The following is a 55679-nucleotide window of genomic DNA, read 5'->3' on the forward strand; positions in this document are numbered from 1 at the left end:
CGGCGCGGCGTCCCGAGGCGGCGGCCATCCGCTCGTGCCCGGAGTCGACGGCCGGGATCGAGGAGGCGCCCGGCAGCGTCATACCGAGGACTTCCGCCGCCGCGGTCATGGTCGACGCGGTCCCCATGGTCATGCAGTGACCGGGTGACCTTGCCAATCCGCCCTGCAGCTCCCGCAGTTCACAGTCGGTGAGGTTGCCGGCGCGGTGCTCGTCCCAGTACTTCCACATGTCGGTGCCGGACCCGAGGGTCTCCCCGCGCCAGTGGCCGGGCAGCATCGGCCCCGCGGGCACGAAGAGGGACGGCACGTCTGCGGAGGCCGCGCCCATGAGCAGCGCGGGCGTCGACTTGTCGCAGCCGCCGAGCAGCACCGCCGCGTCGACCGGGTAGGACCGCAGTAACTCCTCCGTCTCCATCGCGAGCAGGTTGCGGTAGAGCATCGGGGTCGGCTTCTGGTAGGTCTCGGAGAGCGTGGCGACCGGGAACTCCAGCGGGAAACCACCGGCCTGCCACACCCCCCGCTTGACCGCCTCGGCGCGCTCGCGCAGGTGGACGTGGCAGGGGTTGATGTCGGACCAGGTGTTCAGGACGGCGATCACCGGGCGGCCCCGGTACTCCTCCGCCTCGTAACCGAGCTGGCGCATCCGGGCGTTGTGCGACCAGGTGCGCAACTGCCCCTCGGCGCCGTACCACTGGTGGCTCCGGAGCTCCTCGGGACGCAGTCTGCCGGTCATATCGACCACCCCGCGGCGATCGCGGCGACGCCGGCGCGCTCGCTCTCGGGCAGCGCCCGGCTCGGCGGGCGGACCTCGCGGCGGCACAGCCCGAGGGAGGCGAGTGCCTCCTTGACGACGGTGACGTTGTCGGCGGAGCCGTTCGCGGCGCGCAGTTCCTCGAAGCGGCGGATCTGCTCCCACACCTTCATGGCGGCCCGGTAGTCGCCGGAGCGCAGCGCCTCGATCATGTTCAGGGAGACGGCCGGGGCGACGTTCACCAGCCCGGAGGTGAAGCCGGTGGCTCCGGCGGAGAAGTAGGAGGGGGCGTAGGGCTCGGCGAGCCCGGCCACCCACACGAACCGCTCCAGACCCGCGTCCCGCGCGAACGCGGCGAACCTGGCCGCGTCGGGGACGGCGTACTTGACGCCGATGACGTTCGGGCAGGTGTCGGCGAGTTCGGCGAGCCGGGCGCCGGTGAGCTGCGCGTTGCGGATGTACGGGACGACGCCCAGCTCGGGCACGGCCTCGGCGACGGCGCGGTGGTAGTCGACCCAGCCGGTCTGCGAGACGTAGGGGTGCACGGGCTGGTGGACCATCACCATCTGCGCGCCGAGTTCCCGGGCGTGCCGGGCGGAGGCGACGGCCGTCGGGACGTCGTGTCCCACTCCGACCAGCACGACGGCCCGCTCACCGGCCTCGTCGATCGTCAGCTCCGTGACGAGCCGCCGCTCTTCGGGGGTCAGGGCGTAGAACTCGCCGGTGTTGCCGTTCGGGGTGAGGGTCGTGATGCCGCCGTCGAGCAGCCGGCGCAGCAGGGCCCGGTGGGTGTCCTGCGCGACGGAGCCGTCCTCGGCGAACGGGGTCACCGGGATCGCCACCACGTCGGCCAGGGCCGCCCGCTGGGTCTCGAACGCCACGCCGCTCATCGCTGACCTTCCTGTTCCAGACCTGCCTCGGGGAAAGCGCGCTGCACGAAGCTCGCGATGTGGGCGTGCAGGGCCCGCGCCGCGCCGTCGGCGTCGCCGTCGAGGGCGAGCCGCAGGATCTCCCGGTGCTCGCCTGCCTCCCGCTCCCAGGAGGGCGAGGCGGCCCAGGCGACCGCGGAGACCAGGGCGGCCTGGTCGCGGACCTCGTCGAGCATCCGCCCGAGCAGCGGGTTGCCGCACGGCAGGTACAGGGCCCGGTGGAACTCCCGGTTCGCGAGGGAGCGTTCGGCGGTGTCGGTGGCGGCGTCGGCCCGGGTCAGCGCCTCGCGGGCGACGTCCAGGGAGGCTCCGCGCCGCACGGCCCGGCGCAGCGCCTCGGGCTCCAGCAGCAGCCGTACGTCGTAGACCTCGCGCGCCATTTCCGCGTCCACCAGGCGCACGGTGACGCCCTTGTACTGGCTCATCACGACCAGCCCGGTGCCGGCGAGGGTCTTGAGCGCTTCGCGCACCGGGGTCTTCGACACGCCGAACTGCGCGGCGAGCTCGGTCTCGACCAGCGCCTGCCCGGGCGTCAGCTGCCCGGTGAGGATGCGGTGTTTGATCCCCTCCAGCACGTACTGCGTGCGGGAGGGGATCGGCGTGGGCACAGAGGTCATGCGCGCCTCTCGGATCTCGCGTCTCGGTGGATCGCGTATCGGATCTCGCGTATCGCGTCTCATATATGACGTATGAAGTACGACGCGATGACGGTAGGAGGGCGCATGGGCTTCGTCAATGCTTTCGGCAAAGAAACAGCAATCGCTTTCTACGACTGGGGTGCCCACTCCGGGTCCCGCCCGCTGAGCCCCACGGCCCGGGCCAGCAGGGATGCCTCCGGCCCGACGCGGACGACGGGCCCGAAGATGGCGCCGCGGGCGGGGTCGTCGACGGATGCCGCGAGGAAGTCGTGGCAGACCCGCAGCGCGGCCGGGTCGGGCTCGTAGCGCTGACCGGTGGCGCGGGCCAGGTCCCAGCCGTGGACGACCAGTTCGTCGGTGGCGACCAGGCCCGCGATCTCGCCGGGCAGGTCGACGCCCCCGGCCCGGGTCATGCCGGTCCGGGCTGCCGGGTCGCGCCAGGCCTCGGCCAGTTCGGCGAGGACCTCGGGCAGCTCCTCGCGCCAGCCGGGCGCGAGGTCCGGGAGCGCGGACTGAGGGCTGGTGTCGGTGGTGACGCCCAGGTCCTTGCGGCCGGCGTCACGGAAGGCGACGGCCAGCCCGGCGAGGTGGCCGAGCAGGTGGCGCACCTCGTACTCGGGGCAGGGGGTCGGGCCGGACAACTGCCCGTCGGTGACGCCGGCGACCAGCCGCGCCAGCTCCTCCGCCTGGGGTCCAAGGTCGAGGGTCGTACCGGTCGTGTCGGTCATGCGGGCTCCTCAGCAGTGTGGTCCTGGGAGGTAGACCGACGCCGGCCGCGGAACTCATCGCCGGCCCGCCCCAGGGGGCCACTTCTAGGGAACCTGCCCGATCCGCTCCACCGGTCCTTAGCCCCACGATGACCAGGCATGACGACCAAGACGACCTGGCCGCTCGTGCGCGTCCTGCGCGACCGCGACGCGGGCCTCTGCCTGTCCGGCGTGGTGGTCTCCGGCTTCGGCACCTCCGCCCTGTGGCTGGCCTCGGGCGTGTGGGTCAAGGACCTCACCGGCTCCGACGGCCTGGCGGCGCTGTGCATGCTCGCCCTGTGGCTGCCGACCCTGGCCGGGCCGCTGCTGGGCACTCTCGCCGACCGGGGCCGCCGCAAGCCGCTGCTGATCGGCGTGAACCTGCTGCTCGGGGCCCTCTTGCTCACCCTGGTGGGCGTCGATGCCCCGGGCGACCTCTGGCTGTTGTACGGGGTGCTGTTCGTGTACGGGGCGGCGGGCGTCGTCCACGACGCGGCCGAGTCGGCGCTGGTCGCGACCGCCGTCGACCGGTCCCTGCTCGGCGACTTCAACGGCCTGCGCATGACCGCCACCGAAAGCATGAAACTCCTGGCCCCGCTGGCGGGCGCGGGCCTGTACGCGGCGTACGGCGGCGCGGGTGTCGCCCTCCTGGACGCGGCGACGTTCGTGCTGGCCGCAGGCCTGTACGCGGCGCTGCGCGGGCGGGAGGACAAGCCCGCACCGCCCCGGGACGGCCACCGGCGGGGGACGGCCGAGGGTGTCCGCCACCTGTGGGCGCACCCGGTGCTGCGCCCCCTGGTCCTGGCGGGCGGCGCCACCATGCTGTGCGCCGGCCTGAACGGCGCGCTGGTCCACGCCGTCGTCGACGGCCTCGGGCACTCCCCCGCGTACGCCGGTGTCCTGTACGCCGTGCAGGGCGCCGGGTCGGTCGCGGCCGGGCTGCTGTCCGGCGCCGCCCTGCGCCGGCTGGGGGCGCGGCGCTTCGGGGCGTACGGCATCGCCCTGCTGGCGCTCGCGGTGGCGCTGCGGGCGGTGCCGTCCGACCCGGTGGCGCTGGTGTGCAGCGCGGCGATCGGCGCGGGACTGCCCGCCGTGCTGATCGCCGCGCTGACGTCCGTGCAGCGCGAGACGCCCGGTGTGCTGCTCGGCCGGGTCACGGCCACCGCCCACACGCTGGTGTACGCGCCGAACGTGGCCGGGCTGGCCGCCGGGGCGGCCCTGGTCGAGCCGGTGGGCCACCGGCCGGTGCTGGTGGCCCTGGGCGCGGCCCTGCTGGTGACGGCGGCGGCGTTGTGCGCTCCCCCGGCCGGGGCCGGGGCCGGGGCCGGAGCCGCCCCGCACCAGTGCTGGCCAACCCGCCGCCTCAACGCCCGGCGAGGGCTGAACGGACCGTGTCCAGGTCGTCGTCGGACGCCAGCCCGGCGTGGTACAGCCGCAGTTCGGTGGCGCCCAGCCGCCGTGCCTCGGCGGCATCGGCGGCCAGGGTGCCGGGGCTGCCGCCCATGCCCGAGACGACGGTGAAGTTGGCGGCGATGACGGCGCCCTCGCGCTCCTGCCGCGCGAACGGCGTGAGGGTGCCGGTGCCGCCCGCGCACGGCACGACCACACCGTCCGCCACGGACAGGATGTGCGCCGGGTCGACCCCGGGGTTGGCGCCGACGTGGTACGACACGGGGTCCGCGTGCAGCAGCACCTGGAAGCCGTCGGGAGCCGCCGCCCGGACCGCCGCGACGGCCTGTTCCTGGAGTGTGCGGGCGGTTTCGTCGCGGTACGCGCGCGTGGTGGTGGCGAGCGTCTCGCCGAGGAGCTTCTCGATGCCCGCCCAGCCGCCGTCGGAGGGCGCCCCCTGCCAGACCGGCTCCAGCGCGGTCCGTACCGCGGCCGCCAGCTCGTCGGCGTCCAGGCCGTGCCGGCCGTAGCCCTCGCGGCAGGACGGGCAGAAGCACAGCGCCATCAGGTACTGCCCGGCCTCCCCGAGGCCGACGCCGCCGGTCTTGTCGTGGGCGTGCAGATGCTCCAGGCCGTACCAGCCGAGGGACTCCAGTTCGGTGCCGCTCGCCCCGGGCCGCACGGCCGCCTCGGCCGCCAGGTCGACGAGGTACGCGCGCGTGGCGGGCTGCGCGATGCACGGCGCCCAGGGGTAGCGGTCGCCGTAGGCGTTGACGACCGAGGTGCCGGGGTGTTCGGCACCGAGGCGCGAGTTGTGCGCGAGGACGACCCAGGTGTGCACCTCGAGGCCCGCCCCGGCGAGGGCGGTGGCGGCCTCGCCGAAGGCGTCCCCGGGGGCCCATGAGCCGGCGGCGTAGGGGCGCAGCTCGCGCCCGGTCCAGCGGTCGTCCGCCGGGTACAGCACGGCGGCGTGCTCGGCGGTGACGATGCGGTGGCGCGGGTGGCGGGGCGTGAGGGCGCGCGTGGAGTGGTAGGCGGCGGCGAGCGTCACCTGCTCCGCGCCGAGCGCGGCGATCCGGGCGGGTGCCTCCGGGTCCCCGTTGACGTCCCAGGGATAGACGAATGCCGACGCCTTCACTTGGTCTCCTCCAGCAGCGCGTAGCCGCGCTCGATCACTTCGGCGAGCTGCTTCACATGATCCTCGCTCGGCTCGTGCAGCGGTGGCCGCACCTCCCCGACGTCCAGGCCGCGCAGCCGCACACCGGCCTTGACCAGCGCGACCGCGTAACCGCGGCCCTGGGCGCGCAGTTCGACGAACGGGCGGTAGAAGCCGTCCAGCAGCTTCGCCACCAGGGCGTCGTCACCGGCCCTGAGGGCCTGGTGGAAGGCGAGGGCGATCTCCGGCGCGAAGCAGAACACGGCGGACGAGTACAGCGTGACGCCGAGGGCGCGGTAGGCGAGCTGGGTCTGCTCGGCGGTCGGCAGGCCGTTGAAGTAGAGGAAGTCGCCCGGGGCCGCGGAGCGGACGGCGCTGACGACGCGCTGCATGAGGTCGAGGTCGCCGAGCCCGTCCTTCAGGCCGATGATCCCGTCCGTGCGGGCGAGCCGGACGACCGTGTCAGGGGTGAAGACGGCGTTGTCGCGCTGGTAGACGATGACCGGCAGGGCGGTCGCGGCGGCCACCTCGCGGTAGTGCCGCAGCAGCCCCTCCTGCCCGGCGACGACGAGGTACGGCGGCATGGCGAGCAGCCCGTCCGCACCGGCGGCCTCGGCGAGACGGGCGTAGCGCACGGCGAGCGCGGTGCCGTACCCGGCGCCGGCGACGACCGGCACCCGCCCCTCGGCGGCCTCGACGGCGGCCCGCACGCAGGCCTGGAACTCCTCGGGCGTCAGGGCGTGGAACTCGCCGGTGCCGCAGCAGGCGAACACGGCGGCGGCTCCGGCCTCCACCCCGCGCCGGACGTGGGTCCGGAAGGTGTCGAGGTCCACGGAGCCGTCGGGGCCGTAGGCGGTGACCGGGAAGAACAGCGGCCCGCTGGGAAGGTCGAGTCGAGCGGCGAGAGGGGCTGGCGTCACAAGCTCTCCCGGTTCCATATTCATGATTGACGTCTATATTTCTGAACGACTCCACGCTAAGGCGCCCTCTTGGCGCCGGTCAAGCACGCACACCCCCGACGCACCTGCGGATTCACCCCTTCCGCGGCATACTTGACGGGCTCCGCCCGGGATCCCTAGCGTGTCCACGCATATGAATGCCGTGCGCTCATGTGCACAGTTGGCGATCAAGGAGACCCGAGGATGCCCGCTCCCCGCACCGTCCTGCTCACCGGCGCCGCCGGGGGCCTCGGCACCCTGATGCGGGACCTGCTCCCCGCCTACGGCTACGACCTGCGCCTGCTGGACCTGCGCCCGATCGAGGGCGAACCCGACGCGATCGTCGCCGACCTCGCCGACCGGGACGCCGTGCGCGAGGCGGTCCGGGGCGTCGACGCGATCCTCCACCTCGCCGGCATCTCCCTGGAAGCCCCCTTCGAGAAGATCCTCAAGGCGAACATCGAGGGCACCTACCACCTCTACGAGGCCGCCCGCGAGGAGGGCGTCGGCCGGATCGTCTTCGCCTCCTCCAACCACGCCGTCGGCTACACCCCGCGCCCCCGCGGCGACGACCCCCTGATCCCGGTCGGCACCCCCCGCCGCCCGGACACCTTCTACGGCCTGTCCAAGTGCTTCGGCGAGGACCTCGCACAGCTCTACTGGGACAAGCACGGCCTGGAGACCGTCTCGGTACGGATCGGCTCCTGTTTCCCCGAGCCGACCAGCGTGCGCATGCTCTCGGTGTGGATGAGCCCCGCCGACGGCGCCCGCCTCTTCCACGCGGCCCTGACCGCCGAGCACGTCGGCCACACCGTCGTCCACGGCTCCTCCGCCAACACCCGGCTGTGGTGGGACCTCGGCACCGCCCGGGCGCTCGGCTACCAGCCGCAGGACGACTCCGAACCGTACGCCGAGAAGCTCATCGCCGAACAGGGCGAACTGCAGGACGGCAACGAGGCACACGCCTACCTGGGCGGCCAGTTCGTGACGGACCCGCCGATCTGGCCGTACTGACCGGAAACAGTCGCCCATGAGACGGGCGGGCAGAGAACGGGCCCGCCCGCAGGCATGTCCGGGCACGAACCGTGCCGTGGCCGTCGGCGCGACAGCGCCACGACCAGGGGCGCGGGGAACCGCGCGACCAGCCACGACAAGCCCGCTGCCGCCCTCTGACCGCACCCCCCGAATCATGGGGCCCGCCCCGCCCGAACGGGCACACGCGGGCAGTATCGGGCCCGGAACAGGCCTGGTCACCGCACACCACCCCCGGTAGAACTTCCCCGTGGCCCGGCCGAGGGCCCGAACGGGCAGCACGACTGGAAGGCGGGTGACGGCCGTGAACAGAACCGCGGAGGAACGCCGGCGCGAGATCGTGCTGGCCGCACGCCGGGACGGCGCCGTCGACGTCACCGCCCTCGCCACCGGACTGGGCGTGGCCAAGGAGACCGTACGGCGGGATCTGCGCGTCCTGGAGGACCACGGCCTGCTCCGCCGCACTCATGGCGGCGCCTACCCCGTGGAGAGCGCCGGCTTCGAGACCACGCTCGCCTTCCGCGCCACCAGCCACGTCCCGGAGAAGCGCCGGGTCGCGGCTGCCGCGGCCGGCCTGCTGGGCGACGCCGAGACCGTCTTCGTCGACGAGGGCTACACCCCGCAGCTCATCGCCGAGGCGCTCCCCCGGAACCGGCCGCTGACCGTCGTCACCGCGTCCCTGCCGGTCGCCGGCGCCCTCGCCGAGGCCGAAGGCGTCTGCGTCCTGCTGCTCGGCGGCCGGGTCCGGCGCGGCACCCTCGCCACCGTCGACCACTGGACGACGAAGATGCTCGCCGGCTTCGTCCTCGACCTGGCGTTCATCGGCGCCAACGGCATCTCCCGCGAACACGGCCTCACCACCCCCGACCCGGCCGTCAGCGAGGTCAAGGCCCAGGCGATCCGGGCCGCCCGGCGGGTGGTCTTCGCGGGCGTGCACACCAAGTTCGGAGCGGCCGGCTTCTGCCGGTTCGCCGACATCGGCGCGCTGGAGACGATCGTGACGAGCACGCTGCTCCCGGCCGCCGAGGCCCACCGCTACTCGCTGCTCGGACCGCAGGTCCTCCGCGTCTGACCCGCCCCTCCTCCCCCACCGGGTACAGCCGCGCCCTGCCGTGCCCCTTATACCCCGATACATCCCAGGAGTGATCCATGCGAGCCCAGAGCCGACGACGGCCACCGCGAGCCCCGCTCGCCCTGGCCGCCGCAGGGACGCTGCTCGCCCCGATGCTGTCCGGCTGCTGGGTCGGCGCGGGCGGGGCCGGATCCGGCGGTGACGCCATCAACGTCCTGATGGTCAACAACCCGCAGATGGTCGAACTGCAGAAGCTGACCCGCGCCCACTTCACCGCGGAGACGGGCATCAAGGTCAACTTCACGGTCCTGCCCGAGAACGACGTCCGCGACAAGATCAGCCAGGACTTCGCCAACCAGGCCGGCCAGTACGACGTCGCCACGCTGTCCAACTACGAGATACCGATCTACGCCCGCAACGGCTGGCTGCGCGAGATGAGCGGCTATGTGGCGAAGGACCCGGCCTACGACGAGCAGGACGTGCTCAAGCCGATGCGCCAGTCCCTCACCGCGGACGACGGCAAGCTCTACGGCCAGCCCTTCTACGGCGAGTCGTCGTTCCTGATGTACCGCAAGGACGTGTTCGACAAGAAGGGCCTGACGATGCCCGCGCACCCCACCTGGCAGCAGGTGGCGGACCTCGCGGCCCGGGCCGACGCCGCCGAGCCCGGCATGAAGGGCATCTGTCTGCGCGGCCTGCCCGGCTGGGGCGAGGTGATGGCCCCCCTCACCACGGTCGTCAACACCTTCGGCGGCACCTGGTTCGACAAGGACTGGAAGGCGCGGCTCGACTCGCCGGCCTTCGAGAAGGCGACGAAGTTCTATGTCGACCTGGTTCGTGAGCACGGCGAGTCCGGCGCCGCCCAGTCCGGCTTCGCCGAGTGCCTCAACAACATGACCCAGGGCAAGGTCGCCATGTGGTACGACGCCACCTCCGCGGCCGGCTCCCTGGAGGCGGCGAAGTCCCCGGTCAAGGGCAGGATCGGCTACGCCCCCGCCCCCGTCGAGAAGACGAAGTCATCCGGCTGGCTCTACACCTGGGCCTGGGGCATCCAGAAGGCCTCCCGCAACCCGGACGACGCCTGGACGTTCGTCTCCTGGGCCTCCGGCAAGGGCTACGAGCAGCTGGTCGGCGACCGGGTCGGCTGGTCGAACGTGCCCGCGGGCAAGCGGGCGTCGACGTACGCCAACGCCGCCTACCGCAAGGAGGCCGGCGCCTTCCAGGAGATGACCAGGGAGGCCATCGAGCAGGCGCGGCCGAACGATCCCGGTGTCCAGCCGCGGCCCGCACCCGGCATCCAGTTCGTCGGCATCCCCGAGTTCACCGACCTCGGCACCAAGGTCTCCCAGGAGATCAGCGCGGCCATCGCCGGGCGCCAGTCCGTCGAGTCGGCCCTGAAGACGTCACAGGCGCTCGCCGAGAAGATCTCCGAGGAGTACGAGGGACGATGACCGCCACGACCACGGCCCCCGTGGCCTCCCCCGACACAGCCGCCCCGGCCGGCCGCCCCTCCGCCCGGCTGCGCGCCTGGGCCACCCGGGCCCCGCTGCTGCCCGCCCTGATCTTCATGATCGTCGTCACCCAACTGCCCTTCGTGGCGACGCTGGTGATCTCCTTCTTCGACTGGAACGCCCTCTATCCCGACGCCCGGCACTTCACCGGCCTCGACAACTACCAGGAGGTCCTCACCGACGCGGACCTGCGCCACTCGGTGTGGACGACCGTGCTGCTGACGGTGGCCGTGGTGCTGGCCGGCCTGGTGCTGGGACTGCTCCTCGCGCTGCTGCTGGACCGGAGGTTCCGCGGCCGGGGCATCGTACGGACGCTGTTGATCGCACCGTTCCTGGTGGTTCCGGTCGCGGCGGCGCTGCTCTGGAAACATGTGCTCTACAACCCTGAATACGGCCTGCTCAACGGGTTGTCGCACTATGTGGGCGGCCCTCAGCCCGACTGGATCTCCAGCGCCCCGCTGCTCGCGGTCGAGGCGTCTCTCGTCTGGCAGTGGACGCCGTTCATGATGCTGATCCTGCTCGCCGGCCTGCAGAGCCGCGACCACGAGCAGATCGAGGCGGCCCGGGTCGACGGCGCGAGCGACTGGCAGATCTTCGTCCACCTGACGCTTCCGCACCTGCGCCGCTACCTCGAACTGGGCGCCCTGCTGGGCTCGATCCACATCGTCCAGAACTTCGACGCGGTCTTCACGATCACGTCCGGCGGCCTGGGCACCGCCAACCTCCCCTACACCGTCTACCAGAGCTTCTACCAGGCCCACGAGAACGGCCTCGCTTCGGCCGCGGGCGTCCTGGTGGTCATCGGCTCGATCGTCATCGCGACCTTCGCCCTGCGCGTGGTGTCGTCCCTGTTCCGCGAGGAGGTGTCCCGCGCATGACCGCCCTGCGCCGCAACAGCATGGGTCTGCTGGCCTGGCTGGCCGGGATCGTGTTCTTCCTGCCCATCGCGTGGATGGCACTGACGTCGTTCCACTCGGAGTCCGACGCCGCGACCAACCCGCCGTCCTTCGCCGCCTCGCTCACCCTGGACGGCTACCGCGAGTTCTTCGGCGCGGGCGGCGGCGCGAGCCCCTGGCCGGCTCTCATCAACTCCACGGTCGCGTCCGCGGCCTCGACGCTGCTGGTCCTGCTGCTGGCCTTCCCGGCGGCGTACGCGCTGTCCATCAACCGCGTGCGCAAGTGGACGGACGTGCTGTTCTTCTTCCTCTCCACGAAGATGCTGCCGGCCGTGGCGGGCCTGCTGCCGATCTACCTGTTCGCCAAGAACGCCGGGATGCTCGACAACATCTGGCTGCTGGTGGTCCTGTACACCTCCATGAACCTGCCGATCGCGGTGTGGATGATGCAGTCCTTCCTCGCCGAGATCCCGGTGGCGGTGATCGAGGCGGCGAAGGTGGACGGGGCCCGGCTGCCCACCGTCCTCGCGCGCGTGGTCGCCCCGATCTCCCTCCCGGGCATCGCCGCGACGGCGCTGATCTGCTTCATCTTCAGCTGGAACGAGCTGCTGTTCGCCCGGGTGCTCACGGGTGTGGTCGCCGAGACCGCCCCCGTCTTCCTGACCGGCTTCATCACCAGCCAGGGTCTGTTCCTGGCGAAGGTGTGCGCCGCGTCGCTCGTCATCTCCCTGCCGGTGCTCGCCGCGGGGTTCGCCGCCCAGGACAAGCTGGTCCAGGGTCTGTCGTTGGGAGCCGTGAAATGAAGGCCGCCGTCATCGAGTCCGTGGGCAAGGCCGTCGTCGCCGAGGTCCCGGACCCGACGCCAGGGCCGCGCGAGGTCGTCGTCGAGGTCGCCGCCTGCGGGCTGTGCGGAACGGACCTGCACATCCTGCAGGGCGAGTTCGCCCCGAAGCTCCCGATCGTGCCCGGGCACGAATTCGCCGGCGAGGTCGTCGGGGTCGGCGCACGGGTCACGGAGGTGGCGGTGGGCGACCGGGTCGCCGTCGACCCGTCCCTCTACTGCTACGAATGCCGCTACTGCCGCACCGGCCACAACAACCTCTGCGAGCGCTGGGCGGCGATCGGCGTGACGACGGCCGGCGGGGCGGCACAGTACGCGGTGGCCCCGGTGGCGAACTGCGTGAAGCTCCCGGAGCACGTGCGCACCGAGGACGCGGCGCTCGTGGAGCCGCTGTCGTGCGCGGTGCGCGGCTACGACGTGCTCCGCTCCCGCCTCGGCGCGCACGTCCTGGTCTACGGCTCCGGCACCATGGGCCTGATGATGCTGGAGCTGGCCAAGCGCACGGGCGCGGCGAGCGTGGACGTCGTCGACGTGAACCCGGCCCGCCTGGAGACGGCCCGCCGCCTCGGCGTCTCGGCGTCGGCGGCGACCCCCGACGAACTGGACCGCCCGCAGGGCTGGGACCTGGTCGTCGACGCCACGGGCAACGCGGCGGCGATCCAGGACGGGCTGGACCGGGTGGCCAAGGCGGGCACGTTCCTGCAGTTCGGCGTCGCCGACTACGCGACCCGCGTGACGATCGACCCGTACCGCATCTACAACCAGGAGATCACCATCACGGGTTCGATGGCGGTGCTGCACAGCTTCGAGCGGGCGGCGGAACTCTTCGCGGGTGGTGTTCTCGACCCGGAGGTCTTCATCAGCGACCGCATCCCGCTGGAGCAGTACCCGCAGGCGCTGGAGCAGTTCGCGGCGGGGGTCGGCCGGAAGATCGTGGTCGTGCCGTAGGCCCCGCGGGTGAGGCGGGGGCGGACGAAATTCGGTGGGGCGTCCGCCGCCGCCCCCCTACGCTCACGGCATGCCACGACCCCACGGCTTCACCTTCGAGCAGCACGCGGGCGGAACCGTCCGCATCAGCCACCACGGCCGCCCCGCCACCACCCTGAACGGCCCCCGGGCCGCACAGTTCCTCGCCGAGGTCGAGGCCTGCGACCCCCAGCTGGTCATGGCCCGCTGGACCGGCGACTACAAACGCGGCAACGAACGCGCCGCCCGGAACCACCCGCGCAATCGCCGGTGACCCGATTGGCCCGAAGGTAAGGGAACGGCAAAACCGCCTCGCTCGTTCACCCGGCATGACAGCTATGACCCCCGGCTCGAACATCCCCCTGTCCGCCGCCCGCGTGACGGTGGACGTCGCCGCCCCGGTGCGGCTCGACGTATCGGGCCTGCTGCTCACCGCCGACGGCAAGGTGCGCTCCGACGACGACTTCATCTTCTACAACCAGCCGTCGGGCCCGGGCGTGACGTACCGCTCGGGCGGCGGCAGTGCGCCGGACGCGATCGTGGTCGACACGACGGCCCTCCCGCCCGGCATCGAGAAGATCGTCGTCACCGCCAGCCCGGACGCCGCGGGCCAGACCTTCCAGGGCATCGAGCCGACGGCCACGATCCGCAACGCGGACGACGGCTCCGCCCTGGCCACGTTCACCCCGCCGCAGCTCGGCAGCGAAACCGCCCTGGTGATCGTGGAGGTCTACCTGCGCAACGGTCAGTGGAAGGCCCGCGCCGTCGGCCAGGGATATGCCAACGGCCTCGCCGGCATCGCCACGGACTTCGGGGTCACGGTGGAGGAGCCGGCCGCCGCCGCCCCGCCCCAGCCGGTGACCCCGCCGCCGGCCCCGGTGCAGCCGCCCGCGGCGGCCCCGCCGGTCGCCGCTCCCGCCGCTCCCCCGGCCCCGGCCACACCGCCCCCGCCCCCGCCCGGCGCCGGGAAGATCAACCTCGACAAGGGCCGCGTCAGCCTCCAGAAGAACCAGACGGTCTCCCTGATCAAGGGCGGCCGCCCCCTGCTCTCCCAGGTCAGGATGGGCCTCGGCTGGGAGCCGGCGTACCGCGGCAAGGACATCGACCTGGACGCCTCGGTCATCGCCTACGGGCCGCAGCGCAACCACATCGACAGCTGCTACTTCGGCAAGCTCCAGATCGTGGGCGGCGCCATCCGGCACTCCGGCGACAACCTCACGGGTGAGGGCGGCGGTGACGACGAGACCATCATGGTCGACCTCGGCCGCCTGCCGCAGGAGGTCACCGGCCTGGTCTTCACGGTGAACTCCTTCTCCGGCCAGAAGTTCACGGAGGTCGCCAAGGCCTACTGCCGCCTCCTGGACGGCACGACCGGCGAGGAACTGGTCCGCTTCGACCTCACCGGCGCCGAACCGCAGACGGGCGTGCTGATGGCCAAGCTGATCCGCCAGTTCTCCGGCGAGTGGGAGATGACGGCCATGGGCGACTTCGTGAAGTCCCGCACGGTCAGGGGCATGGTGAAGCCGGCGGCCCAGGCGCTGTGACGCGCCGGTTCCCCGCGCCCCCTGAGGGGGCGCGGGGAACCGCGCGACAAGCCACACACCCGCCGCACCCGCAAACCGACCGCACTCCTACGGCGCGTGAGCCCGGGGCCGGCCGTCCCGGGGGCGCAGCCCCTCCGTCAGCAACGTCAGATACCGCCGGATGTGCCCGCACTCCGCGTCCGCCAGCTCCGCAGCCGCCGCGACACCATGGGCCAGCCGCAGGATATCGATCGGCTCGATGTCACGCCGTAGCGCGCCTGCCTCCTGGGCCGCCCGGACCAGTCGCCCCGCCGCGCCCTTGACCGAGTCGCCGCAGGCTGCTCCCACGGGGGAGCCGGTGTCCGCGACCGCCGGACCCAGCAGGGACCGCAAGCCGCGCATCCTGATCAGCCCGGCACCCAGTTCGTACAGCCACTCGGCCAGAGCCTCGCCGGGCGGGGCTTCGGCCGCGAGCTCGTCCGCCCGGGCCGCGATCGCCTCGATACGATCCAGATAGGCGGCCTCCAGCAGCGCCTGCCGCGTCGGGAAGTGCCGGTACAGCGTGCCGGAGCCGACCCCGGCCCGCCTGGCGATGTCGTCGAGGGACGCACCCTCCCCGTGCTCGGCGAACGCCTCCACGGCGACCGTCAGCAACCGCTCGTAGTTGCGCCGGGCATCCGCCCGCATGGGCCTGACCTGCGCCACGCGACCACTCCTCACCACCGGGGACTTACCGCGCACCTTACCGAGAACGGCCCGGTCCCCCTGCCGGCCGGAAGGAAGGGGCACGCCCACGCCCGTCCGGCGCCCCCGATCCACCGAGCAGAGGCGGGGCGACCGGGAGGTCAGGCGGATGCGCGCACCACGAGTTCGGGTGTCACCCACGCGTCCGCGCCCCGCAGCGGCTCCTCGCCCGCGCGCAGCCGGACCACCTGTTCCACGGCAAGCCGCCCCAGTCGCCGCTTGTCGATGTGCAGGGTGGTCAGGGCGGGTTCCACCAGCTCCCCCAGGGCAAGACCGTCGAAGCCCAGCACGGCCAGCCCGTCCGGAACGCTCCGGCCCAGTCGGCGGGCGGCGCGCATCGCTCCGACCGCGATCAGATCGTTGAAGCCGAACACGGCGGTGATCCCGGGCCGCGCGGTCAGCAACCGCTCCATGCCCGACTCGCCGCCCGCCACGCTGTGCTCGGGACAGACCACGACCCATCCCTCGTCGACGGGCAGGCCGAGCCGCCGCGCCTGCTCGAGGAAGGCCTGTCTGCGGGGGCCCGGGCCGTGCACCCCGTCGAGCATGCCGATCCTGCGGTGCCCCGCGTCGAACAGATGGGCCATGCCCTGCTCGACACCGGTGGCGGCGTCGATGCCCACGGCCGCGAAGCGAGTCTGCTGCGGGCCGCGCTCCAGCAGCACCAGCGGCACGCCCCCGATGTGCCGCGCGAGGACGTCGTCGGGGTCCGTGAAGTAGCCCACGACCGCGTCCGCCTGGTGGGAGAGCACGTCCAGCGCCTCCCGTTCCCGGGCTTCGTCGATCCGGGAGTCCCACACGACGACCTGCCAGCCGCGTTGCTCGGCCGCCTCCAGCACCCCGGCGGCCACCTCGGGGAAGAAGGGGTTGCGCAAGTCCGGGATGACCAGGCCCGCCGTCACCGCGCCCTTCTGCACGAGTCCCCGCGCGAACCGGCTGGGCCGGTAGTCCAGGAGCCGCGCCGCTTCCAGGACCCGCTCCTTGGTGCCGGGGTCGATCTCACCCTTGTCGTTGACCGCGCGGGAGACCGTCTGCCGTGACACCCCGGCCAGGCGGGCGACGTCGTGGATCGTGGCCCGGCGCCGGGCACGGTCGGGCCGCTCCGCATGCTGATTGTCCGTCGGCACGCTCAGCACTGTATCGGGCACGGGAGCCGGCCCGTCAGGGACGGCGGGACGGGTGCCCGGCCCCCGCCACGGCCGACGCTCCCGCCGCTCCGCACCCGCGTACGGCGAGCAGGGGCCGTGTCGGGGGGTGTCCGCCCGCAGCGGTTGTCGCGTCAACGAACAGTCAGTCGGCGTCAGACCCCATCGCGACGTTCCGAGGACGGACACCCCCCGGCGCGGCCCCGACCCACACCCGGCGCAAGGCGAACCGGCCACGCACCCGCACCCGGCGACGCGCACCGCCCGGCGCCCCCACTCCGTCAGTCACCCAGTTCGGTGAACAGCGTCAGCTGGAGGGCACCCGGCGCCTCGAGCCGGGAGTTCAGGGAGTTCCAGGGAGTGCGCGTCGGCTCGGCGACGACCTCCGCTCCGGCCGCGGCCAGTCTCGCCGTCGTGGCGGCGGAGTCGTCCACCTCGAAGGCCACCCGGATGTGCCCGGCGACCCGCCGGCCCACCTCGACCTCGTCGATGAACGCCGCGTGGTTCGGGTCGGTCAGCTCCAGGGTGGCCCGCCCGGCCTCCAGGATCGTGACCCGCCCGTCCTCCGAGGCGAAGGCGCCCCGCTCGGGCAGACCCAGCACGTCCCGGTAGAAGTGCAGCGCGGCGTCATAGTCCTCGGCGGTGACCACGAGGCGGAGTTCGCGAACGGCTGGCTCGTCGGACATGACGGCTCCTCAGGTGTCGGGTACCCGCGACAACCCGACGGCGGGCCGGAAGATTCCCCCGGGCATGCCGCTCCGACGGCCAGAAGAGCGCGCTGTACGCGTTCAGAACCGGCTGCCCGCCCAGGTGGGCGCACAGTGGCGCTCCCGGCCCCTCGCACCGATGATCTCCACCTCGGCCGTGAGGTACCGCTGGTCAGGATTGCCGCGGAACAACTGCTGATCCCGCCTGACGAGCGCCGGTGACGCCCTGACCTCGGGTCCGACCACCGGGTCGGAGCCGGCCCCCGGACGCACGCGTCGGCACCGGCTCCCGGATGTCAGCGTCGCTGCCGTTTCCAGGGCCCGGTGATGGCGAGCATGATGCCGGGCGTCTGGATGCTGGCGTACAGGGTGCGGCCGTCGGGCGAGAAGGTGACCCCGGTGAACTCGCTGTACTCCGGCTCCTCCGGAGTGCCGATGTTCAGCTCGTTGCGGGCGATCGGGTACGTACGTCCGCTGTCGGTGGCGCCGAACAGGTGCTGTACGCCTTCCCCGTCCTCGGCGATGACGAGGCCGCCGTACGGGGAGACGGTGATGTTGTCGGGGCCGTCGAACGCGCCGTCCTTCGACGGGTCGGGGTTCACACCGAGCAGGACCTTGAGCGTCAGCGTCCGGCGCTTGGGGTCGTAGAACCAGACCTGGCCGTCGTGCCGGACCGGGCTCTCCTCACGGGCGTAGGAGGAGACGATGTAGGCGCCGCCGTCACCCCACCACATGCCCTCCAGCTTGCGGGCGCGGGTGACCTGGCCGTCCGTGAACTGCTTGCGCACGGGGGTGGTGCGGGCGTCGCGGTCGGGGACGTCGACCCAGTCGACGCCGTAGACCGTGCCGGTCTTCGTCGCGCGCGACAGGTCGTCGACGAACGTGCCGCCGGAGTCGAAGCACCTGGGCGCCTGGAGGACACCGGCGTCGTCGGCGAGGCCACGGAACTTCCCGTGGCCGTACTCGAAGCCCTTCGGCGGGGTCCAGCGGAAAAAGAGGCCGTTGGGGCCGGCGGCGTCCTCGGTGAGGTAGGCGTGGCCGCGCTTGGGGTCGATGACGACGGCCTCGTGGTCGTAGCGGCCGAAGAACTTCAGCGGCTTGGGGGCGAGGTTGGCGCGCCGGTCACAGGGGTCGACCTCGAAGACGTAGCCGTGGTCCTTGGTCATGCCGTTGACGCCGGCCTTGTCGGAGTTCTCCTCGCAGGTGAGCCAGGTGCCCCAGGGGGTGCGGCCGCCGGCGCAGTTGGTGGAGGTGCCGGCGATGCCCACCCATTCGGCGACGCGTCCGTCGGGGCGCACCTCGACGACCGTGCAGCCGCCGGCCGCGGCCGGGTCGTAGACGAGGCCCTCGGCGAGCGGCACGGGGTGCTCCCACTTGGCGCGCGGGCCCTTCAGCTCGTGGTTGTTGACGAGCAGGGTGGTGCCGCGGGGGCCGTCGAAGGTGGCGGTGCCGTCGTGGTTGGAGGGCGTGAACTCACCGGATTCCAGCCGGGTCTTGCCGCTGTACGTGATGATCTTGTACGTGAATCCGGCGGGCAGGGCGAGGATGCCTTCGGGATCCGGGACAAGCGGCCCGTAGCCGACGCCGTGCCGGGCGTCCGCCGACCCGTCCCCCGCGCTCGCCCCGTCCCCCGCGCTGACGCTGTCGTCGGACGCCAGGGCGTTCGGTGCGGTGGCGAGGGCGCCGACACTGCCCGCCAGCGCGACACCGGCACCGGTGATCGCGGAGTTCCTGGCGAAGTCCCTACGGGTGAGCGACATGGTGTCTCCTGTGACGGTGAGGATGCCGTGGGAGGTGGCGGACCTCGTTCGGCGAAACCGTCCCGCTCACATGTGAACGCGAGTTGAACACCGCCCTAAGGGGCGCGGGGAACTGCGCGACCAGCCACAGCGCACCCGCACTCGCGGGCCGAGCTCAGCCCCCCTGCTGCGAACGCGCCTTGAACGCGGCCTTCCGCGCTTCCTTCGCCACCTTCTTGTCGGGATGCAACCGCCCCATCGCCTCCAGCACATCGGCGGTCGCCGGGTGATCGACCCGCCACACGGCCTCGAAGAACCCACCGTGCTGCCGCGCGAGCCCCTCCACCAGCGCCCGCAACTCCTCGGAGTTCCCCTCCGCGGCCAGCTGCGCGGCCACCGTGTCGATGGTCAGCCAGTACACCATCGCCTCGGACGGCGCGGGCACGTCCACCGCCCCCTGCTCGGTCAGCCACACCCGGGCGAGTCCGCCCAGCTCGGCATCGTCGAGCACTTCCCGCAGCGCGGGCTCGGCCGAGGCCCCCACCAGCGACAAGGCCTGCTGACACCTCAGCCGCCGCAACGGCGCCCCGGCATCCGAGCCCCGGGCCGCCGCCAGCAACTCTCGTGCCGCGGCCAGCGATTCCCGCCGCTGGAGCCACTGCTCGGTCTCGGCCTGCGCAGCCCCCGGCGGGAACCCGGCCGTGCCGTCGAGCAGCGCGTCGGCCCCCTTGTCGGCGAGGTCCCCGACGGCCGGTGCCTCGAACCCGGCCTCCAGCAGCCGCGCACGCATGCCGTACAGCCCGAGCGGGGTGAGCCGGACCATGCCGTACCGGGAGACGTCGGTGTCGTCGACGGGCGCCGCGGGCTCCTCGTCGGCGTCGGCCATGAGCGCCTCGTCCACGGGCCGGTAGGCGACGAATCCCACCGGCTCCAGCATCCGGAACTGGTCGTCCAGCCGCATCATCGCGTCGGACACCTGCTCCAGGACGTCGTTGGTGGGCTCACCCATGTCGCTGGGCACGATCACCGAGGCGGCCAGCGCCGGCAGCGGGACCGGGGCGCCCTCGGGCGCGTCCTCGCCGGCGGTCAGCAGATAGAGGTTGCCGAGCACGCCGTCGAGGAACTCGGCCTCGCCCTCGGGGTCCCAGTCGAGGGCGGAGAGGTCGACCTCGCCGTCCTCGTCGACGAGCCCGTCGAGGTCGGGCACGCTCGCGTCGGCGAGCACGGTCTCCAGAGCGGCGAGCCACACGGCGAGCACGTCCTGCGGCGAGCCACCGGTGAGCAGGGCCAGGTCCCCACCGGCCGTCACGGTGCCCTGCTCCTCGTCGACGACCTCGACGAGCCCGGCGTCGACGGCGACCCGCCACGCCTCGCCGGCGTCGGCGGCGGCGTCCTCCCCACTCAGTCCGAGCGCCTCCGCGGCCGCGGGCAGCTGCTCGTCGACGAGCCCTCCCCCGGCGTCGACGCGGGTGTCCGGCCCGGCCCAGCGGGCGAGCCGGGCGGCCCGGGACAGCAACGGCGTGGACAGCGCGTCGCGCGCCAGCTCCGCTTCGGGGTGCAGCCGCACCGGCGGCAGGGGGGAGCGGTCTGACATCGGCTGTTTCTCCTAGCGCGCCTCAGGTGACTCAACCGCTCAGCCTAGACGGATTTCCACCCATGCCGCCCACTTCATCTCCCCGTCAGCCGCCGTACATGGCCGAAACCTTGACAAGTGCCGTGGCCAGGCTGGAGATTGACGCGCGTAGAAGTCGGCGGACACTTGTTCACCGGGCCGGCCCCACCAGGCCCACCCGTCCACCGCGGTCTACGCGCGTCACCGCATCCGCCCCACAGGTAGCGGCAGTCCAGCCTTTCCACACGTCTCCGCCCTCGTCCCGGCGCCCTGTCACGTCCCCGGAGGGAATCCCGTTGCCGAGCAAGTCGTCCGCGCGTCTCGCCGCGCTCACCGTCGCCGCCGCGTGTTCCGCGGCCTCCACGATCGTCCTCACCAGCCCCGCGCACGCGGAGTCGGTCCGCATTCACGACATCCAGGGCAGCACCCGGATGTCCCCGTACGCCGGCAAGCAGGTCGCGGACGTGGCCGGAATCGTCACCGGCATCCGGACCTACGGTTCGTCCCGCGGCTTCTGGATCCAGGACCCGACCCCGGACTCCGACCCGGCCACCAGCGAGGGCGTCTTCGTCTTCACCGGCTCCGCGCCGAAGGGGGTCGCCGTCGGTGACTCCGTCACGGTCGGCGGCACGGTCACGGAGTTCGTCCCCGGCGGAGCGACCTCCGGCAACCAGTCGGTGACGGAGATCACCAAGCCGACGACCACGGTCGTCTCCAGCGGCAACGCGCTGCCCGCCGCCACGTCGATCACCTCGCGTTCGGTCCCCGCCGCCTACGCGCCGACCGGCGACACCGCCGCCGGCGGCTCGGTCAACGCGCTCCCCCTCCAGCCCGCGAAGTACGCCCTGGACTACTACGAGGCGCTGGAGGGCATGTCCGTCCGGGTCTTTGACACCCGAGTCGTCGGCGCCACCGACCCGTACACCGAGCTGTGGGTGACGGTGAAGCCGCACGAGAACCGCAACCGCCACGGCGGGACGGTCTACGGCTCCTACGACGACCAGAACACGGGCCGCCTGCAGATCCAGTCCCTCGGCGCGACGGCGGACTTCCCCAAGGCGAACGTGGGCGACACCCTCACCGGCAGCACCGCGGGCCCCCTGGACTACAACCAGTTCGGCGGTTACACCCTGGTCGCGAGCGAGCTCGGCACGCTGAAGAGCGCGGGCCTGGAACGTGAGACGACCCGCAAGCAGCGCTCCTCCGAACTCGCCGTCGCCACCTACAACGTCGAGAACCTCGACCCGTCCGACGACACGTTCGCCGCGCACGCCGCCGCGATCGTGAACAACCTGCAGTCGCCGGACATCGTGTCCCTGGAGGAGATCCAGGACAACAACGGCGCGACGAACGACGGCACGGTCGCCGCCGACCAGACCCTCACCAAGCTGACAGACGCGATCGTGGCGGCCGGCGGCCCGCAGTACGACTGGCGCTCGATCGACCCGGCGAACAACACCGACGGCGGCGAGCCGGGCGGCAACATCCGCCAGGCGTTCCTCTTCAACCCGGAGCGCGTCTCCTTCGCGGACCGCGCCGGTGGTGACGCCACGACGGCCACCGGCGTGACGAAGATCCGCGGGAAGGCCCACCTCACCCTCAGCCCCGGTCGCATCGCCCCCGCCGACGAGGCCTGGAAGAACAGCCGCAAGCCGCTGGCCGGCGAGTTCGTCTTCCGCGGCCGCTCGGTCTTCGTGATCGCCAACCACTTCAATTCCAAGGGCGGCGACCAGGGCCTGACCTCCCAGTACCAGCCGCCGTCCCGAAGCTCCGAGACGCAGCGCCACCGGCAGGCCACCGTGGTGAACGCCTTCGTCAAGGACATCCTCGACACCCAGAAGAACGCGGACGTCGTCACGCTGGGCGACATCAACGACTTCGAGTTCTCGCAGACCGCGAAGCTCCTCGAGGGCCGCGGCGAACTCTGGTCCGCGATCAAGTCGCTCCCCCGCAACGAGCGTTACTCGTACGTCTACCAGGGCAACAGCCAGGTCCTCGACCAGATCCTGATCAGCCCGTCGATCCGCCGCGACTGCGACTTCGAGTACGACAGCGTGCACGTCAACGCGGAGTTCAACGACCAGATCAGCGACCACGACCCGCAGGTCCTGCGTTTCCGCCCGTGACACCCCGTGGGCCCGGCCGGACGTCCCTCCGGCCGGGCCCATGCGTCGATCACTCCGGAACCAGCCCCAGCGTGTGCTCGTACGAGCTGCCGGTGACCTTCCGCAGCCCCGGATACGTCCGCACCCGCTCCCAGGAGTCCGTCGACGGCGCGGCGATCGCCGCCTCATAGGCCCCGGCACTCTCCCACTCCGCGTAGTTCAGCACGTGCCCGCCGTCCGTACTGAGGTGGAAGTGCGCGGACACCAGCCCGGCATGCCCCGCCGGATCGTCGCCCAGCGCCTTGACCACGAGGTCGACCCACTCCTCCCGGCGCTCCTGCGCCCCCTCCTCGAAGTCGATCCGCACGGTCACGATCAGACCCGGCACGCGCGTGTCCCCGGCGGCGCGCTCCAGGCTCCGGTAGCGCCCGTACCGCACGAGCTCGACCCGTTCGATCCCCGGCACGGCCGTATCGATCTCGTCGACCCGCTCCTGCCGGTGCGTGCCGACGAAGGACTCGTACGCCCGCGCGCCGGTCCACTGCGAGTAATGCATCAGCGTGGACCCGTCCCGGCCCGCGTAGACGTGGTAGCCCAGCAGATCCCTGGTCGGCCAGGGCCGCCGCTCCCAGACCCGCCCGATCACCTCCGCGGTCTGCCGCTGCCGCTCGGGGGTACCGACCCGCCAGGTACTGAATAAGGCAGCACCGATGCGAGGGTCTGTGGGGTCGGGGTGCTGCTCGGTTCGACGGCTCATGAACACTCCAGTCGTAGCGCCGGTCGCGAACAAGCCCCACTCTTCAACCTCGACCGAGCTTGAGGTCAAGTGGGTCAGTGCGACTGCGCCCACCCGTGCCGCCCCAGTCAGCACGCATACCGCAGCGAGGACGGAAGCCCCGACGCTCCCGCACCCGCCGTCGGACGCAAGGGGCCGTGTCGGGGGGTGTCCGCCCGCAGCGGTTGTCGCGTCGACGAAGAGTCAGTCGGCGTCCGAGCCCATCGCGACGTTCCGAGGACGGACACCCCCCGGCGCGGCCCCGACCCCCACCCCGCGACAGGCGAAGACGCGCACCCGGCACCAGGCGCAGACGAACAACTGCCGCCGCACCCAGCACACACCGCTCAGCGATGCCCGTGCGCATGCCTCCACCGCAACACCCCGACAGCCACCACGGCCCCCGCCGCCCCGGCCACCAGCACCGGCTTCGGATGCCGCATCCCCGCCTGCACAACGGTCCGCACCGGACGGGGCCCCGCGTGCGTCGCCCGATCGTGAACGGTGTGCCCCGCCTGCGCCGCACTGCTGCGCAACTGCACCGTCATCGCCCCGGCCTTGTCCCGCAGATCGGCGGCCCGCGCCCGCGCACGCCCCTTCACATCCGCCTTCCCGGCCAGCTCCTCCACCGTGTTGCCGAGTTCGGTCCGGGTCCGCTCGATCTGCCGCCGAAGCTCATCGGGGCCCTTCGCCCCACCCGTCGCGTCCGTCATCGATGCGCCCTCTCCTTGATCTCCTCCATGTCCGCCCTGACGCTGCCGAGCGCCTGCTCGGGCGTGGGCGGCGTGGCCTTCCGCAGCTGCGCCCGCCCCGTCGCCGCCAGCACGGCCGCGATCACGAACAACACACCGGTCACGATCAGCGCCGCGGCCCACACGGGCAGCACCAGCGAAAGCGCGGCGACACCCGCACCGGACAGCACGAGCAGCCCGGCGTACGCGACGGCGCCCGCCGCCCCGAGCAGCCCGCCACCGCGCCCCGCGCGCCGCCCCTTCTCGGCGAGCTCCTCCTTGGCCAGCGCCACTTCCTGCCGCATGAGCGTGGAGAGCTGCTCCGTGGCCTGACCCACGAGTTCACCCACGGAGCGGCGCTCGTCGTGCACGGCCCGATGATCCATGGTCCCGGTCACGGTGCCTCCTCTCGACGTCAGGAACACCCGGGTACCCGGACGGGCCCGCCGCTACCAAAGGGACCCACTCTGAAGCATTGCTTATAGATACCAGGTAATAAAATTAAGTGGAGCTACATGAAAGCCGAGCCGAGACTACCCCCATGACCCCACCGCCACCGCCACCCACACCCGCACCCGCACCCGCACCCGCACCCGTCACCCCACCTGCACCCCTCACCCCACCCCTGGGCCGCACCCTCTGCGCCATGATCACCCCCTTCACCCCGTCCGGCGCCCTGGACCTCGACGGCGCCCAGCAGCTCGCCACCCACCTCGTGGCGAACGGCTGCGACGGCCTGGTCCTCTCCGGCACCACGGGCGAATCCCCGACCACCACGGACGCCGAGAAGTCCGACCTCGTCCGAGCAGTCCGCGAGGCGGTCGGCGACCGCGCGAGGGTCATCACCGGCATCGGCACCCCCGACACCCGGCACACCGCCGAACTGGCCCGGGAGGCCGAGAAGGCGGGAGCGGACGGCCTGCTGGTGGTGTCGCCGTACTACAGCAGACCCCCGCAGGACGCGGTCGAGGCCCACTTCCGTCAGATCGCGGACACGGCCGAACTCCCCCTGTTGCTCTACGACATCCCCGCCCGCACCGGCACCCGCATCGAACCGGAGACGCTCCTCCGCCTCGCCGAACACCCCCGGATCGTCGCGGTGAAGGACTGCTCCCACGACTTCCTGGGCGCCCAGAAGGTGCTGGCCCGCACCGACCTGGCGTATTACGCGGGCTGCGACGAACACAACCTCGCGCTGTACGCCGTGGGCGGCACGGGCTACGTCAGCACGGTCGCGAACGTGATCCCGAACCACCTGCGGGCGGTCCTGGACGCGTTCGACGCGGGCGACACGGCCCGGGCGGCCCGCCTCCAGCAGCAGGCCACTCCCCTCATCGAGGCGATCATGTCGGCGGGCCTGCCGGGCACCGTCACGGCGAAGGCAGTGCTGAACGCCCTGGCCCTCCCGGCAGGCCCGGTCCGCAGCCCCCTTCAGCCGGCCGACCGCAGGACGGCCGGCGAACTGCTCGCCCTCCACGACGACCTGATCAGCAGGTGATCACGCTTCCGCGAACGGAGAACGGGACGGCCCGTACCGCGGTGTCACCTGCGGTACGGGCCGTCCCGTCTGCTCCGCCCGCTCAGTTCCAGGCGTACCCGTCACCGAACAGCAGGGTGTGCTCCAGCACGTCCTCCGCCGGGTCGTCGATCTGACCGGTGTTCACGTTGATCAGACCGACCCGGTGGCCGTTGTGCGAGCCGGTGTTGGTCTCGTCGGCGTGCGCGGCCCCCGCCGGCAGCCAGCACACCGCCAGCACTGCGATCACCCCGGTCAGCCCGCGCATCACGGCCCGCCCCCGCTCGTTCCTCATGCCCCGCTCCTCGTTTCGTCGGTTCGGCGTCTGATCGGACACTGCGTCCACCCGTTCATCTGCCGAAACCACCGCGAGGTCACGCAGTGTCATCCGTACGGGACCGTGCCGGGACCGTGCTGGGACCGTGCCGGGGCCGTCAGTTGTGGCTGTGCAGGATCTCGTTCAGCCCGCCCCACACCGCGTTGTTCGGCCGGGCCTCGACCGTGCCGGTGACCGAGTTGCGGCGGAAGAGGATGTTGGAGGCGCCGGACAGCTCGCGCGCCTTGACGATCTGGCCGTCGGGCATCGTGACGCGGGTGCCGGCGGTGACGTAGAGGCCGGCCTCCACGACGCACTCGTCGCCGAGGGCGATGCCCACGCCCGCCTCGGCGCCGATCAGGCAGCGCTCGCCGATGGAGATGATGACGTTGCCGCCGCCGGAGAGGGTGCCCATGGTGGAGGCGCCGCCGCCGATGTCCGAGCCGTCGCCGATCACGACACCGGCGGAGATCCGGCCCTCGACCATCGACGTGCCGAGCGTGCCGGCGTTGAAGTTGACGAAGCCCTCGTGCATGACGGTGGTGCCCTCGGCGAGGTGCGCGCCGAGGCGGACCCGGTCGGCGTCGGCGATCCGGACACCCTTGGGGGCCACGTAGTCCGTCATGCGCGGGAATTTGTCGACGGAGGTCACCTGCAGGTGCAGGCCCTCGGCCCGGGCGTTCAGCCGGACCTTCTCGAGGTCGTCGACGGCGACCGGGCCGAGCGAGGTCCAGGCGACGTTGGCGAGGAAGCCGAAGATGCCGTCCAGGCTCTGGCCGTGCGGCTTGACCAGACGGTGGGAGAGCAGGTGCAGGCGCAGGTAGGCGTCGTGCGCGTCGATCGGCTTCTCGTCGAGCGAGGCGATGACCGTGCGGACCGCGACCACCTCGACGCCCCGGCGGGCATCCGGGCCGATCGCCGCGGTCGCGCCACCGCCGAGCAGCTCCGCGGCGCGTTCGGCGGACAGCCGCTCGGTGCCGGACGGGCCGGGCTGGTCGGCCAGCTCGGGCGCGGGGAACCAGGTGTCGAGAACGGTACCGTCGGCGGCGATCGTGGCGAGGCCGGCGGCCACGGCGCCGGTGGTGCGAGAAGCAGTCGTGTCGGTCATGAGGGCAACCTAACCGGCGGACACCGATCGATGCGAACCGGTGCGAGGACGTCTCACGGGACGGGCGGTATCCGCTCGGCGAAGACATCCCTCAGCAGCACGGACAGTCCCCGTGGGCGCCCGGCCCCGGGCCTCTCCGGCGCCCGGGCAGGCACCCCGTCCACCCCGCGGCTTTCGCTCTCGACGCCCTTGCCGCCGGATCTCACCCCCGCGCCCCCGCCAGCACCCGTCCCAGCACCTCCCGGGCGTACTCCGCGTCGTAGGGCACCCCCGTCAGCAGGACCTGGAGGCAGATGCCGTCGACCACCGCCACCAGGGCCCGGGCCGTCTCCGGATCGGTGCGGCGGGACAGCAGCTCGGCGACGCCCGCCGCCCACTCGGCGGCGACGGGCCGCAGGGCGGGACGGCGCAGGGCGGCCAGGTACAGCTCGTACTCCAGCTCCACCCCGGTGCGGTCGCCCGCGAGCCACTCACCCATCCACGCGGCGAGCTCGGCGGCCAGGTCGGTGCGGGAGTCCTCCAGGCCGCCGCGCGAGGCGACCACCTTGGCGAAGCCCTCGTTGGCCTGCCGCAACGCGGCGACCAGCAGCTCGTCGAGGGTCTTGAAGTGGTACGTCGTCGAACCGAGGGGCACGTCGGCCTCGGCGGCCGCGCTGCGGTGGCTCAGCCCGGCGATCCCCTTCGCCCCGACGACCCGGATCGCCGCGTCGATGATCCGCTGCCGCCGCTCGGGGTCGTGACGCCGGGCCATCAGTGGGCCCCGCCCAGGTTCAGCACCACGACCCCGGCGATGATCAGAGCGATCCCGGCGGCCTTGGCGGCGGTCATCCCCTCTCCCAGGAACGCGAACCCGATCGTGGCGATGGCGGCGGTGCCGACCCCGGCCCAGATCGCGTAGGCCGTGCCGACCGAGACGGTCTTGAGGGTCTGCGCGAGCAACGCGAAGGACACGACGTATCCGAGGACCGTGAGCAGCGACGGGCCGAGCCTGCTGAATCCGTCGCTGTACTTCATGGCGGTGGTCGCACCGACTTCGGCGGCTATGGCCCCGGCCAGCAGCAGATATCCCATATGTACAAGCGTACAGACTATGTGTACGCCCGTACACAACGGCGTTGGATCACGGGGAGAATCCACTCTCGCAACAGAGGGAAACCGCTCTCGCCAAACGCGTCACAGGCGCCCCAGGCGTCCACTACGGTGTCACCGATCACACACCGGGCCACCACAACTGCGCCGCCGTCAAGGGTGCCCCGCTGGAGGAACAGCGCATGTCAGCAGACAAGTCCCGGCCGCCTCAGGACCGCCCCTGGGAGAGCGGCTGGGCCCCGGACACCACCCGGGCACCGGGGACGCGACGGCTCTGGCTGGCGGGTGCGCTGGCCCTCGCGACGATCACCGCGTGCGTCACGGCCATCACCGTGATGAACAGCGAGGCCGAGCAGGCCGAATCCCGCGCGGCGGAGCCGACCACCCTCAGCAGTTCGGCCCCGGGCGGATTGATCTCCTTCGCGACCCCCTCCCAGTCCGGCACGCCCAAGCCCGGCACGCACCGCCGTCACCCTTCCCCCACCCCCACCACCAGCGCTCCCAAGGCCACCCCGAGTCCGAAGCCCGAGAAGAAGGCCCCGAAGCCGCCGAAGGCGTCCCCCACCACCCCTTCGAAGCGCCCGAAGCCCCCGGCTTCCACCGGCATATCCATACGCTCGGTCAACTTCCCCGACCGCTACTGGCGGGTGCGGGACGGCTATGTGCGCCTGGACCAGGTCGGTTCGGCCGCCGGGCAGCGCGAGGATGCCACCTTCCAGCGCGTCGCCGGCCTCTCCGACCCCTCCTGCTACTCCTTCACCACCGCGGACGGCCGCTACCTCCGCCACCGCAGCTTCGTCCTGGTCGCCGACAGAAACGACGGCTCGTCCCTGTTCCGCCAGGACGCCACGTTCTGCCCCCGGGTCTGGTCCCGCTCGACAACCCTGTCGCTGGAGTCGGTCAACTACCCGGGCCGCTTCCTGCGTCACCGCAACTTCCAGCTCCGCCTGGACCCCTTCGAGAACAGTCACCGGTACTACTCGGACGCGTCGTTCCAGATCGTGTCCGGACTGGACTGAGCACCTCGAACACGCGGGAGGGCGGCACCCGACAGGGTGCCGCCCTCCGTGGCGTCGATGGACCTCAGACGTTGAAGCCGAGAGCCCGCAGCTGCTCGCGCCCGTCGTCCGTGATCTTGTCGGGGCCCCACGGGGGCATCCAGACCCAGTTGATGCGCAGCTCGCTCACGAGGCCGTCCGTGGCGGACTTCGCCTGGTCCTCGATGACGTCCGTCAGCGGGCAGGCCGCCGACGTCAGGGTCATGTCGAGCGTCGCGATGTTCGCTTCGTCGATGTGGATGCCGTAGATCAGGCCGAGGTTGACGACGTCGATGCCAAGTTCGGGGTCGACGACGTCGTACAGCGCCTCACGGACCTCTTCCTCCGAGGCCGGCTTCATCTCAACGGTCTCGCTCATGCCGTCGTCTCCTTCTCGGCGTCGGCTCCGCCCAGCACCTGGGCCGTCGCGTCCTTCCAGGCCATCCAGCTCAGCAGGGCGCACTTCACCCGGGCCGGGTACTTGGACACCCCGGCGAACGCGATCGCGTCCTCCAGGATGTCCTCCATCGCGTCGTCGGGTTCGAGCTTCCCCTTGGACTGCATCAGCTCCAGGAAGGTCTCCTGGATCTTCCGCGCGTCGGAGAGGTCCTTGCCGACGAGGAGGTCGTTCAGTACGGACGCACTCGCCTGGCTGATCGAACAGCCCTGGCCTTCGTACGAGACGTCCTCGATCGTGGTGCCGTCGTACTTCACGCGCAGCGTGATCTCGTCACCGCACGTCGGGTTGACGTGGTGCACCTCGGCGTCGCCATCCCGCAAGCCCCGCCCGTGCGGGTTCTTGTAGTGGTCCAGGATCACTTCCTGGTACATGGAGTCCAGCTTCATGCGATCGCTCGTCCCGTCAGCCGAAGAAGTTCCGTACGTGCTCCAGGCCGTCGACCAGTGCGTCGATCTCGGCCGGCGTGGAGTACAGGTAGAACGACGCTCGCGTGGTCGCAGGAATTCCGTAGCGCAGGCAGACCGGCCGCGCGCAGTGGTGGCCGACCCGGACGGCGATGCCCTGCTCGTCGAGGACCTGGCCCACGTCGTGCGGGTGGATGTCGCCGAGGGTGAAGGAGATCGCCGCGCCCCGCTCCTCGGCCGTGGTCGGGCCGATGATGCGCAGGTCGGGGACCTCCAGCAGCCGCTTGACCGCGTACTCCGTGAGGGCGTGCTCGTGGGCGAGGATCTTCTCCATGCCGATCGACTCGAGGTAGTCGATCGCCGCCCCGAGTCCGACCGCCTGGGCGATCGGGGGCGTGCCCGCCTCGAACTTGTGGGGTGCCGGGGCGTAGGTCGAGGAGTGCATCGACACCGTCTCGATCATCTCGCCGCCGCCGAGGAACGGAGGCAGGTCCTCCAGCAGCTCCTGACGGCCCCAGAGGACGCCTATGCCGGTCGGGCCGCACATCTTGTGGCCGGTGAAAGCCACGAAGTCCGCCTGCAGGGCCTGCACGTCGAGCGGCATGTGCGGGGCTGCCTGGGAGGCGTCGACGCAGACCAGGGCACCGACCTCCTGGGCGCGGCGCACGATCGCCTCGACGGGGTTCTGGGTGCCGAGGATGTTGGAGACCAGCACGAAGGAGACGATCTTCGTCTTCTCGGTGATGACCTCGTCGATGTTCGACAGGTCCAGGCGGCCGTCGTCGGTGAGGCCGAACCACTTCAGGCGGGCGCCCGTACGCTGCGCGAGCAGCTGCCACGGCACGATGTTGGAGTGGTGCTCCATCTCCGTGATGACGATCTCGGTGTCGGAGTCCACGCGGTAGGGCTCGTCGGCCCAGCCCAGCATGTTCGCCACGAGGTTGAGCGACTCCGAGGCGTTCTTGGTGAAGATCACCTCGTCGCGCGAGGGCGCGTTGATGAACGCCGCGACCTTGTCGCGCGCGCCCTCGTACAGCGCCGTGGCCTCCTCGGCGAGCACATGCACACCGCGGTGGACGTTGGCGTTGTAGCGCTCGTAGTACTCACTGAGTGCGTCCAGCACCTGACGCGGCTTCTGGCTGGTGGCCGCGTTGTCCAGGTACACGAGCTTCCGGCCGTCGTGGACCTGGCGGTCCAGGATGGGGAAGTCCTTGCGGATCGCCTCGGTGTCGAGGAGGCCCGGCAGCTGTGTCACGCGGATGCGCCACCCTTCGTGTCGACTCCGTCGTGCTTCGCATATGCCTCGTAGCCCTCGTTCTCCAGCTTGTCCGCGAGCTCGGCGCCGCCGGACTCGACGATCCGGCCGCCGGAGAAGACGTGCACGTGGTCGGGCTTGATGTAGCGCAGGATGCGCGTGTAGTGCGTGATCAGCAGGGTGCCGACCTCGCCGGTCTCGCGGACGCGGTTCACGCCCTCGGACACGACGCGCAGGGCGTCGACGTCCAGGCCGGAGTCGGTCTCGTCGAGGATCGCCATCTTCGGCTTGAGGAGCTCCAGCTGGAGGATCTCGTGGCGCTTCTTCTCACCGCCGGAGAAGCCCTCGTTGACGTTGCGCTCGGCGAAGGAGGGGTCCATGTTGAGGCGCTCCATGGCCTCCTTGACCTCCTTCACCCAGGTGCGCAGCTTGGGGGCCTCGCCGCGGACGGCGGTGGCGGAGGTGCGCAGGAAGTTCGACACGGAGACACCCGGGACCTCGACCGGGTACTGCATGGCGAGGAACAGGCCGGCGCGGGCCCGCTCGTCGACGGACATCTCCAGGACGTCCTCGCCGTCGAGGGTGACGGTGCCGCCGGTGATCGTGTACTTCGGGTGACCGGCGAGGGAGTAGGCGAGGGTCGACTTGCCCGAGCCGTTGGGGCCCATGATGGCGTGCGTCTCGCCCTGCTTCACGGTGAGGTCGACGCCCTTGAGGATCTCCTTCGTGGCGTTGTCGGCCTCGACGGTGACGTGCAGGTCTCGGATTTCAAGCGTTGCCATGGATGCCTCAGGACTCCTGGGTGAGGGAGACGAGCACGTCGTCCCCATCGATCTTTACGGGGTATACGGGGACGGGGCGCGTCGCCGGGAGGGCGTCGGGCTTGCCGGAACGGAGGTCGAAGCGCGAGCCGTGCAGCCAGCACTCGATGTGGCAGTCGTCGACCTCGCCCTCCGCCAGGGAGACGTTCGCGTGCGAGCAGATGTCGTGGATCGCGAACACCTCGCCCTCGGTCTGCACGATGGACAGGGGCGTGCCGTCGAGTTCCACCCGTTTCGGGGTGTCCTCCTCCAGCTCGCCCAGTCCACAGGCACGTACGAAGGTCATGCGACCGCCGCCTCCAGCTCCTCCTCGATCTTGGCGATCAGGCGCTCCTCGATGTCGGGGAGGCCGATCTGCTGGACCAGCTCGGCGAAGAAGCCGCGGACCACGAGGCGCCGGGCCTCGTGCTCCGGGATGCCGCGGGCCATGAGGTAGAAGAGCTGCTCGTCGTCGAAGCGGCCGGTCGCCGAGGCGTGGCCGGCGCCGACGATCTCGCCGGTCTCGATCTCCAGGTTCGGCACGGAGTCGACCCGGGCGCCGTCGGTGAGGACGAGGTTCCGGTTCATCTCGTAGGTGTCGGTGCCCTCGGCCTTGGCCTCGATGAGCACGTCGCCGATCCACACCGCGTGGGCGTCGTCGCCCTGGAGCGCGCCCTTGTAGACGACGTTGGACTTGCAGTGCGGGACGTTGTGGTCGACCAGCAGGCGGTGCTCCTGGTGCTGTCCCTGGTCGGTGAAGTACAGGCCGAACAGCTCGGCCTCGCCGCCGGGGCCGGCGTAACTCACGCGCGGGTGCAGCCGGACGACGTCGCCGCCGAAGGTGACGACGACCGACTTGAAGGAGGCGTCGCGGCCGACCAGCGCGTTGTGCTGGGCGACGTGGACGGCCTTCTCGTCCCAGTCCTGGACGGAGACGACGGTGAGCTTGGCGCCGTCGCCCAGGAGGTAGTCGACGTTGGCGGCGAGCACCGCGTCACCGGTGTGGTCGATGACCACGACGGCCTCGGCGAAGGCGCCCAGCTCGATCACCTGGTGGCCGAAGGCGGTGCCGCCCTCGCCGTGCACCGAGATGCGGACGGGCTCGGTGAGGACGGTCTCCTTGGGGATGCTCACGACCGAGGCCTTCTCGAACGCCGAGTAGGCCTGGGCGGCGACGCGGTCCACCGGGGTGCCGGCCTTGCCGAGCCGCGCGTCGTCGCGGCCGACGGCCTCGACGGTGACGCCCTCGGGGGCCTTGACCTCGACCTTCACGCCGTTGCCGGTGCTGACGGCGGTGCCGTCGTGTAGACCGCGCAGGCGCTCCAGCGGGGTGAACCGCCACTCCTCCTCACGGCCGTGCGGGACGGGGAAGTCCGCGACATCGAAGGACGGCGGCGCGCTCATGCGCGTGGCGACGGTCGACTCCGCGGCGACCGCGATCGAGCCGGCGGTGGTGGACCCCACCGGGATGTTCTGGGCCTCAGCCATGGCTGTCGTAGTGCTCGCTTTCTTACGGGAGGGGCTTGATGGGACGGCGGTCGGGGCGTCAGCCGACCGCGCCCTCCATCTGCAGCTCGATCAGCCGGTTGAGCTCCAGCGCGTACTCCATGGGGAGCTCCTTGGCGATGGGCTCGACGAAGCCGCGCACGATCATCGCCATGGCCTCGTCCTCGCTCAGGCCGCGGCTCATGAGGTAGAAGAGCTGGTCCTCGGAGACCTTGGAGACGGTCGCCTCGTGGCCCATGGACACGTCGTCCTCGCGGACGTCCACGTAGGGGTAGGTGTCCGAGCGGGAGATGGTGTCCACCAGCAGCGCGTCGCACAGGACGTTCGACTTGGAGCCCGGGGCGCCCTCGCCGATCTCGATGAGACCGCGGTAGGAGGTGCGGCCGCCGCCTCGCGCCACCGACTTGGAGACGATGTTGGAGGAGGTGTTCGGGGCCATGTGGACCATCTTGGCGCCGGCGTCCTGGTGCTGGCCCTCGCCCGCGAAGGCGATGGACAGGGTCTCGCCCTTGGCGTGCTCGCCCATCAGGTAGACGGCCGGGTACTTCATCGTCACCTTGGAGCCGATGTTGCCGTCGATCCACTCCATGGTCGCGCCCTCGTAGGCGACGGCGCGCTTGGTGACCAGGTTGTAGACGTTGTTCGACCAGTTCTGGATGGTCGTGTAGCGGCAGCGGGCGTTCTTCTTGACGATGATCTCGACGACCGCGGAGTGCAGCGAGTCCGACTTGTAGATCGGGGCGGTGCAGCCCTCGACGTAGTGCACGTAGGCACCCTCGTCGACGATGATCAGGGTCCGCTCGAACTGGCCCATGTTCTCCGTGTTGATGCGGAAGTAGGCCTGGAGCGGGATCTCCACGTGCACGCCCTTCGGCACGTAGATGAAGGAGCCGCCCGACCACACGGCGGTGTTCAGGGCCGCGAACTTGTTGTCACCGGCGGGGATGACGGTGCCGAAGTACTCCTTGAAGAGCTCCGGGTGCTCCTTCAGGGCGGTGTCGGTGTCGAGGAAGATGACGCCCTGCTCCTCCAGGTCCTCGCGGATCTGGTGGTAGACGACCTCCGACTCGTACTGCGCGGCGACACCGGCGACGAGGCGCTGCTTCTCCGCCTCGGGGATGCCGAGCTTGTCGTACGTGTTCTTGATGTCCTCGGGCAGGTCCTCCCAGGACTCCGCCTGCTTCTCCGTGGAGCGCACGAAGTACTTGATGTTGTCGAAGTCGATGCCGGAGAGGTCCGAGCCCCAGTTCGGCATGGGCTTCTTCTCGAACAGGCGCAGGCCCTTGAGGCGGAGCTTGGTCATCCACTCCGGCTCGCTCTTCTTGGAGGAGATGTCCCGGACGACGTCCTCGTTGATGCCGCGCTTGGCAGAGGCGCCGGCCGTGTCGGAGTCGGCCCAGCCGTACTCGTACTTGCCCAGGCCCTCCAGCTCGGGGTGGGCAGTCTCCGTGGGGAGAGTCATGCGGGGTTCCTCCCGGCCGTGCTTGCAGATGCGTTGTGGGAAATCTTGGGGATGAACGTCGTGCAGACGCCGTCGCCGTGCGCGATGGTGGCGAGCCGCTGTACATGCGTACCGAGCAGCTCGGCGAAAAATTCCGTCTCCGCCTCGCACAGTTGCGGAAACTGCTCGGCGACGTGCGCGACCGGGCAGTGGTGCTGGCAGAGCTGCTCACCCTGCTGCGGGTGGGGCGCGCTGCGCGCCGTAGCAGCGTACCCGTCGGCGCTCAAGGCCTTGGCCAGCGCTTCGGCCCGCTTCTCGGGCGGCACGCCCTCGACGGCTCGGCGGTAGGCGCCCGCCTGAGCGGCGATCCTGGCACGGGCGAAGGCGGCGATCGCCTCGCTGCCGCCCTCACGGTCCGCGATCCAGCGCAGGGCGTCCGTGGCGAGCGTGTCGTACGACTGGTCGAAGGCGTCCCGGCCGCAGTCCGTCAGGGCGAACACCTTGGCGGGCCGGCCGCGGGTCCGCGTGCCGTACACCCGCTGCTCGCGCGCTTCCACGACACCGTCACCCGTGAGGGCGTCGAGGTGCCGGCGCACGGCCGCCTGGGTGAGGCCCAGCCGCTCGGCGAGCTCGGCGACGGTCGAGGGGCCGTGGTCCAGGATGGACCGCGCGACACGGTTGCGGGTGGACCGCTCCCCGGTCGCCAGCTCCTCCTGGGGTGCCTCGCCGACGTTTTTCACAACGCCATTGTTGCGTAATTCCTCCGGACCGGGCAAGCCGCGCCCGCGGCACCCGACGGTGCCCTGCGTCACTTAGGCATACCTAATCCGACCTGCGGAAACGATCTCTGATCGATCAAACCGGTGGCATGCGACAGCCGTATCGGGGACACTCCACAACCATGCCCACACCCGCTCCGACCGGCCCTCTTGTCACCCGCGAGACGCTTCGGACCCAGCTGGGCGAACTCGGCGTGCGCCCCGGGGAGACCCTCCTCGTGCACTCCTCGCTCAGCGCCCTCGGCTGGGTCAACGGCGGCGCCGTCGCGGTGGTGCGAGGGCTGCTCGACGCGCTCGGCCCGAAGGGCACGCTCGTCGTCCCCACGCAGACCGGTGACCTGTCCGACCCGGCCCTGTGGAGCAACCCGCCGGTACCCCCGGAATGGTGGGCGGCCATCCGCGCCACCATGCCCGCCTACGACCCGCGGATCACACCCAGCCGCGGGGTCGGCGTCGTCCCCGAGACCGTGCGCACCTGGCCGGGCGCACGGCGCAGTGCGCATCCGCAGACCTCGTTCGCGGCGCTCGGCCCCCGCGCGGCGGAGGTGCTCGAGGGGCACGCGCCCGACTGCCGGCTCGGTGAGCGAAGCCCGCTGGCGAAGCTGGAGGCGATGGGCGCCCGGGTGCTGCTGCTCGGCGCCGGCTACGCGTCCTGCACGAGCTTCCACCTCGCCGAGTACCGGATACCGTCCCCGCGCGTCGCCGTGGGGCGGCCGGGGCCCCAGGGCTGGGAGACCGTCATGGAGGTGTCGATCAGCTCGGACCGTTTCGACGAGCTGGGCTACGACTTCGAACGCGACCGTCCCGTCGTGCGCGGAAAGGCCGGCGCGGCCGAGGCGCGGCTGTTCCCGGTGGCGGACGCGGTGGCCTACGCAGAACGGTGGCTGGCGGTCCACCGGCCCCGGGACGAGGAATTCCTCCACCCGCCGGTCTGAGCTGCGGCCCGCCTCCCTAGACTCTGGACCCATGCGAAGTGAGCCCGTGATCCAGGTCCAGGCCCTGGTGAAGCGGTACGGCACGAAGACCGCGGTGGACGGGCTGGACCTGGTGGCCCGGACCGGCGTGACCGCCGTGCTCGGTCCCAACGGGGCGGGCAAGACCACCACGGTCGAGACCTGCGAGGGGTACCGGAAGCCGGATTCCGGCACGGTGCGCGTCCTGGGCCTCGACCCGGTGAGACAGTCCGGGCAGCTGCGGCCCCGCATCGGCGTGATGCTCCAGTCGGGCGGCGTCTACTCGGGCTCCAGGGCCGACGAGATGCTCCGCCACATCGCCAGACTCCACGCGCACCCCCTGGACGTGGACGCGCTGATCGAGCGCCTGGGCCTCGGCTCCTGCGGCCGTACGACGTACCGCCGGCTGTCCGGCGGGCAGCAGCAGCGGCTCGCGCTGGCCATGGCCGTGGTCGGGCGACCGGAACTGGTCTTCCTCGACGAGCCGACCGCCGGACTCGACCCTCAGGCCCGCCGCGCCACCTGGGACCTCGTGCGGGACCTGCGCGCCGACGGCGTGTCGGTGATCCTCACCACGCACTACATGGACGAAGCAGAGCAGCTCGCGGACGACGTGGCGATCATCGACTCCGGCCGGGTCATCGCCCAGGGCTCCCCCGAGGAGCTGTGCCGGGGCGGCGCCGAGAACACGCTGCGCTTCACGGGCCGGCCGGGCCTCGACGTGGGCTCGCTGCTGAAGGCCCTGCCCGCCGACTGCTCGGCCGCCGAGCTGACACCGGGCTCCTACCGGGTCGTCGGCAAGGTCGACCCCCAGCTGCTCGCGACGGTCACCTCCTGGTGCGCCCAGCACGGCGTGATGCCGGAGAGGATCTCCGTCGAGCGGCACACCCTGGAGGACGTCTTCTTGGAGCTCACCGGCAAGGAGCTGCGCTCGTGACCGCCACCGGCACCGGGACGTACACGCCGAAGCCCGGCGCGGCGCCCCTCCCCCGCATGATCGCGGCCCAGGCCGCCCTCGAGACGAAGATGCTGCTGCGCAACGGCGAGCAGCTGCTGCTGACCGTCGTCATCCCGGCCCTGCTCCTGGTGCTCTTCAGCACCGTGGACATCGTCGACACCGGCGCCGGCGAGGCGGTCGACTTCCTCGCGCCCGGCATCCTCGCGCTCGCGGTGATGTCGACCGCGTTCACCGGCCAGGCCATCGCCACCGGCTTCGAGCGCCGCTACGGCGTGCTGAAGCTGCTCGCCTCCTCGCCCCTGCCCCGCTGGGGCCTGATGACAGCCAAGACGCTCTCCGTGCTGGTCACCGAGGTGCTTCAAGTGATCCTGCTGACAGTGATCGCCTTCGCGCTCGGCTGGTCGCCGCAGGGCAATCCGGTCGCCGTCCTGCTGCTCCTGGTCCTCGGCACTGCGGCCTTCTCCGGCTTGGGCCTGTTGATGGCCGGGACCCTGAAGGCCGAGGCGACGCTGGCCGCGGCCAACCTGGTGTTCCTGCTGCTGCTGGTGGGCGGCGGGGTCGTCGTACCGCTCGACAAGTTCCCCTCCGGCGCGCAGGACGTACTGGGGCTGCTGCCGATCTCGGCACTGTCCGACGGGCTGCGGGACGTGCTCCAGCACGGCGCCGGGATGCCGTGGGGCGACCTCGGGATCCTGGCCGTCTGGGCGGTCGCGGGACTGGCGGCGGCCGGAAAGTTCTTCCGCTGGGAGTAGGGAGGGTGTCCCGTGACGGACCCTCGTGAACGCATGCACAAGCGGCGGCCTACGATGGTTCGCGTGCCACACGTGACCCGCGCCGACGCCCAGGCCGCCCTGCGCAACCCGCTCGCCTTCATCGCCGAGCGCTGGACCCCGGAACCCCGGACGGTCCGGCGCGCGGCCCTGACCTCACTGCTGATGTCGGTGATCATCGTCGTCACCGGCGGCGCCGTCCGGCTGACCGGCTCGGGCCTGGGCTGCCCGACCTGGCCCAAGTGCACCGACGACTCGCTCACCGCCACCAGCGCGATGGGCGTCCACGGCGCCATCGAGTTCGGCAACCGCATGCTGACGTACGTGCTCTGCGCGGCCGTCGGCTGGGCGATCATCGCCGCGCGCTCGCAGAAGCCGTACCGGCGGAGCCTCGTGCGGCTGGGCTGGGCTCAGTTCTGGATCGTGATGAGCAACGCGATCCTCGGCGGCATCGTGGTGCTGGTCGGTCTCAACCCGTACACGGTCGCGGCCCACTTCGTGGCGACGTCGGCGCTGATCGCGGTGGCCACCGTGATGTGGCAGCGCACCCGTGAGGGCGACGCGGTGCCCCGCGCGCTGGTCGGCAAGGCCGTGCAGCAGCTGGTGTGGTTCCTGGTCGCGGCGGCCGTCCTGCTCATCCTGGTCGGCACGGTCGTCACCGGCGCGGGCCCGCACGCCGGCGACTCCAGCGAGGTCGAGCGGATGCCGGTCGACTGGGAGACCGTGAGCAAGCTGCACGCCGTGCTGGCGTGGATCGTGGTGACGCTGACGTTCGCCCTGTGGTTCGTCCTCAAGGCGGTCGACGCGCCGAAGAACCCGCTGCACCGCACCCGCGAGCTGTTCCTGATCCTGCTCGCGCAGGGCGTCATCGGCTACGTCCAGTACTTCACGGACCTGCCCGAGGTCCTGGTCGGCCTGCACATGCTGGGCTCGGCCGTGATGTGGATCTGGGTGCTGCGGGTGGTGCTGTCGCTGCGCGAGCGGCCTGAGGACGCCGTGGAGCTGCCCGGGCCCGCCGCCGAGGCCACCCTGACCAAGGCCTAGTCGAGCCCGTAGACCCGTCTCGCGTTCCCCGACGCCAGCATGCCCGCCACCCGCTGGGCGTCGGCCGGTGACCAGGCGCCCTCGGCGACCCAGGTGCCGAGCACCCGTCCCAGGGCCTCGCGGAACAGCCGGGCCCCCACCACGTGCAGCTCGGGCAGGCCCTGGGCGCCGGTGGAGAAGAGGATCTTGCCGAAGGGGGCCAGCTCCAGGATCTCCGCGAGGACGGTAGCGGCCCGGGCGCCCGTGCGGACCAGGGCCGCGCCGCAGTCGACGTGGACGTGCGGGAAGACACCGGCGAGATGGGCGGCCTGCCGGTGGTACGGGTAGCCGTGCAGCAGGACCAGGTCCGTGCCGAGACCGGCGGTGGCCCGGACGAAGTCCGTCAGGAGCACCGGGTCCGTCCCGTCGGCCCGCAGCCCCGGTGCGCCGAGCCCCGCGTGCAGCTGCAGCGGCAGCCCCGAGGCGACGGCGCTCCACAGCAGGTGCCGCAGCAGCACCGGATCGCTCAGCTCTCCGCCGACCCCGCGCCCGGCGAGCCAGCGGCCGGCCGCGCCCCGCACCTCCCCCGGCCCGGGCGGCTCCGGCGCGAGGGCGAGACCGTGCCGTGGGCCGGCGACCGAGGTGAAGGCGACGGCGGTCGCGGCGGCCGCGTGCACCGACTCGGCGAGGTTGGCGAGGAAGGCCTCGACGGTTCCGGAGGTGTCGGCGACCTGCTCGGCGAGGAGTTCCAGACGCACGATCTCGCGGGCCCGGGCGGCTCCCGCGCTGGCCAGCTCCCCCGGTTCCGTCAGGTCGCCGGGGAGGCCGGTGTCGACCAGGTAGGTCGTGATGCCGCTGCCGCGCAACAGCCGGCGGCCGGACTCCAGGACGCCCAGTTCCCGGCGCCGGGCGAGGTAGCGGGCGGGTGCGCAGTGGGGTTCGAGGCCGAGCAGGGGCGGGCACCAGCGCCGCACGGCGAAGCCGGTCTGGGTGTCGAAGAGGGTGGTGCCGGGGGCGGGCGGGCCCTCGGTGCGGCTGAGGTGGGCCTCGAAGGTGCCGAGGCCCAGCTCCGTGCGGAGTACTCCGTGGCAGTACTGGTCCACCAAGGACGGCGTTTCGATCATCCGGGCCTCCCGGTGTGGACCCTGTGGTTATCAAGGGTCCTAACGGGTGAACCGGGTTCGAGGTCGCGGTCCCGGAGTGGGCGGCCGGTGCCGTGGGGCGGGTGCGGACCGGATGTGGCTGGTCGCGCAGTTCCCCGCGCCCCTTGAGGTCAGTCGTTCTTGGGGCCGCCGACCTGGATACCGGCCATGCGCGACCACTCGTAGCGGCCGGTCTTGACCTTGGCCGCGAATTCGCCGTCGAAGGACTCGTGGCGGGTGATGCCCGACTTCTCCACGGCCTGCTCGGCGATCTCGTAGGAGGGGGCCACCAGGTCGCCCCAGTTGCCGTCCTCGCCGACCAGGACGATGCGGGCGCCGCGCTCGCCGAGGTAGGCGACCTGGCCCTCGGCGCCGCCGTGGGCCTGGGAGAAGGAGGAGATCTGCTTGGCCAGCCGGGCCACCTTGCGCTCGGCCTTCGGGTCAACCTGCTGCGTGTCTGCCATGGCCAGGATGCTACTCACCGGTAGATCAGCTGGCGAGGGCAGGGGCCTGTGACCTGCGTCAGGGCTCTAGCGCAGGAAGGGGTCGACCGCGACCGCCACGAAGAGCAGCGACACGTAGGTGATCGACCAGTGGAACAGGCGCATCTCCTTCAGCTTCGCGCCCGTCACCTCCGCCTTGGCGCGGTTCTGCAGGCCGTGCGCCTCCCAGAGCCAGAAGCCGCCCGCCAGCAGGGCCACCGAGGTGTAGAACCAGCCGGTGTAGCCGAGGGGGGTGAGCAGGAGCGAGACGCCGACCATGACCCAGCTGTAGATCACGATCTGCTTGGCGACCACCTTGTTGGAGGCGACCACCGGCAGCATGGGCACGCCCACGCGCGCGTAGTCGTCCTTGACCTTCATGGACAGCGGCCAGTAGTGCGGCGGCGTCCAGAAGAACATGACCATGAAGAGGATGACCGGCGCCCACGACATCGAGTTCGTGACCGAGGACCAGCCGATCAGCACCGGCAGGCAGCCGGCGATGCCGCCCCACACGATGTTCTGCGAGGTCCGGCGCTTGAGGATCATCGTGTAGACGACGACGTAGAAGAGGAGCGCGCCGAGGGCGAGCCAGGCGCTCAGCCAGTTCACGGTGAGGCCGAACAGCAGCGTCGAGGCGACGGCCAGGGTGATGCCGAAGGCCAGGCACTCACGAGGGCTCACCATGCCGGTGACCAGCGGGCGCTGCGAGGTGCGGTCCATGAGCGCGTCGATGTCGCGGTCGATGTACATGTTGAGCGCGTTGGCGCCGCCCGCGGACATGTAGCCGCCGAGACACGTCAGCAGCACCAGCGTCAGGTCGGGCACGCCCTGCTGCGCCAGGAACATCACCGGCACCGTGGTGATCAGCAGCAGCTCGATGATCCGCGGCTTGGTGAGAGCCACGAAAGCCATGACACGGGCCCCGAGCGGCCGGTGGGCCGGGCCCAGGTCCGTCCCGGTCATCCCCGCTGGACGGGATTCAACGGCCGTCACGCACACCCCTACAGAGACATCCCAGCAAGCCTCACCGCTGTGAAGTCCCGGTAAAGGCTCGCGCGTACCACGCCACTTTAGACGTTGCCCAGACTCGGACATTCGCGGGGGTCGACTCGTGTTGGCGGGCTCCTTCCGAAGGGCGCGTCGGAGCTCGATTGAGCACCCGGATGAGCGGCTCCGTATTCACCTGTCGAATGCGGTACGGCCCAGTCAGGAAGCGGATCGGGATCCGTCCCGGCACTCTGGAGTGACTCGAAAAAACGCACGTCCCACGGGGGTAGGCTCGACTGCGGCCGGTGGGCGCCCCGATACACCGGCATCCGACATGTGGAGAGGAGCCCTGACCCAGGGTGAGCACCAAGCCGACCACCACAGACCTCGAGTGGACCGAGTTGGACCAGCGGTCCGTCGACACCGCGCGTGTCCTGGCCGCCGATGCCGTACAGAAGGTCGGCAACGGCCATCCGGGTACGGCGATGAGCCTGGCGCCTGCCGCCTACACCCTCTTCCAGAAGGTGATGCGGCACGACCCGGCGGACGCCGACTGGGTCGGACGGGACCGCTTCGTGCTGTCCGCCGGCCACTCGTCCCTGACCCTCTACACCCAGCTGTACCTGGCCGGCTTCGGCCTGGAGCTGGAGGACCTGAAGTCCTTCCGGACCTGGGGCTCGAAGACCCCCGGTCACCCCGAGTACGGGCACACGACCGGTGTGGAGACGACGACCGGCCCGCTCGGCCAGGGTGTCGCGAACGCGGTGGGCATGGCCATGGCCGCCCGCTACGAGCGCGGCCTGTTCGACCCGGAGGCCGCCGAGGGCGAGTCGCCCTTCGACCACTTCGTCTACTGCATCGCCGGTGACGGCTGCCTCCAGGAGGGCATCTCCGCCGAGGCGTCCTCGATGGCGGGCCACCAGAAGCTCGGCAACCTGATCCTGTTGTGGGACGACAACCACATCTCGATCGAGGGCGACACCGAGACGGCGGTGTCCGAGGACACCGTCAAGCGGTACGAGGCGTACGGCTGGCACGTCCAGCGCGTGGAGCCGAAGGCCGACGGCGACCTGGACCCGGCCGCGATCTACGAGGCCATTCAGAAGGCCAAGGCCGTCACGGACCGGCCGTCGTTCATCGCGATGCGCTCGATCATCGCCTGGCCGGCCCCGAACGCGCAGAACACCGAGGCCGCGCACGGCTCGGCGCTGGGCGACGACGAGGTCGCGGCGACCAAGCGGGTCCTGGGCTTCGACCCGGAGCAGTCGTTCGAGGTCTCCGACGAGGTCATCACGCACACCCGCAAGGCGCTGGAGCGGGGCCAGGCGGCGCGCGCGGTGTGGGAGAAGGCGTACCAGCAGTGGCGGGACAACAACCCCGAGCGCGCCGCGGAGTACGACCGCGTCGCCCAGGGTGAGCTGCCCACCGGCTGGGAGGAGAAGATCCCGGTCTTCGAGGTCGGCAAGGGCGTGGCCACGCGTGCCGCCTCCGGCAAGATCCTCCAGGCCCTCGGCGGGGTCATCCCCGAGCTGTGGGGCGGCTCGGCGGACCTGGCCGGCTCCAACAACACCACGATCGACAAGACCAGCTCCTTCCTCCCGGCGGACAACCCGCTGCCGGAGGCGAACCCGTACGGCCGCACGATCCACTTCGGTATCCGCGAGCACGCGATGGCCGCCGAGATGAACGGCATCGCGCTGCACGGCAACACCCGGATCTACGGCGGCACGTTCCTGGTCTTCTCCGACTACATGCGCAACGCGGTGCGGCTGTCGGCGCTGATGCACCTGCCGGTGACGTACGTCTGGACGCACGACTCCATCGGCCTCGGCGAGGACGGCCCGACGCACCAGCCCGTCGAGCACCTGGCGTCGCTGCGCGCGATCCCGGGCCTGAACGTCGTGCGCCCGGCCGACGCCAACGAGACCGCGGTCGCCTGGCGCGAGATCCTCAGGCGCTGGACGAAGGAGTTCGGCAAGGGCCAGCCGCACGGCCTGGCGCTGACGCGTCAGGGCGTTCCGACGTACGAGCCCAACGAGGACGCCGCCAAGGGCGGTTACGTCCTGTTCGAGGCCGAGGGCGGCGACGCCGAGGTGATCCTCATCGCCACCGGCTCGGAGGTGCACATCGCCGTCGAGGCGCGCGAGCAGCTCCAGGGCGCCGGCGTGCCCACGCGCGTCGTGTCCATGCCGTCGGTGGAGTGGTTCGAGCAGCAGGACCAGGGGTACCGGGACAGCGTCCTGCCGCCGTCCGTCCGGGCCCGTGTCGCGGTGGAGGCCGGTATCGGTCTCACGTGGCACAAGTACGTGGGGGACGCCGGCCGCATCGTTTCCCTGGAGCACTTCGGTGCTTCGGCCGACGGCAAGGTCCTCTTCCGCGAGTTCGGCTTCACTCCCGAGAACGTGGCCGCCGCCGCGCGGGAATCGATCGCCGCAGCTCAGCGCTGACGCTCATATACGACACGTAGGAGATGGAATTTCCATGACAGACGCACTCAAGCGCCTCTCCGAGGAAGGCGTGGCGATCTGGCTGGACGACCTGTCGCGCAAGCGGATCACGTCCGGCAACCTCGCCGAGCTGATCGACCAGCAGCACGTCGTGGGCGTCACCACCAACCCGTCGATCTTCCAGAAGGCGATCTCGCAGGGCGACGGCTACGACACACAGCTGACCGACCTCGCCGCCCGCAAGGTCACGGTCGAAGAGGCCATCCGCATGATCACGACGGCGGACGTCCGTGACGCCGCCGACATCCTGCGCCCGGTCTTCGACGCCACCGGCGGCCAGGACGGCCGGGTCTCGATCGAGGTCGACCCGCGCCTGGCGCACAACACGCGGGCCACGGTCGCCGAGGCCAAGCAGCTCGCCTGGCTGGTGGACCGGCCCAACACGCTCATCAAGATCCCGGCGACCGAGGCGGGCATCCCGGCCATCGCCGAGACCATCGGCCTGGGCATCAGCGTCAACGTCACGCTGATCTTCTCCCTGGAGCGCTACCGCCTGGTCATGGACGCGTTCCTGGAGGGCCTGGAGAAGGCCAAGGAGCGCGGCCTGGACCTGTCCCGGATCCACTCCGTGGCGTCGTTCTTCGTGTCCCGTGTGGACACCGAGATCGACAAGCGGATCGACGCGCTGGGCACCGACGAGGCCAAGGCCGCGCGCGGCAAGGCCGGTGTCGCCAACGCCCGGCTGGCCTACCAGGCGTACGAGGAGGTCTTCTCCTCGGACCGCTGGAGCGCCCTGGAGAAGGCGGGCGCCAACAAGCAGCGTCCGCTGTGGGCGTCCACCGGCGTGAAGGACAAGGCCTACAAGCCCACCCTCTACGTCGACGAGCTGGTCGCGCCCAACACGGTGAACACCATGCCCGAGGCGACCCTGTTCGCCACCGAGGAGCAGGGCGAGATCCGCGGCAACGCCGTCTCCGGCACGTACGAGCAGGCCCGCGCCGACCTCGACGCGGTCGAGAGGCTCGGGATCAAGTACGACGACGTGGTGCGGCTGCTGGAGGAGGAGGGCGTCCAGAAGTTCGAGGACTCCTGGACCGACCTGCTGAAGTCGACCGAGGCCGAGCTTCAGCGCCTCGCCCCCTCGGAGGGCTGAACAGGTGTCGAGCAGCAACCCGCTGCGTGACCCCGCGGACCGACGGCTCCCGCGTATCGCGGGGCCGTCGGGCCTGGTCATCTTCGGCGTCACGGGGGACCTGTCCCGCAAGAAGCTCATGCCCGCCGTGTACGACCTCGCCAACCGGGGTCTGCTGCCGCCGGGTTTCTCGCTGGTCGGCTTCGCCCGCCGCGAGTGGGCGCACGAGGACTTCGCGCAGGAGGTCCACGACGCGGTCAAGGAGCACGCCCGCACGCCCTTCCGCGAGGAGGTCTGGCAGCAGCTCATCCAGGGCATGCGCTTCGTGCAGGGCACGTTCGACGACGACGACGCGTTCGAGCGGCTGCGCTCCACGATCGAGGAGCTCGACAAGGCACAGGGCACGGGCGGCAACTTCGCCTTCTACCTGTCGGTGCCGCCGTCGGCCTTCCCCGTGGTCATCAAGCAGCTGAAGAAGCACCAGCTGGCCGACCAGACGGGCGGTTCCTGGCGGCGCGCGATCATCGAGAAGCCGTTCGGCCACAACCTGGAGTCGGCCGAGGAGCTCAACAAGCTCGTCCACGAGGTCTTCGCCCCGGACCAGGTCTTCCGCATCGACCACTACCTGGGCAAGGAGACCGTCCAGAACATCCTGGCGCTGCGTTTCGCCAACACGATGTTCGAGCCGATCTGGAACCGGTCCCTCGTGGACCATGTGCAGATCACCATGGCCGAGGACATCGGCATCGGCGGCCGGGCCGGGTACTACGACGGCATCGGCGCCGCGCGGGACGTGATCCAGAACCACCTGCTCCAGCTGATGGCGCTGACCGCGATGGAGGAGCCGGCCTCCTTCGACGCGGACGCGCTGGCCGCCGAGAAGACGAAGGTGCTCGGCGCCGTGCGGCTGCCGAAGGACATGGGCCGCGACACCGTGCGCGCCCAGTACGCGGCCGGCTGGCAGGGCGGCGCGAAGGTGATCGGCTATCTCGACGAGGACGGTATCGACGCCTCCTCGAAGACCGACACGTACGCCGCGATCAAGCTGGAGATCGACAACCGCCGCTGGGCGGGCGTCCCCTTCTACCTGCGCACCGGCAAGCGCCTCGGCCGCCGGGTGACGGAGATCGCGGTCGTCTTCCAGCGGGCCCCGCACTCCCCCTTCGACTCGACGGCCACCGAGGAGCTCGGCTCCAACGCGATCGTCATCCGCGTCCAGCCGGACGAGGGCGTGACGGTCCGCTTCGGTTCGAAGGTGCCGGGTACGTCGATGGAGATCCGGGACGTGTCGATGGACTTCGCCTACGGCGAGTCCTTCACCGAGTCGAGCCCGGAGGCGTACGAGCGTCTGATCCTGGACGTTCTGCTGGGTGACTCGAACCTCTTCCCGCGCACCGAGGAGGTCGAGCTGTCCTGGAAGATCCTCGACCCGATCGAGGAGTACTGGGACAAGAACGGCAAGCCCGCCCAGTACCCGGCCGGTACCTGGGGGCCCGTCGAGGCGGACGAAATGCTCGAGCGACACGGACGGAGCTGGCGCCGGCCATGAAGACAGACCTCACGGACACCACGGCCAGCAAGGTCAACAAGGCCCTGGTGCAGGGGCGGCGGGCGATCGGCACTCCGGCGGTCGGCATGGTGCTCACGCTGGTCATCGTGACGGACGAGGAGAACGCCTACGACGCGCTGAAGGCCGCGAGCGACGCCGCGCACGAGCACCCCTCGCGCACGCTCGTGGTCATCAAGCGTGTCTCCCGCTCGCCCCGCGACCGCACACAGTCCCGTCTGGACGCCGAGGTCCGGGTCGGCGCGGACGCGGGCACCGGCGAGACGGTCGTGCTCCGGCTGTACGGCGAGGTCGCGGACCACGCCCAGTCGGTGGTGCTGCCGCTGCTGCTGCCGGACGCCCCGGTGGTGGTGTGGTGGCCGGTGAACGCACCGCTCGACCCGGCGAAGGACCCCCTGGGTGCCCTCGCTCAGCGCCGCGTCACCGACACCTACGCCTCCGAGCAGCCGGTCCGCGACCTGGCGACCCGCTCGGGGACCTACACCCCCGGCGACACGGATCTGTCCTGGACCCGCATCACGCCCTGGCGTTCCATGCTGGCGGCGGCCCTCGACCAGGTCGCCTGCGAGGTGCGGGCCGTCGAGGTGGAGGGCGAGGAGTTCAACCCGAGCTGCGAGCTGCTGGCGATGTGGCTCGCGGACCGGCTGGACGTTCCCGTGAAGCGCTCGCTGTCCAGCGGCCCCGGTCTGACAGCCGTCCGGATGGACACCAACTGCGGCCCGATCAAGCTGGACCGTGCCGACGGTTCGCTGGCGACGCTCTCCATCGAGGGCCAGCCGGACCGGGCCGTCGCGCTCAAGCGCAGGGAGACCGCCGAGCTTATGGCGGAGGAGCTGCGGCGGCTCGACCCGGACGACACGTACGCGTCGGCGCTGCGGTATGGGGTGGACCGGCTGAAGTCCCCGTCGTCGGCGCCGGCAGGGCAGTCGGTGCCCAAAAGTGAAGGGCGAGCAGGACTCGCCCTTCCCGCTCCCGTTGAAAGGGCTGCGAAAGCACCCGCCGCGGAAGCGACGGCGCAGGCACCGGTGAGGCGGGAACCGCCCGAGCTGGAGCCGGTACGGAAGGCGACGACGAAGTGACCACGGCACCGCAGCTGGTCGTCCACCGCGACAAGGAGCTGATGGCGCAGGCCGCGGCGGCCCGGCTGATCACCAGGGTCGTGGACGCGCAGGCCTCCCGGGGTTCGGCGTCCGTGGTCCTGACGGGCGGCCGCAACGGCAACGGCCTGCTGGCCGCGCTGGCCGCGGCGCCCGCCCGGGACGCGATCGACTGGAGCCGGCTCGACCTCTGGTGGGGCGACGAGCGGTTCCTCCCCGAGGGCGACCCCGAGCGCAACATCACCCAGGCGAGGGAGGCTCTCCTCGACTCGGTGCCGCTCGATCCGAAGCGGGTGCACGCGATGCCCGCGTCGGACGGGCCGCACGGCACCGACGTGGACGCGGCGGCGGCCGCGTACGCGGAGGAGCTGGCAGCGGCGGCGGGCCCGGAGAACCACGGGCCCGTGCCGACGTTCGACGTGCTGATGCTGGGCGTCGGGCCGGACACGCATGTGGCGTCGCTGTTCCCGGAGCTGCCGGCGGTGCGTGAGACGGAGCGTACGGTCGTGGGCGTCCACGGCGCGCCCAAGCCGCCGCCGACCCGGGTGACGCTGACGCTGCCGGCGATCCGGGCGGCCCGTGAGGTGTGGCTTCTCGCGGCCGGGGAGGACAAGGCCCAGGCGGCCGCGATCGCCCTCTCGGGCGCGGGCGAGATCCAGGCCCCGGCGGCGGGGGCGTACGGCAGGAGCAGGACGCTGTGGCTGCTGGACGGGCCGGCGGCTTCGCAACTGCCGCGTTCCCTGTACCCGCCGGCTTCGGCCTAGGCATGCCAGGGGGCTCCGCACCCTGGACCTCCGTGCCTGCGCCCACCCGCCACCCGAAACTGCCTTCGGGTGGTGGGTGGGCACAGGCGGAGGCCCAGGGGTGGGGCCCCCTGGTACAGCGGCTACTTGACCGAGCCCGCCATCACGCCCTGCACAAAGTGCCTCTGGAACGCGAAGAACACGACGACGGGGACGACCAGCGACACGAACGCCCCCGGCGCCAGAACATCGATGTTGCTTCCGAACTGGCGTATCTGCGACTGGAGTTCCACGGTCAGCGGCTGTGACGTGCTGTCCGCGAACAGCAGCGCCACCAGCATGTCGTTCCAGACCCACAGGAACTGGAAGATGGCGAGCGAGGCGATCGCCGGCCGCCCCACGGGCAGGACCAGCCGCGTGAAGATGCGCCACTCGCTGCCCCCGTCCATGCGAGCCGCCTCCAGCATCTCCTTCGGCATCTCGGCGAAGTAGTTGCGGAGCAGGAACACCGCGAACGGCAGGCCGTAGGCCACGTGGAAGAGGACGACACCGGGGATCGTGCCGAACAGGCCCAGCTGCCCGAACAGTTTGGCGACCGGCAGCAGTCCGATCTGCACCGGCACCACCAGCAGCGCGACCACGACCAGGAAGATCGTCTCCCGCCCGGGGAAGTCCAGCCACGCGAAGGCGTAGCCCGCGAGGGCCGCGATCACCACGACCAGGACCGTCGTGGGCACCGATATCAGCACCGTGTTCCAGAACGCCTGGGTGATCCCGGCGTTCCCCAGCAGCGACCCGTAGTTGTCGAAGGACAGCTGCCCGGGGCTGGAGAACACCGTCCACCAGCCGCCCTTGGCCGTGTCCTCCGCGGACCGCAGCGAGGACAGGAACAGTCCGGCCAGCGGCGTCATCCACACCAGGCCGACCAGGACGAGGAAGGCCTGGACGAGGCCGTTGCCCAGTCCGCGCCGAACCGCGTTCATCGCTGACTCCTTCGGAAGCGGTGGACGTTGAACACCATGGCCGGGACGACCAGCAGCAGGAGCAGCACGCCGAGGGCGCTGCCGAGTCCCTGGTTGTTGCCGCCGCCGAACGACACCAGCCACATCTGCGTCGCGAGCACGGTCGCGTCCTCCTGCACGGGGCCGGGCGCGATGATGTAGACGAGGTCGAAGACCTTCATCACGTTGATGACGAGGGTGATGAACACGACCGAGAGCACCGGTGCCAGCAGCGGCACCGTGATCCGCCGGAAGATCTGCCACTCGTTCGCGCCGTCCATCCGCGCCGCCTCCAGGGCGTCCCGGGGCAGTGTCGACAGGCCCGCCCCGATCAGCACCATGGCGAAGCCGGTCCAGATCCACAGGTAGGCGCCGATGATCGCCGGGGTGACCAGCGCCGGCCCGAGCCAGGAGACGCCGTCGTAGGGCTGGGCGAAGTTCGACGACGGAAGTCTGACCTCGTAGGAGCCGGATGCGAGGCTTTCGAAGCGGAAGGAACCGTCGGCGGCCGTGGTGGTCGTGGCGATCGTCTCGCCGTCGCGGACCGCCTCGACCTTCATCTCCGGCAGCCCGCTCTCCCGCCGGTCGACCTTGCCCTGTTCCCCTCCGCCGCCGGGCGTGAAGTCGAGGTAGACGACTCCGCGCAGTTCGTCGGCGGCGGCCTTGCGTGCCGCCGCCGCGTAGGCCGGCTCGGCTCCGCCCGGCAGGTCGTCGGGCTGTACGCCGACCAGACCCAGCGCCACCGCGTCCCCGGGCGCCACGCTGGTGCTCGTGCGGTAGGAGCCGTCCTTGTCCTTCGTCAGGCCCTGGGCGTCACGGGCCCGGGCCGTGGGGTAGGAGGACTCCCCCTTGAAGGCGTCGTGGACGGAGACGACCGCGGCGTTGAGCACTCCCTTGTCGGGGTCCTCGTCGTAGGCGAGCCGGAAGATGATGCCGGCGGCGAGGAAGGAGACGGCCATCGGCATGAAGAGGAGCAGCTTGAAGGCCGTGGCCCAGCGGACCTTCTCCACCAGCACCGCGAGGATCAGACCGAGACCGGTGAGCAGGGCCGGGGCGATGACGACCCAGATGGCCGTGTTGCGGACGGCCTTGAGGGTCGCCGGGTCCCGGAACATCTCGGCGTAGTTGTCGCCGCCGACGAAGCTCGTCCCCGAGGCGTCGAAGAAGCTGCGGCCGATGCTGAACAGCACCGGGTAGACGACGAGCGCGCCGAGCAGCAGCAGCGCGGGCAGCACGAACAGCAGGGCGATGATCTTCCCGCGCCGGCGCAGTCGCCGGGTGCGGTCTGCGACCTGGCCGGGAGGTGGTGAACTCGTCTCTTTCACGAGGGTGGCTGTCACGGCGTATCAGTCCTGGTACGCCTTGGCCGCCGCGGCCTCCAGCTTCGCCGCGGTGCCCTTCGGGTCGGACGGGTCGCGCAGGAAGTCCTGCAGCAGCTTCCATTCGCCGGTGCCCTTGGTGCCGCCGAACGCGGCCGGGGCCTGGTCGGACATGTCGAAGCGGACCGAGTCGCCGGCCTGGACGAGGGACTCGGCGGTGGCACGGGTGACGTCGTCGCCGTACTTCGCGACGTCGAGCTTCTTGTTCGGGGAGAGGAAGCCGCCCGCCTCCGCCCACACGGCCGAGGCCTCGGGGGTGGCCAGGTACTCCAGGAACGCCTGGGCGGCCTTCTGGTTCTTGCCGTCCTTGAGGACGACGGCGGCGTCGCCGCCGCTGACGACCGGTGCCTCGCCGCCGCCGACCGCCGGGAACGGGAAGAAGTTCGCGTCCTGGCCGACCTTCTTGCCGAACTGGTCCTTGGCGACACCGGCGACGAAGTCGCCCTCGTAGACCATGCCGGCCTCGGGCTCGGGGCCGAACACCTTCTCCACGGAGCCGGGGAAGTCGGTGTTCAGTGCGCCCTTCTGGCCGCCCGCGATGAGCTGCTTGTCCTTGAAGAGCTTGCCGAGCGTGGTGAGGGCGTCGACGACGGACGCGTCCGTCCACTTCAGCTTGTGTGCGGCGAGGGCGTCGTACTTCTCGGGGCCGGCCTGGGAGAGGTAGACGTTCTCGAACCAGTCGGTGAGGGTCCAGCCGTCCTGCCCGGCGACGGAGAACGCGGCGAGGCCGGAGTCGGACACGGTCTGTCCGGCCTTGAGCATCTCGTCGTAGGACTTCGGGGGCTTCACGCCGGCCTGTTCGAGGGCGTCGGGGCTGTACCAGACGGTCGACTTGTGGGCGGCCTTGAAGTAGAGGCCGTAGAGGGTGCCGTCGACGCTGCCGTACTTCTTCCACACGGGGGCGTATCCGGCGTCGACGGCCTGCTCGGTCTTCTTCGACAGCGGCTTGAGCCAGCCCTTCTGCGCGAACTGCTTGAGCACGCCGACCTGCGGGACCATCACCACGTCGGGGGCGTTGCCGCCCTCGATCTTGCTGCCGACGACGGTGGAGACGTTGTCGCCGGTGGAGACGAACTGGGTCTTGGCGCCGGTCTTCTCGGTGAAGGCGTCGAGCACCTTCTGGAAGTTCTTCTGCTCGGTGCCGGACCAGACGCCGGCCACGGTGACCGACTGGCCGCCGAGGGCCTTGTCGCCGCCGCCGGCCGAGACGGGTCCGCCGCCGCAGGCGGTCGCGCCGAGCGCCAGGGCGAGGGCGGTGCAGCCGGTGAGGAGGGTGGTGCGTCGTCGCATCATCATCGATGTCCCTTCGGGAGGTTGACTTGCGGGGCGTTCGCTTGCGGGCGGGCTCTCGTGGGTCGTCAGGAACGGATCCACCAGGCGGCCGTCGAGCCGGAGAGCACTCCGGACGGGCAGGGGCCGCTGGCGAGAAGGGGGGTGCCGGGGACCGGCGCGGGGGTGGGGGCCGTGCCGAAGTTGACGGCGCAGACCAGGTCGTCGCCGCGTTCGAAGGCCAGCACGCCGGGCGGGGCGTCGAGCCAGCGCAGCGTGCCCTCGCCCAACTGGGGCAGTGCGGAGCGCAGTTGGAGGCCGTCGCGGTACAGGTGCCAGAAGGAGCGGGTGTCGGCGAGGGCGCGGTCGGTGGCGTACTGGGCGAAGTACTCCGGCTGCGGCAGCCACGGCTTGGCGCTCTCCACACCGGGCGTGAAGCCGAACGGTGAGGCCTGGCCCGACCAGGGCAGGGGCACCCGGCAGCCGTCGCGGATGCGGGCGCGGCTGCCGGTGCGGCGGAAGATCGGGTCGGTGAGCACGTCGTCGGGCAGGTCGACGACCTCCGGCAGGCCGAGCTCCTCGCCCTGGTAGATGTAGGCGGCTCCGGGCAGCGCCAGCATCAGCAACGCGGCGGCGCGGGCGCGGGCGGCGCCGAGGCCGCTGCCCTCGGTGGCGGGTTCGCCGTAGCGGGTGACGGTGCGGACCTGGTCGTGGTTGTTGAGGACCCAGGTGACCGTCGAGCCGGTGCCCGCGATGTCCTGCATGGCCTCGGAGATGACCTTCTGGAAGGCGTCGGCGTCCCAGGAGGCGCTGAGCAGGTCGAAGAAGAAGGCCTGGTGCAGCTCGTCGGAGCGGACGTACTGGGCGTGCTCGCGGGCGGTCGGGACGGAGACCTCGCCGACGAGGAGGCGTTCGCAGCCGTCGCGCTCGGTGTACTCCTCGCATATGGAGCGCCAGCGGCGCCACACGTCGTGCACCTCCGGCTGGTTCCAGGCGAGCGGGTTGACCGAGTCGCGGGTGCGGGCGTCGGCCTCCGGGTCGTCGGAGTCGGGCAGCTCGGGGTGCTTGTAGAGGCCGGCGGCGACGTCGATGCGGAAGCCGTCGACGCCCCGGTCGAGCCAGAAACGCAGCACCCGGTCGAACTCGGCGGCGACCTCCTGGTCGCGCCAGTTCCAGTCGGGCTGCTCGGGCGTGAACATGTGCAGGTACCACTGGCCGGGCGTCCCGTCCGGCTCGGTGACCCGGCTCCACGCCGGGCCGCCGAACATGGCGTGCCAGTTGTTGGGCGGCTCGGCGCCGTCCGGGCCGCGGCCGTCGGCGAAGTGGAAGCGGGCCCGGGCCGGACTGCCGGCGGGAGTGGCGAGCGCCTCGCGGAACCAGGGGTGCTCGCTGGAGCAGTGGTTCGGGACGATGTCCAGCAGCACCTTGATGCCCAGCCGCCGGGCGGCCCCGACCAACTGGTCGAACTCGTCGAGGTCGCCGAAGAGCGGGTCGACGTCGCAGTAGTCGGCCACGTCGTAGCCGTGGTCGTGCTGCGGCGAGGGATAGAAGGGGCTCAGCCAGATCCCGTCGACGCCGAGCTTCTTGAGGTACGGCAGTCCGGCCCGGACGCCGGCGAGGTCGCCGATGCCGTCGCCGGTGCTGTCGAGGAAGCTGCGGACGTACACCTGATAGATCACTGCGTCACGCCACCAGTGGTGCCTGTTCAACCCATCGACCTGTCTCTGAGGAGGGCAGCGGTTATGCATGCATGTTAAGTAGGCGTGTCGAGAGGGTGTCAATGAAAAGTCAGCAGGTATCGCATGCCCGGGGTGCCCAAATACGGGCATAGCGGGGCAAGGGTCAGGGAGATGAGATGCCCGCGTTACCTAACAAGTAAGTAGGACGGGTCGTGGAAAGCGCTAGCCGCGCGAGATGACGGCGAGCTCGCGCGCCAGTCGTCGCACCGCCGCGGCGGGCGTCTGGTGCCCCGCCATCGCGTCGTGCACGACCGCCTGCACCACCAGGCTCACCTGGCCGTAGCGCGGGCTCTTGGGGCGCGGCTCGGCCGCCAGGACGCTCGTCCGCAGGGTCGGCAGGTAGGGGAACCTGCGGATGAGCTCGGGATCCCGGTAGAGATCCGCGCGCACGGGCGGCAGCGCACCGCGCGTGAGAACCTGCCGCTGGACGCCCTCACTGGTGAGGTACGCGATCAGGCGGGCCGCCGAGTCGGGGTGGCGGGCAAGTGCGCTGACGGCCAGGTTGGAGCCGCCCAGGACGCTGGTCCCCGGTCCGTCGGGTCCGGGCAGGGGAACGGCACCGACCTTCCCGGCGACCTTCGAACCGGGGGCGGAGGCACCGACGTAGGCGTAGGGCCAGTTCCGCAGGAAGAGCAGCCGGCCGTCCTGGAAGGCCTGCTTGGACTCCTCCTCCTTGTACGTCAGCGCTTCCTTCGGGATCCAGCCCTCGCGCACTCCGCGCGCCAGGAACCCGATGCCCTCGCGGGCCGCCGAGGAGTCGACGGTGACGCGCTCGCCCTCGTCGCCGAGGATCGATCCGCCCGCCGAGTAGACGGCCTCGGCCGCGTTCACGGTGAGGCCCTCGTAGGGCAGGAACTGCCCGGCGTAACCGTCGAGGCCGTGCTTCGGAGCGATGGTCTTGGCGTATCGCTCCAGCTCCGCCCAGGTGCGCGGCGGATCGACGCCCTCCTTCGCGAGGACGTCCTTGCGGTACAGCAGCAGGCCGGCGTTGGTCACGTACGGGACGGCGTAGAGCTGCCCGTCGTAGGTCGCCGTGTCCACGACCGGCTGGAGGAAGGTCTTCAGGGGGAAGCGGTCCCGGGGCAGTGGCCTGATCCAGCCCGCCGCGGCGAACTCCGGGGTCCAGTTGACGTCGATGTTGAGCACGTCGAACCGGCTGCGGTCGCCGTCGCGCAGGTCGGTGATCATCTGCGCCTGGGTCTCGTCGGCCGAGTCCGGCAGCTCGACGAGGGTCACCTTCTCGCCGGGGTGGGTGCGATTCCAGCCCTCCAGCAGGGGGCCGAGATAGCCGGTGAGGTCCCCCGCGGTGGCCAGCGTGAGGGGCCCGCGC

Annotated in this window: 54 protein-coding genes and 1 pseudogene (2 of these 55 running past the window's edge); 21 read left to right on the top strand and 34 right to left on the bottom strand. The window is 71.2% G+C overall.

Translation table 11 applies throughout. From position 1 onward, the window contains the following. From araD to AB0F04_RS07775, 4 genes are all read right to left on the bottom strand, one after another. A protein-coding gene (gene araD / locus AB0F04_RS07760; protein WP_362038903.1) for an L-arabinonate dehydratase crosses the window boundary here: on the bottom strand, window positions 1-733 show its start. Its footprint begins 998 nt before the window's first position; 733 of the gene's 1731 nt are visible here — the first part of the coding sequence; it begins with the start codon at window positions 731-733; its stop codon lies off the left edge, out of view. Beyond that, the gene (locus AB0F04_RS07765; RefSeq protein WP_362038905.1) at window positions 730-1641 is read right to left on the bottom strand and encodes a dihydrodipicolinate synthase family protein; all 912 of its coding nucleotides are present in this window, start codon (window positions 1639-1641) and stop codon (window positions 730-732) included. Before AB0F04_RS07765 ends, araD begins: the two co-directional genes overlap by 4 nt. Continuing rightward, window positions 1638-2297 carry a GntR family transcriptional regulator gene (locus AB0F04_RS07770; protein WP_362038907.1) on the bottom strand — a complete coding sequence of 220 codons (660 nt, stop codon included), beginning with the start codon at window positions 2295-2297 and terminating at the stop codon, window positions 1638-1640. The genes AB0F04_RS07765 and AB0F04_RS07770 overlap by 4 nt, the downstream gene beginning before the upstream one ends. A 149-nt stretch (window positions 2298-2446) precedes the next feature. Further along, on the bottom strand, window positions 2447-3046 hold the full coding sequence (locus AB0F04_RS07775) for a TIGR03086 family metal-binding protein (RefSeq protein ID WP_362038909.1): 600 nt from the start codon (window positions 3044-3046) through the stop codon (window positions 2447-2449). Window positions 3047-3184: 138 nt separating this feature from the next. Between AB0F04_RS07775 and AB0F04_RS07780 the strand changes: the two are divergent. Next, window positions 3185-4366, top strand: a pseudogene (locus AB0F04_RS07780) (MFS transporter); the annotation flags it as partial. A gap of 61 nt (window positions 4367-4427) precedes the next feature. Here the strand turns inward: AB0F04_RS07780 and AB0F04_RS07785 are convergent. Next, a complete protein-coding gene (locus AB0F04_RS07785) occupies window positions 4428-5591 on the bottom strand; it encodes a hypothetical protein (protein WP_362038911.1) in 1164 nt (387 codons plus the stop codon). Then, window positions 5588-6529 carry a 5-dehydro-4-deoxyglucarate dehydratase gene (locus AB0F04_RS07790; RefSeq protein WP_362038913.1) on the bottom strand — a complete coding sequence of 314 codons (942 nt, stop codon included), beginning with the start codon at window positions 6527-6529 and terminating at the stop codon, window positions 5588-5590. The genes AB0F04_RS07785 and AB0F04_RS07790 overlap by 4 nt, the downstream gene beginning before the upstream one ends. Before the next feature lie 222 nt (window positions 6530-6751). Between AB0F04_RS07790 and AB0F04_RS07795 the strand changes: the two genes are divergently transcribed. The 8 genes from AB0F04_RS07795 to AB0F04_RS07830 all read left to right on the top strand — a co-directional run bounded on the left by AB0F04_RS07795 (window position 6752) and on the right by AB0F04_RS07830 (window position 14409). Then, complete coding sequence (locus tag AB0F04_RS07795) at window positions 6752-7561, top strand: NAD(P)-dependent oxidoreductase (RefSeq protein ID WP_362038916.1); 810 nt, start codon at window positions 6752-6754, stop codon at window positions 7559-7561. Window positions 7562-7883: 322 nt separating this feature from the next. After that, complete coding sequence (locus AB0F04_RS07800; protein ID WP_362038918.1) at window positions 7884-8651, top strand: DeoR/GlpR family DNA-binding transcription regulator; 768 nt, start codon at window positions 7884-7886, stop codon at window positions 8649-8651. Window positions 8652-8728: 77 nt separating this feature from the next. Continuing rightward, on the top strand, window positions 8729-10102 hold the full coding sequence (locus AB0F04_RS07805) for a sugar ABC transporter substrate-binding protein (protein ID WP_362038919.1): 1374 nt from the start codon (window positions 8729-8731) through the stop codon (window positions 10100-10102). After that, entirely contained in the window at window positions 10099-11040 is a 942-nt protein-coding gene (locus AB0F04_RS07810) for a sugar ABC transporter permease (protein ID WP_362038920.1), read from the top strand. Before AB0F04_RS07805 ends, AB0F04_RS07810 begins: the two co-directional genes overlap by 4 nt. Beyond that, the gene (locus tag AB0F04_RS07815) at window positions 11037-11861 is read left to right on the top strand and encodes a carbohydrate ABC transporter permease (RefSeq protein WP_362038922.1); all 825 of its coding nucleotides are present in this window, start codon (window positions 11037-11039) and stop codon (window positions 11859-11861) included. Before AB0F04_RS07810 ends, AB0F04_RS07815 begins: the two co-directional genes overlap by 4 nt. Beyond that, window positions 11858-12847 carry a zinc-dependent alcohol dehydrogenase family protein gene (locus tag AB0F04_RS07820; RefSeq protein WP_362038924.1) on the top strand — a complete coding sequence of 330 codons (990 nt, stop codon included), beginning with the start codon at window positions 11858-11860 and terminating at the stop codon, window positions 12845-12847. The genes AB0F04_RS07815 and AB0F04_RS07820 overlap by 4 nt, the downstream gene beginning before the upstream one ends. 70 nt (window positions 12848-12917) lie before the next feature. Further along, window positions 12918-13139: a hypothetical protein gene (locus AB0F04_RS07825; RefSeq protein WP_362038925.1), complete on the top strand. Its 222-nt coding sequence runs from the start codon at window positions 12918-12920 to the stop codon at window positions 13137-13139. Between the two features lie 64 nt (window positions 13140-13203). Further along, window positions 13204-14409: a TerD family protein gene (locus tag AB0F04_RS07830; RefSeq protein WP_362039782.1), complete on the top strand. Its 1206-nt coding sequence runs from the start codon at window positions 13204-13206 to the stop codon at window positions 14407-14409. An 87-nt stretch (window positions 14410-14496) separates the two neighbouring features. Here AB0F04_RS07830 and AB0F04_RS07835 read toward each other — a convergent pair whose 3' ends face one another. The 5 genes from AB0F04_RS07835 to AB0F04_RS07855 all read right to left on the bottom strand — a co-directional run bounded on the left by AB0F04_RS07835 (window position 14497) and on the right by AB0F04_RS07855 (window position 20317). Continuing rightward, window positions 14497-15093: a helix-turn-helix domain-containing protein gene (locus tag AB0F04_RS07835; RefSeq protein ID WP_362038926.1), complete on the bottom strand. Its 597-nt coding sequence runs from the start codon at window positions 15091-15093 to the stop codon at window positions 14497-14499. Between the two features lie 140 nt (window positions 15094-15233). Continuing rightward, the gene (locus AB0F04_RS07840; protein ID WP_362038928.1) at window positions 15234-16259 is read right to left on the bottom strand and encodes a LacI family DNA-binding transcriptional regulator; all 1026 of its coding nucleotides are present in this window, start codon (window positions 16257-16259) and stop codon (window positions 15234-15236) included. Between the two features lie 299 nt (window positions 16260-16558). Next, complete coding sequence (locus tag AB0F04_RS07845; RefSeq protein ID WP_362038931.1) at window positions 16559-16963, bottom strand: VOC family protein; 405 nt, start codon at window positions 16961-16963, stop codon at window positions 16559-16561. A 317-nt stretch (window positions 16964-17280) separates the two neighbouring features. Beyond that, a complete protein-coding gene (locus AB0F04_RS07850) occupies window positions 17281-18744 on the bottom strand; it encodes an alkaline phosphatase PhoX (RefSeq protein ID WP_362038933.1) in 1464 nt (487 codons plus the stop codon). 154 nt (window positions 18745-18898) lie between these two features. Then, window positions 18899-20317 (bottom strand): hypothetical protein, encoded by a 1419-nt coding sequence (locus AB0F04_RS07855; protein ID WP_362038936.1) that lies wholly within the window; start codon window positions 20315-20317, stop codon window positions 18899-18901. Window positions 20318-20631: 314 nt separating this feature from the next. Here AB0F04_RS07855 and AB0F04_RS07860 point away from each other — a divergent pair, with 314 nt between their 5' ends. Beyond that, window positions 20632-22461: an endonuclease/exonuclease/phosphatase family protein gene (locus tag AB0F04_RS07860; protein WP_362038938.1), complete on the top strand. Its 1830-nt coding sequence runs from the start codon at window positions 20632-20634 to the stop codon at window positions 22459-22461. Window positions 22462-22510: 49 nt separating this feature from the next. Here AB0F04_RS07860 and AB0F04_RS07865 read toward each other — a convergent pair whose 3' ends face one another. From AB0F04_RS07865 to AB0F04_RS07875, 3 genes are all read right to left on the bottom strand, one after another. Next, window positions 22511-23197, bottom strand: coding sequence for a hypothetical protein (locus tag AB0F04_RS07865; protein ID WP_362038941.1), 687 nt, complete (start codon window positions 23195-23197; stop codon window positions 22511-22513). 365 nt (window positions 23198-23562) lie between these two features. Further along, complete coding sequence (locus AB0F04_RS07870) at window positions 23563-23928, bottom strand: DUF3618 domain-containing protein (protein WP_362038944.1); 366 nt, start codon at window positions 23926-23928, stop codon at window positions 23563-23565. Continuing rightward, window positions 23925-24344: a phage holin family protein gene (locus AB0F04_RS07875; protein ID WP_362038946.1), complete on the bottom strand. Its 420-nt coding sequence runs from the start codon at window positions 24342-24344 to the stop codon at window positions 23925-23927. Before AB0F04_RS07875 ends, AB0F04_RS07870 begins: the two co-directional genes overlap by 4 nt. A gap of 107 nt (window positions 24345-24451) precedes the next feature. Here AB0F04_RS07875 and dapA point away from each other — a divergent pair, with 107 nt between their 5' ends. Next, window positions 24452-25444, top strand: a complete 993-nt coding sequence (gene dapA, locus AB0F04_RS07880; protein ID WP_362038948.1) for a 4-hydroxy-tetrahydrodipicolinate synthase — start codon at window positions 24452-24454, stop codon at window positions 25442-25444. 82 nt (window positions 25445-25526) lie between these two features. Here dapA and AB0F04_RS07885 read toward each other — a convergent pair whose 3' ends face one another. The 4 genes from AB0F04_RS07885 to AB0F04_RS07900 all read right to left on the bottom strand — a co-directional run bounded on the left by AB0F04_RS07885 (window position 25527) and on the right by AB0F04_RS07900 (window position 27957). After that, window positions 25527-25757, bottom strand: a complete 231-nt coding sequence (locus AB0F04_RS07885) for a hypothetical protein (RefSeq protein ID WP_362038950.1) — start codon at window positions 25755-25757, stop codon at window positions 25527-25529. A 139-nt stretch (window positions 25758-25896) separates the two neighbouring features. Then, window positions 25897-26886: a 2,3,4,5-tetrahydropyridine-2,6-dicarboxylate N-succinyltransferase gene (dapD, locus tag AB0F04_RS07890; RefSeq protein WP_053670674.1), complete on the bottom strand. Its 990-nt coding sequence runs from the start codon at window positions 26884-26886 to the stop codon at window positions 25897-25899. A 202-nt stretch (window positions 26887-27088) separates the two neighbouring features. Then, window positions 27089-27637: a TetR family transcriptional regulator gene (locus AB0F04_RS07895; protein ID WP_362038952.1), complete on the bottom strand. Its 549-nt coding sequence runs from the start codon at window positions 27635-27637 to the stop codon at window positions 27089-27091. Then, window positions 27637-27957 (bottom strand): multidrug efflux SMR transporter, encoded by a 321-nt coding sequence (locus AB0F04_RS07900; protein ID WP_053670672.1) that lies wholly within the window; start codon window positions 27955-27957, stop codon window positions 27637-27639. The genes AB0F04_RS07895 and AB0F04_RS07900 overlap by 1 nt, the downstream gene beginning before the upstream one ends. Before the next feature lie 200 nt (window positions 27958-28157). Between AB0F04_RS07900 and AB0F04_RS07905 the strand changes: the two genes are divergently transcribed. Beyond that, window positions 28158-28994 carry an AbfB domain-containing protein gene (locus tag AB0F04_RS07905; RefSeq protein ID WP_362038955.1) on the top strand — a complete coding sequence of 279 codons (837 nt, stop codon included), beginning with the start codon at window positions 28158-28160 and terminating at the stop codon, window positions 28992-28994. Between the two features lie 64 nt (window positions 28995-29058). On the opposite strand, the gene AB0F04_RS07910 is transcribed toward AB0F04_RS07905, so the two are convergent. Genes AB0F04_RS07910 through AB0F04_RS07945 form a run of 8 tightly spaced genes read right to left on the bottom strand, consistent with a single transcriptional unit; the run spans window position 29059 to window position 35618 of the window. Then, window positions 29059-29391 (bottom strand): metal-sulfur cluster assembly factor, encoded by a 333-nt coding sequence (locus AB0F04_RS07910; protein WP_053670670.1) that lies wholly within the window; start codon window positions 29389-29391, stop codon window positions 29059-29061. Beyond that, window positions 29388-29858, bottom strand: a complete 471-nt coding sequence (sufU, locus tag AB0F04_RS07915) for a Fe-S cluster assembly sulfur transfer protein SufU (protein ID WP_053670669.1) — start codon at window positions 29856-29858, stop codon at window positions 29388-29390. Before sufU ends, AB0F04_RS07910 begins: the two co-directional genes overlap by 4 nt. Window positions 29859-29874: 16 nt before the next feature. Beyond that, window positions 29875-31131, bottom strand: a complete 1257-nt coding sequence (locus AB0F04_RS07920; RefSeq protein ID WP_362038959.1) for a cysteine desulfurase — start codon at window positions 31129-31131, stop codon at window positions 29875-29877. Beyond that, the gene (gene sufC, locus AB0F04_RS07925; RefSeq protein WP_362038961.1) at window positions 31128-31913 is read right to left on the bottom strand and encodes a Fe-S cluster assembly ATPase SufC; all 786 of its coding nucleotides are present in this window, start codon (window positions 31911-31913) and stop codon (window positions 31128-31130) included. Before sufC ends, AB0F04_RS07920 begins: the two co-directional genes overlap by 4 nt. Window positions 31914-31920: 7 nt before the next feature. Further along, a complete protein-coding gene (locus tag AB0F04_RS07930) occupies window positions 31921-32238 on the bottom strand; it encodes a non-heme iron oxygenase ferredoxin subunit (protein ID WP_362038963.1) in 318 nt (105 codons plus the stop codon). Further along, window positions 32235-33419, bottom strand: a complete 1185-nt coding sequence (gene sufD, locus AB0F04_RS07935) for a Fe-S cluster assembly protein SufD (RefSeq protein WP_362038965.1) — start codon at window positions 33417-33419, stop codon at window positions 32235-32237. Before sufD ends, AB0F04_RS07930 begins: the two co-directional genes overlap by 4 nt. Window positions 33420-33477: 58 nt before the next feature. Beyond that, window positions 33478-34899, bottom strand: a complete 1422-nt coding sequence (sufB, locus tag AB0F04_RS07940) for a Fe-S cluster assembly protein SufB (RefSeq protein ID WP_362038966.1) — start codon at window positions 34897-34899, stop codon at window positions 33478-33480. Continuing rightward, window positions 34896-35618, bottom strand: a complete 723-nt coding sequence (locus tag AB0F04_RS07945; RefSeq protein ID WP_362038968.1) for an ArsR family transcriptional regulator — start codon at window positions 35616-35618, stop codon at window positions 34896-34898. Before AB0F04_RS07945 ends, sufB begins: the two co-directional genes overlap by 4 nt. 161 nt (window positions 35619-35779) lie before the next feature. Between AB0F04_RS07945 and AB0F04_RS07950 the strand changes: the two genes are divergently transcribed. The 4 genes from AB0F04_RS07950 to AB0F04_RS07965 are packed head-to-tail and all read left to right on the top strand — an operon-like array spanning window position 35780 to window position 39382. After that, window positions 35780-36592, top strand: coding sequence for an AAC(3) family N-acetyltransferase (locus AB0F04_RS07950; protein ID WP_362038970.1), 813 nt, complete (start codon window positions 35780-35782; stop codon window positions 36590-36592). Window positions 36593-36623: 31 nt separating this feature from the next. Beyond that, the gene (locus tag AB0F04_RS07955) at window positions 36624-37547 is read left to right on the top strand and encodes an ABC transporter ATP-binding protein (protein WP_362038972.1); all 924 of its coding nucleotides are present in this window, start codon (window positions 36624-36626) and stop codon (window positions 37545-37547) included. A gap of 56 nt (window positions 37548-37603) precedes the next feature. Further along, window positions 37604-38320, top strand: a complete 717-nt coding sequence (locus AB0F04_RS07960; protein ID WP_362039785.1) for an ABC transporter permease — start codon at window positions 37604-37606, stop codon at window positions 38318-38320. Window positions 38321-38374: 54 nt separating this feature from the next. Next, on the top strand, window positions 38375-39382 hold the full coding sequence (locus tag AB0F04_RS07965; RefSeq protein WP_362038975.1) for a COX15/CtaA family protein: 1008 nt from the start codon (window positions 38375-38377) through the stop codon (window positions 39380-39382). Here AB0F04_RS07965 and AB0F04_RS07970 read toward each other — a convergent pair. The 3 genes from AB0F04_RS07970 to AB0F04_RS07980 all read right to left on the bottom strand — a co-directional run bounded on the left by AB0F04_RS07970 (window position 39379) and on the right by AB0F04_RS07980 (window position 41987). Beyond that, window positions 39379-40485: an amidohydrolase family protein gene (locus AB0F04_RS07970; protein WP_362038977.1), complete on the bottom strand. Its 1107-nt coding sequence runs from the start codon at window positions 40483-40485 to the stop codon at window positions 39379-39381. The two genes, AB0F04_RS07965 and AB0F04_RS07970, sit on opposite strands and share 4 nt — an antisense overlap. Window positions 40486-40634: 149 nt before the next feature. After that, window positions 40635-40967 carry a hypothetical protein gene (locus AB0F04_RS07975; RefSeq protein ID WP_362038980.1) on the bottom strand — a complete coding sequence of 111 codons (333 nt, stop codon included), beginning with the start codon at window positions 40965-40967 and terminating at the stop codon, window positions 40635-40637. A 66-nt stretch (window positions 40968-41033) separates the two neighbouring features. Beyond that, window positions 41034-41987, bottom strand: a complete 954-nt coding sequence (locus tag AB0F04_RS07980) for a heme o synthase (RefSeq protein WP_362038982.1) — start codon at window positions 41985-41987, stop codon at window positions 41034-41036. A gap of 347 nt (window positions 41988-42334) precedes the next feature. On the opposite strand from AB0F04_RS07980, the gene tkt reads away from it, so the two are divergent. The 5 genes from tkt to pgl are packed head-to-tail and all read left to right on the top strand — an operon-like array spanning window position 42335 to window position 48982. Continuing rightward, window positions 42335-44422 carry a transketolase gene (gene tkt, locus AB0F04_RS07985; protein ID WP_362038985.1) on the top strand — a complete coding sequence of 696 codons (2088 nt, stop codon included), beginning with the start codon at window positions 42335-42337 and terminating at the stop codon, window positions 44420-44422. Between the two features lie 34 nt (window positions 44423-44456). After that, entirely contained in the window at window positions 44457-45575 is a 1119-nt protein-coding gene (gene tal, locus AB0F04_RS07990) for a transaldolase (RefSeq protein WP_362038988.1), read from the top strand. A 4-nt stretch (window positions 45576-45579) separates the two neighbouring features. Continuing rightward, window positions 45580-47103 carry a glucose-6-phosphate dehydrogenase gene (gene zwf, locus AB0F04_RS07995; RefSeq protein WP_053671181.1) on the top strand — a complete coding sequence of 508 codons (1524 nt, stop codon included), beginning with the start codon at window positions 45580-45582 and terminating at the stop codon, window positions 47101-47103. Beyond that, window positions 47100-48200 carry a glucose-6-phosphate dehydrogenase assembly protein OpcA gene (opcA, locus tag AB0F04_RS08000; RefSeq protein ID WP_362038991.1) on the top strand — a complete coding sequence of 367 codons (1101 nt, stop codon included), beginning with the start codon at window positions 47100-47102 and terminating at the stop codon, window positions 48198-48200. Before zwf ends, opcA begins: the two co-directional genes overlap by 4 nt. Next, on the top strand, window positions 48197-48982 hold the full coding sequence (gene pgl, locus AB0F04_RS08005; RefSeq protein ID WP_362038994.1) for a 6-phosphogluconolactonase: 786 nt from the start codon (window positions 48197-48199) through the stop codon (window positions 48980-48982). Before opcA ends, pgl begins: the two co-directional genes overlap by 4 nt. Window positions 48983-49104: 122 nt before the next feature. On the opposite strand, the gene AB0F04_RS08010 is transcribed toward pgl, so the two are convergent. From AB0F04_RS08010 to AB0F04_RS08030, 5 genes are all read right to left on the bottom strand, one after another. Beyond that, window positions 49105-49944: a carbohydrate ABC transporter permease gene (locus AB0F04_RS08010; RefSeq protein ID WP_362038995.1), complete on the bottom strand. Its 840-nt coding sequence runs from the start codon at window positions 49942-49944 to the stop codon at window positions 49105-49107. Continuing rightward, window positions 49941-51302 carry a sugar ABC transporter permease gene (locus AB0F04_RS08015; protein ID WP_362038998.1) on the bottom strand — a complete coding sequence of 454 codons (1362 nt, stop codon included), beginning with the start codon at window positions 51300-51302 and terminating at the stop codon, window positions 49941-49943. Before AB0F04_RS08015 ends, AB0F04_RS08010 begins: the two co-directional genes overlap by 4 nt. 6 nt (window positions 51303-51308) lie before the next feature. Continuing rightward, the gene (locus AB0F04_RS08020) at window positions 51309-52634 is read right to left on the bottom strand and encodes an ABC transporter substrate-binding protein (protein ID WP_362039787.1); all 1326 of its coding nucleotides are present in this window, start codon (window positions 52632-52634) and stop codon (window positions 51309-51311) included. Window positions 52635-52699: 65 nt separating this feature from the next. Then, window positions 52700-54358: a glycoside hydrolase family 13 protein gene (locus AB0F04_RS08025; protein ID WP_362039000.1), complete on the bottom strand. Its 1659-nt coding sequence runs from the start codon at window positions 54356-54358 to the stop codon at window positions 52700-52702. A 153-nt stretch (window positions 54359-54511) separates the two neighbouring features. Then, window positions 54512-55679: the 3' portion of an ABC transporter substrate-binding protein gene (locus AB0F04_RS08030; RefSeq protein ID WP_362039002.1), read on the bottom strand. 104 nt of this gene lie beyond the right edge of the window; only the last 1168 of its 1272 coding nucleotides appear in the window; its start codon lies beyond the right edge, outside the window; it ends in the stop codon at window positions 54512-54514.

The sequence above is a fragment of the Streptomyces sp. NPDC029041 genome, assembly GCF_040637515.1.
In the GTDB taxonomy this organism is placed as follows: Bacteria; Actinomycetota; Actinomycetes; order Streptomycetales; family Streptomycetaceae; genus Streptomyces.

Excerpts from the sequence above, each read along its gene's own strand:
- AB0F04_RS07765 (WP_362038905.1), bottom strand. The coding sequence starts at position 1,641 with ATGAGCGGCGTGGCGTTCGAGACCCAGCGGGCGGCCCTGGCCGACGTG.
- AB0F04_RS07770 (WP_362038907.1), bottom strand. The coding sequence starts at position 2,297 with ATGACCTCTGTGCCCACGCCGATCCCCTCCCGCACGCAGTACGTGCTG.
- AB0F04_RS07775 (WP_362038909.1), bottom strand. The coding sequence starts at position 3,046 with ATGACCGACACGACCGGTACGACCCTCGACCTTGGACCCCAGGCGGAG.
- AB0F04_RS07795 (WP_362038916.1), top strand. The coding sequence starts at position 6,752 with ATGCCCGCTCCCCGCACCGTCCTGCTCACCGGCGCCGCCGGGGGCCTC.
- AB0F04_RS07805 (WP_362038919.1), top strand. The coding sequence starts at position 8,729 with ATGCGAGCCCAGAGCCGACGACGGCCACCGCGAGCCCCGCTCGCCCTG.
- AB0F04_RS07810 (WP_362038920.1), top strand. The coding sequence starts at position 10,099 with ATGACCGCCACGACCACGGCCCCCGTGGCCTCCCCCGACACAGCCGCC.
- AB0F04_RS07815 (WP_362038922.1), top strand. The coding sequence starts at position 11,037 with ATGACCGCCCTGCGCCGCAACAGCATGGGTCTGCTGGCCTGGCTGGCC.
- AB0F04_RS07820 (WP_362038924.1), top strand. The coding sequence starts at position 11,858 with ATGAAGGCCGCCGTCATCGAGTCCGTGGGCAAGGCCGTCGTCGCCGAG.
- AB0F04_RS07825 (WP_362038925.1), top strand. The coding sequence starts at position 12,918 with ATGCCACGACCCCACGGCTTCACCTTCGAGCAGCACGCGGGCGGAACC.
- AB0F04_RS07830 (WP_362039782.1), top strand. The coding sequence starts at position 13,204 with ATGACCCCCGGCTCGAACATCCCCCTGTCCGCCGCCCGCGTGACGGTG.
- AB0F04_RS07845 (WP_362038931.1), bottom strand. The coding sequence starts at position 16,963 with ATGTCCGACGAGCCAGCCGTTCGCGAACTCCGCCTCGTGGTCACCGCC.
- AB0F04_RS07850 (WP_362038933.1), bottom strand. The coding sequence starts at position 18,744 with ATGTCGCTCACCCGTAGGGACTTCGCCAGGAACTCCGCGATCACCGGT.
- AB0F04_RS07855 (WP_362038936.1), bottom strand. The coding sequence starts at position 20,317 with ATGTCAGACCGCTCCCCCCTGCCGCCGGTGCGGCTGCACCCCGAAGCG.
- AB0F04_RS07865 (WP_362038941.1), bottom strand. The coding sequence starts at position 23,197 with ATGAGCCGTCGAACCGAGCAGCACCCCGACCCCACAGACCCTCGCATC.
- AB0F04_RS07870 (WP_362038944.1), bottom strand. The coding sequence starts at position 23,928 with ATGACGGACGCGACGGGTGGGGCGAAGGGCCCCGATGAGCTTCGGCGG.
- AB0F04_RS07885 (WP_362038950.1), bottom strand. The coding sequence starts at position 25,757 with ATGAGGAACGAGCGGGGGCGGGCCGTGATGCGCGGGCTGACCGGGGTG.
- dapD (WP_053670674.1), bottom strand. The coding sequence starts at position 26,886 with ATGACCGACACGACTGCTTCTCGCACCACCGGCGCCGTGGCCGCCGGC.
- AB0F04_RS07895 (WP_362038952.1), bottom strand. The coding sequence starts at position 27,637 with ATGGCCCGGCGTCACGACCCCGAGCGGCGGCAGCGGATCATCGACGCG.
- AB0F04_RS07900 (WP_053670672.1), bottom strand. The coding sequence starts at position 27,957 with ATGGGATATCTGCTGCTGGCCGGGGCCATAGCCGCCGAAGTCGGTGCG.
- AB0F04_RS07905 (WP_362038955.1), top strand. The coding sequence starts at position 28,158 with ATGTCAGCAGACAAGTCCCGGCCGCCTCAGGACCGCCCCTGGGAGAGC.
- AB0F04_RS07910 (WP_053670670.1), bottom strand. The coding sequence starts at position 29,391 with ATGAGCGAGACCGTTGAGATGAAGCCGGCCTCGGAGGAAGAGGTCCGT.
- sufU (WP_053670669.1), bottom strand. The coding sequence starts at position 29,858 with ATGAAGCTGGACTCCATGTACCAGGAAGTGATCCTGGACCACTACAAG.
- sufC (WP_362038961.1), bottom strand. The coding sequence starts at position 31,913 with ATGGCAACGCTTGAAATCCGAGACCTGCACGTCACCGTCGAGGCCGAC.
- AB0F04_RS07930 (WP_362038963.1), bottom strand. The coding sequence starts at position 32,238 with ATGACCTTCGTACGTGCCTGTGGACTGGGCGAGCTGGAGGAGGACACC.
- sufD (WP_362038965.1), bottom strand. The coding sequence starts at position 33,419 with ATGGCTGAGGCCCAGAACATCCCGGTGGGGTCCACCACCGCCGGCTCG.
- sufB (WP_362038966.1), bottom strand. The coding sequence starts at position 34,899 with ATGACTCTCCCCACGGAGACTGCCCACCCCGAGCTGGAGGGCCTGGGC.
- AB0F04_RS07950 (WP_362038970.1), top strand. The coding sequence starts at position 35,780 with ATGCCCACACCCGCTCCGACCGGCCCTCTTGTCACCCGCGAGACGCTT.
- AB0F04_RS07955 (WP_362038972.1), top strand. The coding sequence starts at position 36,624 with ATGCGAAGTGAGCCCGTGATCCAGGTCCAGGCCCTGGTGAAGCGGTAC.
- AB0F04_RS07960 (WP_362039785.1), top strand. The coding sequence starts at position 37,604 with ATGATCGCGGCCCAGGCCGCCCTCGAGACGAAGATGCTGCTGCGCAAC.
- AB0F04_RS07965 (WP_362038975.1), top strand. The coding sequence starts at position 38,375 with ATGGTTCGCGTGCCACACGTGACCCGCGCCGACGCCCAGGCCGCCCTG.
- AB0F04_RS07970 (WP_362038977.1), bottom strand. The coding sequence starts at position 40,485 with ATGATCGAAACGCCGTCCTTGGTGGACCAGTACTGCCACGGAGTACTC.
- AB0F04_RS07975 (WP_362038980.1), bottom strand. The coding sequence starts at position 40,967 with ATGGCAGACACGCAGCAGGTTGACCCGAAGGCCGAGCGCAAGGTGGCC.
- tal (WP_362038988.1), top strand. The coding sequence starts at position 44,457 with ATGACAGACGCACTCAAGCGCCTCTCCGAGGAAGGCGTGGCGATCTGG.
- opcA (WP_362038991.1), top strand. The coding sequence starts at position 47,100 with ATGAAGACAGACCTCACGGACACCACGGCCAGCAAGGTCAACAAGGCC.
- AB0F04_RS08010 (WP_362038995.1), bottom strand. The coding sequence starts at position 49,944 with ATGAACGCGGTTCGGCGCGGACTGGGCAACGGCCTCGTCCAGGCCTTC.
- AB0F04_RS08020 (WP_362039787.1), bottom strand. The coding sequence starts at position 52,634 with ATGATGCGACGACGCACCACCCTCCTCACCGGCTGCACCGCCCTCGCC.
- AB0F04_RS08025 (WP_362039000.1), bottom strand. The coding sequence starts at position 54,358 with ATGCATAACCGCTGCCCTCCTCAGAGACAGGTCGATGGGTTGAACAGG.